The following is a 57,671-nucleotide window of genomic DNA, read 5'->3' as shown; positions in this document are numbered from 1 at the left end:
TTATTAGAAAAATGGCTTTGCAGCAGCCGGCCACGCGCCAGTTGTTTAACTGACGGATCAGGATGGATATGCATATCAACAATAGCGACATCGGCCACCACTAAATCCTGCTGCAGGCTGATAACCTGGCCTGGTGCTGGCTGCCATACCGGGCTGCGGGTGTAAGGCACTGTAGTCCGCTCTGCCGGCAGCGCGGCAGCAACGGTGTTGACCAACGTTTTGACATCGTCCTGATTATAATTGCCAAAGGCAAAAATCCGCACCTGATGCTTCGCCAGTGTTTGCTGCATAAACTGCTGTAAGTCTGCTGCCGTTAATTGCTCTGCACTGGCAACTAACTTCTCGTTGTTGTAGTTGCCGCCGCGATACAGACTGTTAAACGCCATAAACGCCTGTTGAAATGGGAAACGCCGTTCTAAATTGCGAATACCGCGCACATAACGGTCAACCGCCTGGCTAAAGCGCTCGGCTGTGACATCTGGCGTTAATCCTGCCAGCGCCTGCTGCAGCAATTGTGGTTGCTTGTCGGTAAAGCCACCAAGATTCAGTAGCAAACCATTAGTATCAGTCAGGTTTAAATCCATACCTGCCACTGATGCTTCAGTAGCCAGCACACTTTGCTCTAAATTATAGAGATCCTGCCACAGCGCAAACATCACTTTGGCCTTAATATCCTGCTGCGCAGCCGGGCTGTTTAAAAAGATACTTACCCGGCCACGGGGCTGACTGGCAAACTCCTGACTGGGATATAACCAGGCCTTAATCCCTTTATCTTCCACCACCAGTTCTGGTTTATCAGCCTGCACCGGCTTGCGTAAGTCAAAGTTTTCAGGCAACAGGCGGTTTACCGCCGGTAAGTTGGTCGCTACCGGGCTTTGCTGCCAGCTGGCCATTTCCGCTGCACTAATGTCGGTAATTTTGTAACGTCCATCATAGAAGTACAACTCGCTGTCTGCCGGTTCCTGCTGACTGATATACCATACCCGCAGATTCTCAGGTTGCAGCTGCTGCAGCACCCGGTTAATCGCAGCTGCGTCAAACTTCTCGTAATGGTACGCGGCATTTACTGCATGTTTAGCTGGCACAAACTGCATGGCGTGGGCCAGGTTAGAGACATAACCAAAACCATCGGTTTTTTCCAGAAAACGAAAACGGTTCGCCAAACTGGTTTGGATCTCGCTGAAATATTTACTGTCCACCCCTTCTCTTTTAATCAACTCCAGATACTGCATCACGGTAGCAATAATGGCTTCACGCTGCGCCATACCCGCATCGGTTAAGCTAATGTCAACGGTCAGGTTACCGTAGTTGCCATAGGCACCCGGATCAGCACTGGCTGACAACGATGAAATTAAGCCAAGTGCTTTCAGCTGCTGAGCAGGCGAGCCTGGCATTTCAGAACCCAGCAGGTAAGTAATAAACTCGTTGGGTTTCACCGCAAACTCGTCGCTGTTATTGGTGATGGTAAAGTCCAGTTTCAGCTGCTTTACATCTTCATTTGGTACATAGTGAATGCGTTTGGCGCCAAAGTTGTGATAATTCAGCTCATCTTTTACCGCCGGTTTGGCAATTTCTTTGTTTTCAATGGCAGCAAAGTGTTTGCGGGCTAACAGCTCCATTTCAGCCAAGGGTAAATTGCTTAGCAAAGACAGTTTCATGGTATTGGCAGAATAATATTGCTGATAAAACTTAACGGTTTCTGCATGCAGATTACTGTTTTCCTTATCGCTTAGCGTTTCCAGGTTACCGATTAAAAACCGGTTGGCCGGGTGAGCGCCAAACATACTGCGGGCAAGTTTAAACTGGCCAAAAAAGTCCATTTCCCGGCGCATCGACCACTCAGCATTAACGGCATTACGTTCTTTCTCGGTGTACTCCGGTAACAATAGCGGAGCTTTAAAGAAATCAGAGAAACGATCCAATGCTTCATCGTATGACGGATTATTTATCTGAAACATGTAGTTAGTAATATCCAACCAGGTGTATGCATTGGCAGCACCACCATTTTGCGACATAAAGCCATTATAAGAGGCAGGATCGGGGTAGCGCTCTGTTCCCATAAACAATAAGTGTTCTAAGTAATGCGCCATACCCTGCTGGGTCATCGGGTCTTGCAACAAACCAACCCCAACACTGAGTGACGCCGCTGATTTCTCAGTAGTGGGATCAGACACCAGAATCACTTCCAGTTTATTTGGCAACACCAGGGTTTTGTATTGCCGCTCGTCATTAGGGCTCACCAGTACCTTACCGGGTACTTGTTGCTGAACGCGTTGCTCTGTGGTTACTGCATTGCGCTCTGCGGCACAACCTGTCAGCACGGCCAATGCTACAGCACTGATAACAAATAACTTTTTCATTAGGGTACCTGTATTTTTGTTTTATTCGGATAAATGTGAAATTTTATAATATCCAATGTAATAAAAAACATTATCAATAGGCAAGCAAACGGCCTGCATAGCAGGCCGGTCGATTGTAATAAAATGTGTCGGTTGTGGTTTGCAGGCAGAAAGTACTGGTTAGCCCAACGCGGTATCCAGCAACATCATCAGCACAAAGCCCAGCATCAGGCCAGTGGTAGCCGGTAGTTCATGTCCCTGCCGATGTGATTCCGGAATCATTTCATGGCTGATAACAAATAACATGGCCCCCGCTGCTAAAGCCAACCCCCAGGGCAGTAATACACTGGAATCACCCAATACCGCAGCGCCAATCACCGCCATAACCGGTTCGGTTAACCCCGATAACACAGCCATACCCACCGCCAGGGTGCGGCTATAACCGGCTGCTAGCAACGCCATGGCAACCACCAGTCCTTCCGGTATGTCCTGGACAGAGATTCCGGTCGCTAAAGCAGTTGCTGCAGCGATATCCCCGCTGGCATAAGAAGCGCCGATTGCCAGACCTTCTGGCAGATTATGCAAAATAATAGCGAATACAAATAACCAGCTGCGGCGTAATTTTAAGCCACGCGCCCGGTCTTCGTCCTTTATAAAATGCTGGTGCGGCACCAACCGCTCCACCAGCAGCATAACGGCGGCGCCCAGCAAAATTGCCAGCGCCACACTGCCCGAACTGCGCCAGACAGAGGCCCCACTAAGCTCCAGTAACGACAACGCGGGTACAATTAAAGAGAACATGCAGGCGGCCAGCATAACGCCGGCACCAAAGCCCAGCATCACATCATGCAACTTTTGGGATAAACGCTTTAAAAACAATGCCGGCAGCGCACCAGCGGCAGTCGCCCCGGCGGCAGCCATCCCGGCGTAAAATGCAAACCGGACATTTTGTTGCTGCTGCATCAACAGTACCAACTGCTGCACTGCATAGCTGGTACCCACTAAAATAATTAAGGTCCCTAATATCTTACGGCCACTTAACCAGGGTGGCTGCACTAACGATTGCTTCATACCTGCTCCCATGTCATTAATAAAGTCAGTATAGGTGTTTTGGCTAAACCCTGTGCTTAAGCGTCTATGCAATAAAAAAACCGGGCAGCACCCGGTTTTTTTATTAAATGCGGGTGGTTACTCTTTAATCCCCAATAAACTTAGAATAAATGCATATTCCTGAGCATATTCTGCCAGGCGGGAGAAGCGGCCCGACTTACCACCGTGACCGGCTTCCATATTGGTTTTAAACAACAACGGGTTCTGGTCAGTTTTCACAGTACGTAATTTTGCTACCCACTTGGCAGGCTCAAAATACTGGACCTGCGAGTCATATAAACCAGTGGTAACGTATAGCGCCGGATAATCTTGTTTACTCAGCTGATCGTAGGGCGAATAGGCCAGCATATAATCATAATATGCTTTTTGTTTCGGGTTACCCCACTCGTCAAACTCGTTAGTAGTAAGCGGAATGCTCTCATCCAGCATGGTGGTGACCACATCAACAAAAGGGACATGCGCGATCAGCGCCCGGTATTTCTCTGGCGCCATATTGGCCACGGCGCCCATCAGCAGCCCGCCCGCGCTGCCGCCCATGCCAAACACCTTGTTTTTTGCCACATAGTTATTGGCTACCAGGTGATCAGTTACCGCAATGTAGTCGGTGAACGTATTCACTTTGTTTAGCAGTTTACCGTCTTCATACCAGTGCCGGCCCATTTCCTGGCCACCCCGGATATGGGCAATGGCGTATACAAAGCCACGATCTACCAACGAGAACACGGTAGAGCGGAATGACGGATCAGACGAGCTGCCATAAGAGCCATAAGCATACTGGTACAGCGGTGCCGTGCCATCAAGCGCTAAGCCTTTGCGATATAAAAGCGAAACCGGTACTTTAACGCCATCAGCGGCCGTAGCCCATACCCGCTCAGTCACATAGTTATTTTGCTCAAACTCACCCAGCACTTCCGTTTGTTTCAGCAACTGCTTGTCGCCGGTTTTCATATTTAGCTTATATACTGTGTCAGGCGTGGTTAGCGAGGTATAGCTATAACGCAGCCAATCGGTATTCTGCTCCGGGTTCTTTTCAAAGCGGGTAACATAGGCTGGCTCATCTGACGCCACATAGAATGCTTTATCGGGCGCTTGCCAGGGCATAATTCGGATCCGGCGCAAGCCATCGCTACGCTCGCTGATGGCAAGATAGTTTTCAAAGGCGATGAAATCCTCAATAAAAACCTGTTCATCATGGGCCAGCAAAGGCTGCCAACGTTGTCTGTCGCCAATTTTATCCGCTTCGACGGTCATCAGACGAAAGTTGGGGGCCTGCCAATCGGTTTTTATTAACCAGCGGCCCTGATGATGTTCAGCCGCATATTGAAAATCGCGCTGCCGCGGTGCCAGCACAGTAAAGTCACTTGCTGGCTTGTCAGTTGGCTGTACCCGGATTTCAGTTGAAACCGTGCTTTCAGAGGTGATTACCACATAGCTGTCATCACGGCTGTTATCCAGACTTAAGTAAAAACTGTTGTCGGGTTCCTGATACACCGCTTTTGCCTGTGCGGGTGTATTGCCCAGCTTATGCTGCAATACCGTGGTGCTTAACAGGGTGACCGGGTCGTTCTGGATCACATACAGGGTTTTATTATCGGCGGCCCAGGCCAGGCTGCCAGAGAGACCGGTTAGTTCATCAGACAAATTCTTGCCAGTGCGTAAATCACGTACTTGCAGGGTGTACTGGCGCCGGCCGCTGGTATCTTCCAGATACGCCAGCAAATTTTGATCCGGGCTGACCTGCCAGTTTGCTACCCGGTAATAATCTTTGCCCGCCGCCAGCTGATTAACATCCAGCATCACTTGCTCAATGCCATCTTTTAACGATTTACGGGCATAAACGGGATATTCTTTGCCCGTTTCATAACGGCTGTAATAGCTGTAATCGCCCTTGGTATAGGGCACCGAGCTGTCGTCCTGCTTAATCCGGCCAATAATTTCATCAGTAAGCTTGTCGGTTAATGGCTGATAGGCTTTGGCATAGCTGGCAAAATAGTCGTTTTCCCGATGCAGGTAGTCCAGCACCGTCGGCGACGTGCGACTGTCATCACGCAGCCAGTAGTAGGGGTCTTGCCGGTCACCGTGTGCTGAACTAATGGTATAAGGCTGTTGCACTGCAACCGGCGGCTCACTGTGGTTTTGATCGGCAGCGCTTAACAAAAAACTATTGATGATACTGGCGCTTAGCAGCAAATATATGACTTTTTTATGCATGGTGGATACTCATTAGAAGTTCTGACAAGAAATTAACATAATGCTCCAGCTTGAGCTAACGGATGCGGCGGCAAAAAGTGTAAGCGAGTGTAATAAAAAAGCCGGTAACACTAACCGGCTTTATCGCTACTCTTAATCTGACTTGAAGGCTACATCTGAGATTGCAGATAATTTTCCAGGCCCAGCAGCTTGATTAGTCTTAACTGCTGTTCCAGCCAGTGGGCATGATCATTTTCGGTATCGTCCAACAGTTGCTGCAACATGTCACGGCTAACGTAATCCTGCTCATTTTCACATAACGCCATGGTTTTTTTCAGCAGCTTGGCCACGGTGTATTCCACATTCAGATCGTTTTGCAGCATGCTTGGCACGTCTTTACCAACATGGATGGCATCACGGTTTTTTAAATCTGGGGTACCTTCCAAAAATAAAATCCGTTCAATTAATTTTGACGCATGGCCTTTTTCGTCATCAAATTCATGATCAATCCGTTCAAATAACTTATGTAAGCCCCAGTCATGATACATACGCGAATGAATAAAATACTGGTCCATTGCCGCCAGCTCATTGGCTAACAATTCGTTTAAACCAGCGATGATCTGTTTATTACCTTTCATAATTACTCGCCTCCTACCTGAGCTTGCAGATAATTAGCCAGCCCCATTACACTAATTTGATGCTGCTGAGTTTCCAGCCAGTCTAAATGTTCTTCCTCATATTCCAGTAGCTCTGTCAGTATATCGCGGCTAACATAGTCTTGTTCGGTTTCGCACAGAGCAATGGCTTGCCGTAACAATGGCAGTTGCTCAAGCTGAAAATCCATATCGCATTGCAGCATTTCCTCGGTGTCTTCACCAATCCGCAATTTGCCCAGCGCCTGCAAATTCGGTAGGCCTTCCAGCATTAATATCCGTTCAATTAATTCATCAGCCTGCTTCATATCTTTAATCGATTTTTTATAGCACACATCATTCAGTGCTTTCAGGCCCCAGTTTTTGTAGATGCGGGCATGCAGAAAATATTGGTTAATTGAGGTCAGTTCAAAGGTAAGTACTTCATTTAACTTACTAAGTACTTTTGGATTACCTTGCATAATAGGGCTCCGGTTTGCAGTAACATGGCTACCAGCTTAGGCTATCAACCACATTTACGCAAAATTACTTTTAAAATCATAACTATACAATTAATAAGTATTCGTATTTTCATCTCGTTTGTCACCAGAATATCTCGTAAAACGGTTGTCAGTCGCATCACACTTCGCGAGCAGGCTTGTTATACGTTACATTAACCACAGATATTACAAACAAGAGAGTATTTATGTTGCGTTTCATTAAACTCAGTGGCTTTATTGCCGCCCTTCTGACTGCCAGCTGGCAGCTTAATGCAGAGCAAATTCAGATTGAAGCCGACTCGGTGGTTGTCACCGAGCATCGTACCGAAATAAATGGCAAAAAAGTTAACTATAAAGCCCATACCGGTACCCAACCAGTGTGGGACAGTGAAGGCAACCCGACGGCGACCTTGTTCTATACCTATTATCAGCGCACTGATATTAAAGACACCGCTAAGCGGCCGCTGCTGATTTCATTTAACGGTGGCCCGGGTTCAGCATCGGTCTGGATGCATGTCGCCTATACCGGCCCGAAGACCCTGAATGTTGATGACGAAGGCTACCCGGTGCAACCTTATGGCGTAAAAACCAATCCGCACTCGGTACTTGATGTCGCTGATATTGTGTTTGTAAATCCGGTTAACACCGGCTATTCGCGGGTGTTACCGGATAAAGACGGCAAAATGCCCAGTAAAGATCAGCAACAGAAAATGTTTTTTGGTACCAATGCTGATGTAACTTATCTGGCAGAATGGATTAACAGTTTTGTCAGCCGTTATGAGCGCTGGAGCTCGCCGAAGTTTTTAATTGGTGAAAGTTACGGGACGACCCGCGTGTCCGGACTGGCGCTGGCACTGCAGAATCAGCAATGGATGTATTTAAATGGCGTGGTGCTGGTATCTCCTACCAATATTGGCATCAGCCGTGATGGCCCGGTTAAAGCCGCCAACCGCCTGCCGTATTTTGCTGCGACTGCCTGGTATCATCAGAAACTGGCGGCCGATTTACAACAAAAAGATTTATATGACATTCTGCCCGAAGTGGAAGCATTTACCATTAACCAGTACCTGCCGGCACTGGCTAAAGGCAATATGATTACTGCCGAGGAGAAGCAACGTATTGCCGAGCAGGTTAGCCGTTACTCCGGCATTAGTGTGCAAAATGTACTGCGCAGTAACCTCGATATCAGCACCAGTTATTACTGGAAAGAGCTGCTGCGCGACAGAGGCCAGACTGTCGGCCGGCTGGATTCACGCTATTTGGGTATCGATAAAAACGATGTGGGTGAGCGGCCGGACTACTGGGCAGAACTGACCTCATGGCTGCATTCGTTTACCCCGGCGATTAACCACTACTTGCGTACCGAACTGAATTACAAAACCGATATTAAATACAACATGTTCGGCCCGGTGCATCCGTGGGACAGAACGAACGACAATACCGGCGAAAACCTGCGCCAGGCCATGGCCCAGAACCCCTATTTGCAGGTGCTGACCCAGTCAGGATACTTTGATGGCGCCACTAATTATTTTGATGCCAAATACAATATGTGGCAGTTGGACCCGAGCGGCAAAATGAAAGACCGCATGAGCTTTAAAGGCTATCGCAGTGGCCATATGATGTATTTACGCGCCGAGGATTTAAAAAAATCGAACGACGATTTACGTGACTTTATATTAAACGCGCTGCCCAAAGCTGGTGAGCCGGCCAGGTACCCGGCTAATTATCCGACTAAGTAACCGTCTAAGTACGAAGTAACAACCAAGTACTGAGCTTCGCGAGCGACATCTTAAAGGCGGCCTGCCTTGAGATGTCGCAAAAAGGATCCCATGCTATACATTCAGTTTAAATTTTAATCAGGAAGAGGAGCCCGCCATGGCCACCCGGATTGAACATGACAGCATGGGCGAATTACAGGTGCCCGCCAACGCGCTGTATCAGGCCCAGACCCAGCGTGCCATTAACAACTTTAAACTAAGCCCGCTTACCCTGCCGCGGGCTTTTATTCAGGCAGTTTTGCATATTAAAAAAGCGGCGGCTATCGCAAACAGTAAACTCGGCGTGCTGGAGCCAGACATTGCCGGTGCCATTATTTATGCGGCAGAGCAGCAGCTTGCCAACACTGACATGGCACATTACCCGGTTGATGTGTTTCAAACCGGTTCCGGTACCAGTACCAATATGAATGTTAATGAAGTGCTGGCGACGCTGGCCAGTGACAAGCTGGGTAAGCAGGTACATCCGAACGACCATGTTAATGCAGGCCAGAGTAGTAATGATGTGATCCCGACGGCCATTCAGTTAAGTAGCGCGCTGGCTATCCAGAACCAGCTTGTTCCCGCCCTGCAACATATTCAGGCCGTGTTGGTGACAAAAAACCAGCACATTGGCCAATTGGTTAAAACCGGGCGCACCCATTTAATGGATGCAATGCCAGTTCGGTTTGAGCAGGTGCTGGGTGCCTGGCAATATCAGCTGGCCCACGCCGAGCAATTATTACGACAGCAACTGCCCCGCTTGCAACAATTGGCGCAGGGTGGCACTGCCGTAGGCACCGGGGTAAATACCCACACCGACTTCGCCACAAGCTTTGCCGCTGAACTTAGCAAAGATACCGGCCTTGAACTTAGCGCCAGTGACAACTTTTTCTTTAACATTGGTTCGCAGGATTTAGCCGTCTCCTGCTCCGGCGCCCTGAAAACACTCGCCGTGGCACTGATGAAAATCAGCAATGATTTACGCTGGATGAACTCCGGGCCACTGGCCGGGCTGGGTGAAATAGAACTTCCCGCTTTACAACCGGGTTCCTCCATCATGCCAGGCAAAGTAAACCCGGTTATCCCTGAAGCGGTCGCTATGCTGTCTGCTCAGGTAATCGGCAACGACACCACCATTACCATTGCTGGCCAGTCAGGTAATTTTGAACTGAATGTTATGCTGCCGCTTGTTGGTTATAACCTGTTGCAGAGCATTGAGTTACTGAGCAATGGCTGCACAGAGCTGGCCGATAAGGCCATTAGTGAATTTAAAGTCAACGAGCCCAACATTGCTAAATCACTGGATAAAAATCCGATACTGGTGACCGCCTTAAACCCGGTTATTGGTTATGACAAAGCAGCGGAAATTGCCAAGCAAGCCTATAAAGAACAGCGCCCGGTGCTGGAAATCGCACTGGAGCAAACCGAGTTAAGTAAAGAGAAACTGCAGCAGCTGCTAAACCCGGCCAGGCTAACCCGCAACGAGTAAAGGCGTGCAAAAACGCGGGTAACGGCACTGCCAAAAGCTGGCAGGCTGCTTTTGGTCGCAGGCAGTAGCGCAACAGCCGCGCCTGATGTCAAGCCGCTGATATTACTGCTATAGTCAGCTTCAGCTTACAGATAACTAAAAAGGGTATCGATGAAACACAGCAAACTTTTTCTGCTCGCCTTTGTGCTGGCATGCGGCACGACCTCTGCGGATCCGGTGCTGGTACATAATATAAAAGGGTACGGCTTTAATGCAGACCGTGAGTTAGTGTCATTCAGTGCATTAGCTTTTGATGATGCCAGTGGCAAAGTATTGGCCCGGGGCGATAACGCGGTAGTTAAGCAGTACGCTAAAGCCCGGAAAATTGATGGTGCTGGCAAAACCATGCTACCCGGCCTAATAGATGGTCATGGCCATATGCTGGGCCTCGGTGAGTACTTAAACCAGGCCGATTTACGTGGTATTGGCAGTGAGCAAGCTACCGTGGCTGAAGTTGCCCGCTTTGCTGCCACACAGCCGCAGGCGCCCTGGGTGATTGGCCGTGGCTGGAATCAGGTATTGTGGGACGACAAAGCGTTTCCTGGCAAAAGTCTGCTGGATGAAGCCGTGAGCGACCGGCCGGTGTGGCTGGTGCGGATAGATGCCCATGCGGGCTGGGCCAACAGCAAAGCGCTGGCAGCTGCCGGTATTAGTAAAGATACCCTGGACCCGCCAGGGGGTGAGATTATCCGTGATGCCAACGGTAACCCAACCGGAGTGCTCATAGATAATGCCATGCAACTGGTACAACGAAAAATTCCGGCGCCAACCAGTGATGATAAAATTGCTGCGCTGAAGCTGGCATTTGAGCACTTGCTGGCACTGGGAATTACCAGCATGCACGATGCCGGTGTAGACACAGAACTGGCCGATATATATCAGGAAATGGCAGATAATAACCAGCTGCCTTTGCGCCTGTACGCTATGTTATCGGCAAAAGACCCGCAGCTGCCAAAATGGCTGGCCCAGGGTATTGTCGACGACCCGAAAGATTATCTGGATATACGCTCGGTTAAAATATACGGCGATGGTGCCCTTGGCAGTCGCGGTGCGGCGCTGCTGGCCGATTATAGCGATCAGCCTGGCCAAACCGGCTTGCTGGTAACGCAACCTGATGCGTTAACCCAGATTATGCAACTTACTATGGATGCCGGCTTTCAGGCCAACGTGCATGCCATAGGTGACCGGGCTAACCGGCTGGCATTAGATCGGTTCGAGCAACTGGCCACACCTGAACAGCGTGCTGCCGGCCGCCACCGCATTGAACATGCGCAAATTGTCGCGCCCAACGATATTCCGCGCTTTAAAACATTGCATGTTCTGCCTTCCATGCAGGCAGTACATGCTACTTCCGATAAAAATATGGCCGGCGATCGCCTCGGCGTAGCGCGCTTGCGCGGTGCCTATGCCTGGCGTAGTTTTATTGATCAGGGCAGCATTATTGTTGGCGGTTCTGACTTTCCGGTAGAGCTGGCGAATCCGTTTCACGGACTGCACGCCTCAGTAACACGACAGGATCAGCAAAACCAGCCGCCAGGTGGCTGGCTGCCAGAGCAACGCCTGACGCTGACTGAAGCGCTGCGCTCCTTCACAGTAGACGCCGCTTATGGCGCGTTTCAGGAAGACAGCATGGGCACGCTGAGCCCCGGCAGCTGGGCCGACTTTATTCTGGTTGATCAGGATATTTTCACTATCGATCCCAGTCAGCTATGGCAGGTAGAAGCAGAGCAAACCTGGGTAAATGGCGAGCTCAGGTATCAGCAAGCAGCGCAATAATGTTGTTGCCGGAACTGACTTGGCGAGAGTCCATACTCTCGCCGGAAAGCCCGGCCAAAATTAGCTGGATCCGCATAGCCAAGTAAATAACCAATCTGCTGTACCGGCAGGGCGGTGGTTTGTAAGTACTGCCGGGCCATTTCTCTGCGCCAATCTGCCACCAGTTGATGGTAACAGGTGTCTTCCTGCATCAAGCGCCGGCGCAGCGTGCGGCTGGACAACGCAAATTCAGCCGCTACCTGTTCAATTCCCGGGATCCGGCCCTTGGTCCGGCCCAGCATCAGCCGGATTAACCCGCCGACACTCTGCCGCTGCTGCCAACGTTGTAATTCCAGTTCACATTGCGCTGTCAGCTGACTTTGTACCTGACGGTCTGCCCAGGGCGAGACAATCGCCAGATCGGTTGCCTCCAACATAAAGCGGTGCTCATTTGCCGCAAAAATGACCGGGCATGGGAAAAACGCCTGATACAAGGCGCTGTAGCCTGGCTTGGCAAACGCAAACTGTACCTGCTTTAACCGATAGCGATGGCCGGAGATAAAATCCAGAATGGCATGTAAGGCAACCGCAAAGGTGTCGACCACAAACTGACGAATATCCGCTAAAGGTTGTAACTCAGTCAGCGTCAGCACCACCTGTTGCTGCTGTTGTTGCATTGTCAGGTTTAACAGCGGGCTGCGGGTAGAGGTATATTTGCAAATTAACAGCAGCGCTTGCTGTAAGTTCCCACTGCTCATCGTTGCAAGCCCCAGCAGCCCATGTGTAGTAATAGTCAGCTGGCTACCCAGGTATAACCCCAGCGCCGGTTCATTTATCCTGGCACAACAGAGTGTGATCACATCATGAAATTGTTGCCAGGTCAGGCTGGCATCAAACTGGTCTGGCAGCGCCGCTGATACGCCGGCATCTGACAATATTGATTGTGGGTTTGCGCCGCGGCTTTTTGTCAGATCTAGCAGGTTACGCAAATAATGGCCAGGTAATGCTACCTGATTACCGGCTTTAGCTGTGGTAGCACCGATATTTCTATTTGCCATTATGTGCTGCTACTCCATGGTCTTTTCAGCCAAAACTGATGCATTTAGTGTAACCCAGCCCGCCTGCTCATTCTGCACGGTTTCTGCAATGTGGCCGCAAATGACCAGAAGTTGGCTGCTGCAGCACTGCCATCCGTTCTTGAGCAGACATAAGCTTACAACCTGGCCGTTAATAAGCGAGTTTACATGTTTCACTATCTGAAATTCAGCCTGTTTCATTTACTAACCTTGCCCTTTATCTTGGGTATTACCCTCGGTGGCAACTGGATGGCACTGGGGTTACTGGTAATTTTACTGCTGGTGGTGGGTGGCGATCTGCTGTTTGGCAGTGATGCGACGGAACCTGACTACGCTCATCCATGGCTGTTGAACAGCTTAGTGTATAGCTCGTTACTGTTTATTTTGTTGATATTTTTTGCTCTGCTCTGGAGTGTGGCCGCCGGCGATCTGTTTGGCTATGGCCAGCTGATCCAGCAGTTAACGGGTTATGACGCCCTTGCTGCCCGTAACGCCAGCCATTGGTGGCACTTTGTTCCGGTGTGGTTGGGTGCAGGTTTGTTAATTGCGATGGTCGGCACCGTGCCGGCTCATGAACTGACCCACCGTACCGCGGATCCGCTGGCAATGCTGACCGGCCGCTGGCTACTGGCATTCAGCTTTGATTGCTCATTTGCTATTGAACATGTGTATGGCCATCACCGGTATGTCGGTACCCGCCAGGATCCGGCGACAGCACCAAGGGGGCGCAATGTTTACCAACATATTTTGCATTCTACAGTTTATGGCAATTGCAGTGCCTGGCGTATTGAAACACAGCGGCTGACCCGGCAAAACAAACCTGTATTCAGTTTTTATAACCGTTTTTTACGGGGTATCGCGATGTCTGTGCTACTGGGAATATTTGCATTCAGCCTGGCCGGCTGGCTTGGTTTACTGCTGTTTACTGGCAGCGCATTATTTGCAAAAGCGGTGCTGGAGGTGGTCAATTATATTGAGCATTATGGCATTGAAAGAACCGTTAGCCAGCCGGTAAGGCCTTACCATAGCTGGAACAGCACAAAACGGATTAGCAGTTGGGCCAGCTTTAACCTGACTCGGCATTCACACCATCATGCCCGGGCGCAGCTGCCGTTTTATCAGTTAAAAGCCTTTGCTGAGGCGCCAGATCTGCCCACCGGTTATCTCGGTTCAATGTTACTGGCATTGCTGCCACCGCTGTGGTTTCGTTTAATGACGCCAAAACTGCAGCAATGGGATTTACAATACCGGCCCAATACCCCGGCAAAGCAATAGCGGGGTGCTGTCAGTAAGCGACAATAGCATCCAATTTAAGTATCCAACTTAAAAAAATAAAGCCGCAGAGGCTAAAACCTACTCTGCGGCTTTTTAACAATAAATAACCAGACGTCCGTAATTAGCTTACTTCATCTACCGGATCTGCTGCCTCGGGTTCAGAGAAGTCCGGACTACCAGCCCGGGTGTGTTTGTCCCGTAACTTGCCAATGGCCGAGCTTAATTTACGCTGCATTTTGTCGGCAGCGCCACTGACAGCCTGGCCAACAGTAGCCGCATGTTCGGTAATGGCAATCGGCTCCATTCCTTCCGGTCTGGCTTCCAGCAGGCAACGTTTATCGTTGCCATCGTGTTTGGTATGGCCATTTTCGTCACTTAAATGCACCTCAATCCGGGTAACATGGTCGGCAAAGCGGCTTAATTTATTCTGCAATGTTTCGCGCACAAACTCGGCCAGCCGCTCATCGGCCTGAATATTACGATCACTGTTAATTTGAATTTGCATAGACTACTCCTGATAATGACTCTGAGTCGGGACTTCTGTTACAGACCCTACCCGCGTCGAAAGGTTGCATACTACTCCTCCTTATCTGGAGACGCCCAAGACTACAGTCAAGGTCAGACTTACTAATTTATCGCCGATAAAATCAGACAGCATCGAAAAGACTGGTTAAAATAGCCTTAACCTTTACCGACAAAAGCCAGCAGCATGATAAGTAGCAAATGGGCGAAACTGATTAAATCGCTCCACCTTAAAAAGTACCGCAAGGCCGAGCAGCTGTTTTTTGTCGAGGGCGAAAAAGCAGTACTAGAGGTATTAGCCTCAGGCTGGCAGGTACGCGCGTTGTTTGCCACAGATGCGTTTATTCAACAGCATGCTCAGGCCGTTAATACCGTGAGTTTACTGCAGCAATGCAGCAGTGAAGAGCTGATTAAAGTCGGTACTTTTAATAGTAACGACGCGGCCCTTGCCGTAGTCGAAATACCGCACTGGCCGCTGTTTAGCACAAGCCCTGCCAGCTGGACCCTGGTGCTGGATAATATTAACGACCCGGGTAATCTGGGCACTATTATCCGCATCGCCGACTGGTACGGTATTCAACAAATTCTATGCTCGCCCGACACCGCCGACTGCTACAACCCCAAAGTAATTGCCGCGGCTAAAGGCTCATTTTTACGGGTGCAGCTGCATTACCTGCCGCTGGCAGAGGCATTGGCTCATGCCAATATGCCGGTATACGGGGCTTACCTCGGTGGTGACAATGTTCATCAGCTAAAGCTTGGTAAGGCTGGTGGTTATATTGTGCTGGGTAATGAAGCTAATGGTATCAGCAGCGATGTCGGCCACTATATCAGCCGTAAAATTACTATTCCGGCGTTTGGCGGTGCTGAATCGTTAAATGTTGGCATAGCTGCTGCTGTTATTTGCGATAACTTACGCCGGCTTAGTCAGCAGCATTAGCGGCGCGGGGAAAAGAAAGGGGTCAGAGACAATTAAAGACGAGCCAAGTTAATCTCTTTTTATTTCAGCGCCTTACAAAGGCATGACGATTATTTACTCTGACCCCTTATTCCAGTAACTTGCCAGGCATTTATTACCACGCCCCTTCGTGAAAATAGGTACCTTTGCACTCTGACGGTTCTGAATTGTATCGCCATGAATTAACAATGCTGCTAGAGGGCATAGTAATAAGTACCCAATGACATGTGGATTTATCTCCAGTAGAGCTAGTTTCGTAGTCCGTAGATATAAAATATTCCCTATGTCCATCATCAAGTTCTACGACTTTTTCTAATTTAACATAGGGATAAGTTGTATATTTTTCGGCATCTAATCCTACTATTCTATCAGCATACTTTTTGAAGCCTTCCTCATAGAATAAAGGATTTAAAAAAGAGCAGCCAGATAAGAAAATTACCAAAAACAGCAATGAAGTTTTCAAATAAACTCTCCTAAATGCTTAACGCCGTTTTAAGCGGCAAATTGCAGTTGGCTAAAATAAGTGAGGCACGAACAAAAAGCCAACTGTAATTTGTCCGACTTGAAAACCCTTGTTAGGTGTTTGAACGCCTCAAATAGGCTGTTTATTTTTTACGTTTTGAAGCTGCTATGGCAATTATTACAACGATAATTACTACTATTACACCACCAATTACTGAACTACTCATAATGATTCCTTTTGATATTGAAATTGATAAAACTATATGAATATTACCTTCAACACAGATAATATGCCAAACACCTAGCGCTTACTGGGCAGACCAATCCGCAACTAAACACGGATTGATCCGTACTCAACACTCTTCATTCCAGTCTGGATATTGCTCAGACTTTGAACCATTTTCAGAAACTACGCGCGCGTGAACTATGCCGGTTTCAGCTGTTAAGCGTTGGCGTTTAAGCCAGTGCTCTGAGCACCGCTTGTGGCTCTTTGGCAACAACATAAAGCAATGCTATAGCTGAGCTATGTGGCGTGCGATTGCCCCGCGCCGATTATTGTATTCTGCTAGTTCAGTAATTGTCGTAAGCACGACTGAAATGTAATCCAATAGATTACTTAAAAAAGATTGAATCCGCAGTTGGCTACGGCAAAAACTATGGCCATTAACAGTCAAGCCGCTTTGCGCTAAACTAGCGCCATCCTGTTATTCGTTCACTGGCGGTTTTTCCATGATGTTTCCTACGATTGAGCATGAAGTTGGCAATACCCGACTGGTTAAATTACAGCGGATGGCCGCGCATACTAACAGCACCGTATTATTAAAACTGGAAGGCGATAACCCGGCGGGCTCGGTGAAAGACCGGCCGGCGCTGAATATGATAGTGCAGGCCGAGTTACGGGGTGAGATAAAACCCGGTGATAGAATAATTGAAGCCACCAGCGGCAATACCGGTATTGCCCTGGCGATGGCGGCGGCAATTAAAGGCTACGCCATGACCCTGATTATGCCGGATAACGCCACTGAAGAACGCAAAAGCTCGATGCGTGCTTATGGCGCCGAGCTTATTCTGGTAACTAAAGAGCAAGGCATGGAAGGCGCACGCGATTTAGCCCTGCAAATGCAGGCACAAGGCAAAGGTATTGTGCTGGATCAGTTTAATAACCCCGATAACCCGGCGGCGCATTATGCCAGTACCGGCCCGGAGATCTGGCAGCAAAGTCAGCAACATGTAACGCACTTTGTCAGCAGTATGGGCACCACCGGCACCATTATGGGCGTGTCGCGTTATTTAAAAGAGCAAAACCCGGCCATTCAGATTATTGGCCTGCAACCAGCTGAAGGCGCCAGCATCCCCGGCATTCGGCGCTGGCCGGAAGCTTACCTGCCGGGCTTTTTTGAGAAAAGCCGGGTAGATCAGATTATTGATATCAGCCAGGACGATGCGCTGAGTGCCATGCGTCGCTTAGCAAAAGAAGAAGGCATTTTTGCCGGTGTTAGCTCTGGTGGCTCGGTGCATGCCGCCATTCAGCTGGCTGAGCAACATGATAATGCGGTAATAGTCGCTATTATCTGTGACCGGGGCGATCGCTATTTGTCGGCCAACATCTTCTGACTGGTGATGTAGAGCGCCACATTCCGGGAATATTGAACCGATAAATCAACCATACTGAACAGGACCAGTTTGGTATAACTTGCTCATTAGTCTATCCTTATAGCCACTGCGTTATCCGTTACTCCGCTAACTATAAGGTCCGCTTATGAAAACCCACTGCAGAATCGCCCTGATCGCTGCCGCTGGTTGCTTAGTATCACCAGCCGCGTTTGCCGCCACTCCTGCCGAAACCGACGAAATAAAGCAACAGCTTGAACTGTTGAAAGCCCAAATTTCCGCGTTGGAAGCACGCTTGGTGGAGCAGGAACAACAACAAACAGAGCTTGTTGAGCAACAAGCCCGGGGTCTGGCGGTGGCTGAAGCCGAGCCGGTCGCTGAAAAAAAACAAGATGGCATTAAGCTTGGCGGGGCTATTCGCACCAATTACAGCCATACCTCCTACAGTGAAGGCAACAAAGACCGCGGTGGCGATTTTGATTTCGATATTTTCCGGCTGAATTTAAACGGCAGCATCGGCGATGTGTTACTGAATGCTGAAATTCGCTTTTTTGATTATATGACCGCCGTCAAATATGCCTATGTCGGTTATCAGTTTACCGACGACTGGCAGGTTCAGGCCGGTATTACCAAAGTACCGTTCGGTAACTGGCCCTATAACTCTCACAACTGGTTTTTCAGCACCAACTATTATATCGGGCTGGAAGATGATCACGATTTAGGTATTTTATTTAAACGCCAGCTCAGCGATAACTGGCAGCTGGATTTAGGCTTCTTTGTAAATGATGAGTTAGGCGGCGTAGATGGTTATGTCGGCAGCAGAGCTGACCGCTACTCATATGATATTGTTGGTGCCCGCCTGCCCGGTGACGGCATCTATGATGATCCGGCCCAGCCGCTGGGTGAGTACAATACCTTAAGTGGCCGCTTTGGCTATCACGTCAGTCATGGTGAGCTGAAAACCGAGTTGGGTGTGTCCGCTCTGGCAGGGGGACTGCATAACGGCCAGACCCGGGCCGGGGATTACAACGCCTGGGCGCTACACAGCAATAGCTACTTCCACAACTGGAATCTGCAACTGCAGTACACCCAGTATGAGTACGATATCGACGGGGTAGAGCAAATGGCTGTTGGCGCCTATGCCTTTTATGATTCTATTGCCGCCGAAGCCACATCGGCCACGGTAAACCTGGCTTATAGTGTGCCCGTTGAATGGGGTCCGGTCACCGGTCTGCAGTTTTATAATAACTATGGCCTGGTATACGACAAGTCTGACGGCAGCCGCGACACCATGATGAATATAACCGGCTTCTCGGTTGCGGCGGGCGGCTTGTTCACCTATTTCGATTTGGTGCACGCCAAAAACCAACCTTTTGTCGGCGGCAGTGCCATTGGCGACAGTAATGAAACCGAGCGCCGTTTCAACATTAATATTGGCTATTATTTTTAAAATAAAAACAAGGACCTAATAATGACAACTGAAAAGGATCCGATGATCCCAGATGGCAAAGTTAATCCGATTAATACCGATTATCAGGTAGGCCAGGACAATATCGTAGTAAAGCTGGGACCCTTTGGTCTGGATATTCACAACCGGGTGTTCCTGATCTCCGGGCTGACTATTGTTGCTTTTGTGCTGCTTACGCTGATTTTTCATGTGCAGGCAGCAAGCCTGTTCAGCGATATGCGCGCCTGGCTTACCAGTAATCTCGACTGGTTTTTTATCAGCGCCGCTAATATTTTTGTGCTGTTGTGTCTGGGCTTAATTATTTCACCGCTGGGGAAGGTGCGGTTAGGGGGCACAGAAGCCACCCCTGATTTTAGCTACATTGGCTGGTTTTCGATGCTGTTTGCTGCAGGGATGGGTATCGGCCTGATGTTTTATGGTGTGTCCGAGCCGCTATCGCATTTTAACAGCGCCATGGCCGGAACTACGATGGAAGATGGCGTGCGCACCGACTGGGCGCCCCTGGCCGGTGCTGCCGGTGATGCACTGGCGGCTGAGCGGCTTGGCATGGCAGCCACTATTTACCACTGGGCGCTGCACCCCTGGGCCATCTACGCCATTCTGGCGTTAGGTCTGGCATTATTTTCGTTTAATAAAGGTTTGCCGCTGACTATTCGCTCAGTGTTTTACCCCCTGCTCGGCGAGCGGGTCTGGGGCTGGCCAGGGCACATTATTGACATTCTGGCGGTATTTGCCACTTTGTTTGGCCTGGCAACATCCTTAGGCCTGGGTGCCTCTCAGGCAAGTGCTGGCTTGAACTATCTGTTTAACTGGCCGCAAGGCATAACAACTGAGGTGCTACTAGTTATTGGTATTACCATGATCGCGCTGGTATCTGTACTAGCGGGCTTGGAAGCCGGGGTAAAACGATTATCAGAAATTAATATGACGCTGGCAGCCTTGCTGTTGCTGTTTGTTATCATTGTTGGCCCAACGTTAGCCATTCTAACCGGCTTCGTCAGCAATTTAGGCGCTTATTTCCAATATTTACCGGAACTGGCTAATCCGGTCGGCCGGGAAGATGCTAACTTTTCCCAGGGCTGGACCGCCTTTTACTGGGCCTGGTGGATTAGCTGGTCGCCTTTTGTTGGTATGTTTATCGCCCGGGTGTCTCGCGGTCGCACGGTGCGAGAGTTTTTAGTATCAGTACTGCTTATTCCATCACTGGCCTGTGTGCTGTGGATGACCGTTTTTGGCGGTACCGCCATTAGCCAGGTAGTGCAAGACGGTTATATGGCTGCTGTTGAAGCGGCCCTGCCATTGCAGCTATTTAGCATGCTGGATGCGCTGCCCCTGGCTGGCATCACGTCGTTTATTGCCATTATTCTGGTGGTGGTGTTTTTTGTTACTTCATCTGACTCGGGTTCCCTGGTTATCGATACCATTGCTGCCGGCGGTAAAGTAGATGCGCCAACCCCGCAACGGGTGTTCTGGTGTACCTTCGAGGGCCTGGTCGCCATCGCCTTAATTTTGGGTGGTGGTCTGGTGGCGTTACAAGCCATGGCGGTGTCAACCGGCTTTCCGTTTACCCTGGTGCTGTTAGCGTCCTGCATTGCCGTGGTAAAAGGCCTGATGTCTGAACCACGCGGCAACTAAGCAGGCCCGCCTGTGGAAATAGAGCAGATTGAAATACTGGAGTTCCTGAAACGGCATTCGCCGTTTCAGGAACTGCCGGCTGACCAAATACAACAAGTGGCATTAAGTATTGATATCGGCTATTTCAAGGCAGGCAGTGACATTCTGCGTTTTAACGAGCCGCTGCACGCGCTGCATCTGGTGCGAAGTGGCGCAGTGGAAACGTTCCGCCGTAATGGTGACTTATACAACCGGCTAAGTGAGGGGGGTATTTTTGCTGAGCAGGGCTTGTTGCGTGGTGGCAAGGTCCGTTTCCCGGCTACCGCGTTAGAAGACACCCTGATTTACTTTATCCCGGATAACGTGTTCCAGCAGTTGTTTGATGAAAATGAGTTTTTTGCTGACTATGTCCAGGTTGGCGATAGTGAGCGGCGTAAAACCAGTAAAGCCAGCAGTCAGGCGCGCGCTGATTTGCTCGGTGCGACGGTCGGCACACTGTTAAGCCGGGAGCCCGTGTCGATAGGCTCCGACGCTAACGTCTGGCAGGCCGCGCAGCTGATGACAGAACAAAGCGTTTCATCCTTGCTGATCCTTGATAAAGAGCAGCATCTTACCGGCATTATTACCGACAAAGACATCCGTGCCCGTTTGGTGGCGCCGGGTTTGAAATCTGAAACGCCCGTTACCGATATCATGTCGGCTAACCCCGTTACCATTGAACAACAGCAGTATATTTTTGAAGCAATGATGCTGATGCTGCGCCATAACCTGCACCATTTACCGGTAGTTAAACAGCAGAAAGCGGTTGGCGTGATCGCCATTTCCGATATTATCCGTTTCGAATCACAAAACAGCCTGTACGTGGTCAGCCGCATTTTTCGAAAGCAAACGATTGCAGAGTTGCAGCTGCTGGTGCCCGACGTGCATGCCTGTTTTGTACGGATGGTAAATGAAGATGCCAATTCGCAGATGATTGGCAGCGCCATGGCGGCTATTGGCCGCAGCTTTAAACAGCGGCTGTTGGAACTGGCTGAAGCACAGCTGGGGCCCCCGCCGGTGCCCTACTGCTTTTTAGCATTGGGATCGATGGCCCGTGATGAGCAATTGGTACTGACCGATCAGGACAACGCGCTGGTACTGGACAACCGCTATGATCCGGCAGAGCACGATAGCTACTTTGAAAAACTGGCACGTTTTGTTTCTGATGGTTTGGCGGCCTGCGGCTATACCTACTGCACAGGCAAGGTTATGGCCACCAATAAAGAGTGGCGCCAACCGTTAAAAGTATGGCAGCAGTATTTCCAAAGCTGGATAGAGCAGCCAACTGCAGAACGGTTGCTGCAAAGCTCGATTTTTTTTGATATTGATGGTGTCTGGGGCCAGACGCAGTGGGCCGAACAACTGCAACGATTAGTCAGTAATCTGGCCCGTAAAAAAACACTTTTTCTGGCCAGTATGGCCCGCAATGCGCTTAACCGCACGCCACCACTGGGTTTTTTTAAAGACTTTGTGATGGAGCAGGACGGCAAGCAAAACAACAGCTTAAATATTAAAAGGCGGGGTACGGCGCCCTTTGTCGATTTAATCAGAGTGCATGCACTGGCTATCGGCTCAACAGAAAGTAATTCTTACAGCCGGCTACAGGACATTACCGCCGCAGAAATTATGCCCAAAGGCCGGGCCGAAGACCTGCGTGATGCCTTTGAGGTTATCGCCATGACCCGCATTCGCCATCAGGCGGCGGCGCTGCGCCAGGGAACAGAGCCGGATAACAATGTGCTGCCAGAGCAACTGTCAGAATTTGAGCGTAAGCATTTAAAAGAAGCCTTTCAGGTGCTGAGTAACGCCCAGAAGTTTATGAAGTTTCATTTAAAGGCCTGAACAAACGATGCTTTATCTGGGCCCCAACCAACAAGGCGATAGCACGCGCGCTGCCAGTAGCACCGACTGGCAGCAGTATTACCAGCAACAGGCAGCCGGGGCTAAACACCCGTTACTGCAACAATTTTATGGCACTGGCATGGTGGCGGCCCACACGCCAATCAGTCAGGTACCACTGGTCGCTATTGATTTTGAAACCACTGGCCTTAGCGCTGATAACAACGGTATCGTCAGTATCGGCTTAGTGCCCTTTAACCTGCATTGCATTTTCAGCTCAAAAGCACAGCAATGGCTACTTAAACCCCGTTTTCAGCTTAGCGATAACTCTGTTACCGTGCACCGGATCACCCACTCAGAAGTAAAAAGTGCTCCGGATTTAACCGCCGTGCTGCCTGAACTCTTGCCGCTGCTGGCCGGCAAGGTTGCTGTGGTACATTACCGGCAAATAGAACGCGATTTTCTTTCTGCCAGTGTTAAGGTCCGGCTAGGTGAAAGTATCTTATTTCCAGTGATTGATACGCTTGAGCTGGAAGCCCGCCTGTACCGGACAAAACCGCTCAGCTGGTGGGATAAAATACGCAAACGGCAGCAGGTTTCAATCCGGCTTGATGCCAGCCGCAACCGCTACAATCTGCCGCCATACCGGCCACATCATGCAGTAACTGATGCCATTGCCAGTGCAGAATTATTGCAGGCACAAATTTGTCATCGCTTCAGCCCCGATACCCCGGTTAGTGAGCTATGGTGTTAGCGATTTGAGCTGTGAGTAGTGGCCGCTTGCAAATCGGCTTTGCCAAAGGCATAGTAACAAAAACAGCCATCAGGTCAGACCACCATGAGCCAAGCCGATTCTGCAATGCCCGCGACAAGTAAACCTAACAAACTGCAACGCATCGTCAAGAAATGTTATCAGTTGCCCAAAGCACTGCAGGCTTTTGCCTTAAGCACGGTATTTGGCCGGGTAATTAAATTCGCCGGTACTGCCGGGGTCGAAGTGTTAGAACTTAAGGGCGAGCGCTCAGTGCTGCGCTTAAAAAACCGCAAAAAGGCGCAAAACCATATCGGTTCTGTCCATGCCGCCGCTACTGGCTTGCTGGCTGAATCGGCCACCGGCTTTTTAGTCGGCATTCATCTGCCCGACAGCAAGCTGCCGCTGCTAAAACAAATGCAAATTGACTATATAAAACGCTCCACCGGCGATTTAACGGCGATAGCCACCCTTACAACAGAGCAAATTACCGCGATGCATAACGAAGATAAAGGTGAAGTCACAGTAGCGGTAACCATAACGGATAGCGCCGGCGTAGCACCGGTAAACGCCAAAATGACCTGGGCCTGGATCCCGAAAAAGCGCTGAGTAAATCCGGCTGCTAAAAGGTTATCGACAGTGCTGGTGAACATGTTCAACCAGCAAATACAACAGCCGGCAGTGTAAACTACCGGCTTTTTACTGTGCGCCCGGCTAATTAACTGCCAATTACACCACCGTCGTCCTTGGTGATAATAACGGTAGCCGAGCGTGGCCGGCTAGTGCCGCCATCTGGCCAGTTGCTGGTAAAATTATCGGGTGCTGAGCGATCGCCCGGGTGCTGAATATTCACAAACAGCGTTTTCATATCCGGGGTGGCGCTAATACCGGTGACTTCACAATCGGTTGGCCCCACTAAAAACCGTTTTATCTGGCGGGTAACCGGATCGGCCACCAACATTTGGTTGTTACCAAACGGGCCCTCACCTTGCTGACTGCCACTCATATCGGTCTGGATCCAGAGCAAGCCGTTTTTATCAAACCATAACCCATCTGGGCTGGCCAGGTGGTTGTCTGCGGTTAAGGTCAGCTCACTGTCAGGTGTTGCGGTACCGACATCACCCGCCAGCAGAAAAATATCCCAGTCAAAGGCCGTGGCTTCCTGGGTGTTGCGCTCCTGCCAGCGAATAATATGGCCGGCGGCGTTTGCCGCACGAGGGTTAGCCGCATCGATTTGTTGCTCGGTGCGTGCGGTATTGTTGGTCAGGGTAAAATACACTTCACCGGTTTCAGGATGCACTGCGCCCCATTCCGGCCGGTCCATCTTGGTGGCGCCGGCAATATCAGCCGCTAATCTGGTATTAATCATTACATCAGCCTGATCAGCAAAAACCACCCCTGCAGTAGCAGCTTTCGCAGCAAAATCGGGGTTATTAAGGTCCAGCGGCAACCATTCACCGCTACCATCATCGTTAAAGCGCGCAACGTACAAGGTACCTTCGTTCAGTAAATGGCCACCGGCCGTGTTCTGAAAATAAGGGGCTGACGAGACAAATTTATAAATATATTCAAAACGTGAATCATCACCGGAATAAAACACCAACGGTTTTCCCTCTTCCAGCTTACCGAAAATAATGCCTTCGTGACCAAAGCGTCCCAGTGCAGTACGTTTTTGCGGCACGCTATCGGGGTTAAACGGGTCAATTTCGACAATCCAGCCAAAGGTGTTTGGTTCGTTACGATAATCCGCACTGGCATCTGCCGCCAGGGTACTGGCGTTAAAGCGTTGATACTGGTCTGCGGCAGGGGTGGCGGTTTCCCATAAGTATCGGCCATTACTTGCCGGTACGCCGTAGCGCCGGTGTTCACGTGGTTGCTCGGCATCGGTGTTGACAAAATAACCCGCCCAGTTTTCTTCGCAGGTTAAATAAGTGCCCCAGGGTGTGTAGCCGTTACCGCAGTTGTTTAAGGTGCCGCGGGTGCGATGGCCATCCGGGCTGTATTTAGTGACCACTTTCGCGCTGCCGCGCACCGGCCCTGCCAGCTCCATTGGCGTGGCGCCAGTAATCCGGCGATTAAAAGGGCTGTTATTGACCAGCGCCCAACTGCCATCGGCTTGTTTTTGGATATGGGCCACCGTAACACCATGAGCTGCGACTTCTTTTCGCACTTCGTCAGCCAGCCGCGGCACCGTGGTAATACCGTTGGTGTGGATCAGGTTATTATCGATATATTCGTGGTTAAACACCAGCAGGCCTTCTTCTGAGCTCGAAGCACTGGTCCTGCTGTCGATAGGAAAAAAATGCATGCCGTCGTGGTGCATGCCAACCTGTTGCTCCTGCTCGCTACCTGTGTTGCTGCCATCGGCCAGATAGGCGGGGTAACTGCCACTAAGCGGGGTACCCCACGGCAGGAAGGTTCTGGCCGTGTATCCCGCTGGCACGGTTATGGTATCGGCTCTGTTTGTAGCAATAGCAGCAAACCCTAAAAGCGGAGCAGTGGCAACGGGGGGAACCGTTGGTGTTACCGTTGAAGTTTCATCGTCACTGCTGCTGCAGCCAGCGAGCGTGCCGCCAAGAAAAGCTGCCATCGCAGCACCCATGCTGCCTTTGATAAAGTTACGCCGGGCCATTCGGCTATCGGCTATCGCGGCAAAGGTAGGGTTTAACGAAAAATTGGTTTGCGGGTCGACACCCGAATTATCGATACTGATGGACATTTCATTCTGGTTGCTTTTACTGGCGGTCATTATTATTGCTCCGGCTTAGTACGGATGATTAGTACGGATGATTAGGCCGCTCTATTTAACCGGCAGAAAATGGCAAAACCGTTACAGTAAAATAGCATTTTTGTGATAATTACTTAGTCTCCGGCCATGTTGTTTGCCGTAGGCTACTGGCGTAGCAAGGGTGGCCTCTGATATAGTTCTTTAACAATGCGTTAGCGCAGTAAATAAGGGAACTTAGTGTATGCAATGGCAAGTACAGACTTTTGCCGATCTGGACACCTTAACACTGTACTCTATGTTGCAGTTGCGGGTGGATGTATTCGTGGTAGAACAAAATTGCCCTTATCCGGAACTGGATGATAAGGATCTGCACCCGCAAACCCGCCATATTATTTTAAAGAAGGGTGACAAAGTTATCGCCTACTCACGGGTACTGGCTCCGGACGTCAGTTTTGCGGGCTTTCCTGGTATTGGCCGGGTGTGTGTGTCACAAACGGCACGCAGGCTTGGTCTGGGTCGGGTGTTAATGGACAAAACCCTGGAAGTGACAAAGCAATACTGGCCGGATATGGATATTCATATCTCTGCTCAGTGCTACTTACAGCAGTTTTACCAGGAATCGGGCTTTGAAAGCGCCAGTGAACCCTATCTGGAAGATGATATTCCGCATTTAAAAATGATTAAACGGTTACCACAACCGCAGTAGCTGTTGCAGGAGATTAACCAGGAAAATAACCTAACCGCAAGATAAATGAGATTGATTCGCATTATTATATGTGTTTTAATTGCGCCGTTTTCAATTCTCAGTTTTCAATGGAGTGGTTATGCGCATTAAAATGTCCCGGTTATCATTAGCTATTGCACTGGCGTCAGCATCATTAAGCACCGTTGCCCAGCAACAAGCGCCAGTTACCCAAAACAGTGTTGAGCAAAAGAAAATTATGCCTGCACTGGAAGTTATCCGGGTGGTAGGTAATGCTGATTCGGTATTACTGGAGCAAACCGGTACTGTGGTCGTTATCGATCGCCAGCAAATCGAACAAATTCAGCCGTTATCTACTGAAGACATTCTGCGCCGCATTCCTGGTATCAACATTAAAAGTGAAGAAGAAACCGCCATCGTCGCAAATTTTGGTATGCGCGGCTTGTCTGCCAGCGAATCAAAATCATTAATGCTGGAAGACGGTGTGCCGGTAGCGCCAGGATTATTTGTTGGCAATGATCGTTATTTTAACCCGCGGATCCAGCGGGTAGAGCAAGTCGAAGTATTAAAGGGCTCTGCGTCCTTACGCTATGGCCCGTCTACCATTGGTGGCGTGGTGAACTATCAGACCAAAACACCGGATGATGGCGTAACAGTCACCGGCCGCGCTGGCTCCTTCAATATGCAGGAAGTGAGCGTTGAGGCGGGCGGCAAGAGTACGTCAGGCGATGCCTTTGCCGGCATTGTGGCTACTCACGCCAGTAGCGATGGCTTTATGGATAAAGACTATGAAATGACCGATGTAATGGCTAAGGCCGGGGTTATTTTCAGCAATGATCAAAAGCTGGGTATAAAAGTGTCGCGTTATGAAAATGACGCCAATATTTCTTATCGCGGCTTATTGCTGGCGGATTATCAGGCCGGCGCCGACTATAACCCGGCACCCGATGACTATTTCCTGACCGACCGTACCGCGTTCGATATTAACCACGAATGGACTCTATCCAACCAGGCAACCTTAAAAACCTTGCTGTACTGGAGCGAAATGAGCCGTGATTACTGGCGTTACAATGTCGATACCGCAGCCTCTAACGATGCTGGCCGCTGGGTTTACACCGACGCCCTAACCGGCAACAACCGCTCCTTTGACCGGGTAGGCATCGAAACCCGCTTAAACGTCGATCACAATGTGCTGGGTATGCTGGCGAATAGCGAATTTGGCCTGCGCTTTATGCAGGAAGAAGCCAACGACACCCGTATTCGGGCAGTGCGCAGTAGCGATCGCACCGGCTTAAATGACCGCCATATTATTGATTCCGCTGACAGCGTGGCCGCGTATGCGCAAAGCCGGATTGAGCTGAGTGAAAAGCTGGCCGTCACCCCTGGACTGCGGATTGAATCGTACGAGCAAACCCGTCTGGTGTTATCTGATGACAATGCGACAGCCAGTACCAGTAATACCGAGTTTTTACCTGGTGTCGGCTTCACTTACAACCTGAATGACGCTGCCCAGCTATATGGTGGTGTATACCGGGCTTTCTCACCTGCCTCAAATGGCGTGGCGCTGGACGGCCTTACCGATCAGCAGCTGGACGGTGAACGCTCTACCAACTATGAACTGGGCCTGCGCGGAAAACAGGGCGCCATAAACTATGAAGTGGCGGCCTTTGCCATGGATTTCAGCAATCAGGTTGTTACCGGTAACAGCGACCCGAATTTATCGCAGTCTAATGCCGGTGCAACAGAGCATGTTGGTATGGAGTTTTTACTGGGCTATCAGCTTGGCGGCGGTTTCAGCATCGACAGTAATGCTACCTGGGTACCCACCTCGGAGTTCAAATCAGGAGAAAACCAGGGTAACCGTCTGCCGTATGCTCCGAAAATTCTTGCCAATCTGGCTCTTAACTACCAGATTGAGCAGTTAAGTGCAGCGATAAGTGCTCATCACCGCGGCGAGCAATTTGGTGATCCAACCAACCTGGAAGCCATTCCTACTGATGCTGCCGGCGGGATCTGGGGCGGCTTAATGCCCTCTTACACTGTGCTGGATTTAACCGCACAGTATAATCTGGCGGAAAACGTGAAGCTATTTGGCGCAGTGAAAAACCTGACCGATAAACGTTATATCACTGGCCTGCGTCAGGGTATTTATGTTGGCCCGGAGCGCTCATTCGAACTGGGTGTAAGCTATAGTTTCTAACCCAAAGGTTTAACTGAAAGCCTCTGCATTGCAGAGGCTTTTTTATGTCAACGTTGCGGTGGTCCATATAGCTGTTCAGCACGGTTAAATAAAATCCAGCTGGTTAAAATGTACTTATCATTGGAAACCGGCGTGCAGCCGCGGTGGGTATGGGTAAAATAGGCTGGCGCAATAACCATTCGGCCGGTTTTCGGGCTAATGGCTTTATTCTGATAGTAAAACTCAGTCTGGCCGCCTTCTGCCACATCATTTAAATAAAACATAAATAACAGAGTACGGTGCAGTGGCTCATTGTCAGGTAACTGCGGATACACCTCACAGTGCCAGTAATTATAATTGCCCTTGCCTGCCTGGTACTTCTGAGCTTGTATCGGACCCAACCGGTATAAGGTTCGCATAAAATCACTGGCTTTAGGGGCGCCAAATTCAGCGTAGTTTTCATGAGTAATCGCCAGCGGCTGGCCGGTTTTTGGATGGCTTACGGTTAAGCCAACCGGTGCTATTAAGGCAAAATGATACTTGGCAAAGTATTCAGCGGCATAACGGCTGGTAACATCGACAATGTGTTGTAAAGCCGGCTGATACTCCGGATGCTGATTTAAATACAAATCGGTACTGACTTTTTTACTGGTATCTACCCCGGCGCCAGTGCGTCCTGCCACCACGTGCGGGCTATTGTCAAAAAGCGTGATTAGCTGTTGGCAAAAGTCCGGGCTTAACGCATTATCGTAAACCTCTATAAAATCTGTCATGAGAATTCCTGGTTATGTTTAGTGAAATTGTCCAGCCCCGCTTTTCTGAAACCGACGCCCTGGGGCATATTAATAACACTGTTTTTGCCGTGTGGTTTGAAGGGGCCCGTACGGCGCTTTTTCGTATTTTTACCCCAGAGCTTAATCTGAAACAATGGCCATTAATCATTGCGAGGGTCACTATCGACTATCATGCCCAAACTCAGTATGGTGAGCCAGTAGAAATTCGTACCTTTATCAGCCGCCTTGGCGGTAGCTCATTTGATGTGTATCAGCAAGCGTGGCAAAACGGCATTAAATGCGCCACCGGCACCACGGTAATGGTACAGTTTGATTATCAGCAGCAGCAAGCCCGCCCCTTAACGGCGCAACAGAAAACTGCGCTTTCTGAGCATTTGTTCGAGCCAGCTGACCGTTAACCAGATGTCATTGGTCGAAAGCTGCTGGCAATTGATGCCAACCGGGGATAGCGTGCGACTAACTATAACAAAGGTAACTATTATGAAATTACGCCTATCTGTTAGCTTGCTGGCCAGTGCTACTTTGCTGGCCAGCCTTGCTGCCAACGCTTATGACAGGGTAACAGGCCATGACTTCGCAAGCCGCTCAGAAGTGATTGCACAGCACGCGATGGCCGCCACCAGCCACCCGCTGGCTACCCAGATTGCCCTGGACACCATGAAAAATGGCGGCAACGCTATTGATGCTGCCATAGCTGCAAACGCCGCGCTCGGTTTAATGGAGCCCACCGGTAATGGTATTGGTGGTGATTTATATGCCATAGTCTGGGATGCTAAAACGGGTAAACTGCATGGGTTAAATGCCTCTGGTCGCTCGCCACTGAGTTTAAGTTATGACATGCTGGCCCATGAGCTGGAACAGCTTGGCCGCACCGACTTACCACCACATGGTATGCTGCCAATCAGCGTGCCGGGTGCGGTGGATGGCTGGTTTGAGCTACATAAAAAATTCGGCAAACTAAAGATGGCCAGCATTCTGCAACCGGCTATAAACTATGCCGAACAGGGCTTTCCGGTAACCGAGCTTATCGCCTATTACTGGAACCGGTCAGTGCCGTTACTCAGCCCGCAGCCGGGTGATTTTAAGGGCACTTTTACCATTAATGGTAAGGCACCGGTTAAAGGCCAGATTTTTAAAAACCCGGCGCTGGCCAATACCTACAAAGCCCTGGCCAAAGACGGCCGTGACGCCTTTTATAACGGTGAGATCGCGGTACAAATTGACCGCTTTATGCGAGCCAACGGCGGTTATCTGCGCTTTGCCGATTTCGCTAACCATCGTTCTACCTGGGTAGAACCGGTAGGGGTTGATTACAAAGGGTATACCCTGTGGGAACTGCCGCCAAACGGCCAGGGCATCGCCGCCTTGCAAATGCTGCAAATTCTGAAAAATTTCGATTTAAAAGCCATGGGGTTTAATACTCCACAAAGTATTCATACCCTGGTTGAAGCAAAGAAACTGGCGTTTGAAGACCGCGCTAAGTTTTATGCCGATCAGGATTTTCATAAAACACCGCTGCAGGGCTTAATCTCTGCAGAGTATGGCAGCGAACGGGCGAAACTGATTGGCGAACGGGCGGCAAAGCGCGTTGACGCTGGTAATCCACATTTATATGAAGGCGACACCATTTACATGACCACTGCCGATAAAGACGGCAATATGGTGTCGTTAATTCAAAGCAACTACCGTGGTATGGGTTCTGGTGTGGTTGTGCCTGGTCTTGGCTTTGTGTTTCAGGACCGCGGCCAGTTGTTCTCGATGGATAAAAACCACGCTAACGTTTACCAACCCGGCAAAAGACCGTTTAATACTATTATCCCGGCCTTTATTACCAAAGACGGCAAGCCGTTGGTCAGCTACGGCGTAATGGGCGGCGCCATGCAACCACAGGGGCATGTGCAAATTCTGATCAATATGGTTGATTACGGTATGAACCTGCAGGAAGCCGGTGACGCGGCGCGCTGGCAGCATTTGGGCAATACCGAACCTACCGACGGCCAGGATACATATCTGACCAATGGTGGTTATATTGAAGTAGAACGTGGTGTACCTTACAGTACAGTGCGTGATTTGATGCTAAAAGGCCACGAGGTGCGCTACGGCTTGGGCGGTTATGGTGGCTATCAGGCCATTATGAAAGATCACGAAAACGGCACCTATATTGGCGCATCAGAGTCACGCAAAGATGGCCAGGCAGCCGGTTACTAACGCAGGAAATAAATGGGCACTAACCAACCGGACAGTCTTCAGCAATATGCGCTGGAAAATTTACCGCCGCCGACCGAAGTCAGCGGCGTAACAGCGGCCAACTTTGCCGAAAAGGTGACCAATCACTACCGGCCGGTGGTGCTGCGGGGTTTTGCAGCGCATTGGCCGCTGGTGCAAGCGGCCAAGCAAGCGCTACCAGAGGCCGCGGCCTATCTGACGGCGCGAAGTAACAATAAGCCACAAAAGCTGGTCAGCCTGCCTGCCCAAACCAGCGGTCGGCTGTTCTACAACAATGCCATAAATGGCATGAACTTCAGTGCCAGTCAGCAACCGCTTAACACGGCTATTGATACCATGCTAAAAAGTAGCGCTGCCGGCAGCCCGCATTACTGTGTGCAGTGTGTCCCGGTGGCAGATAACTTCAGCGCCTTATTACCTGAATTAAACAACCCTCTGCTGGACCCAAGCCCCAAGCCCTTTATCTGGTTGGGTACCCGGGTAACCGTGCCGGCCCATTTTGACGAAGCGAGCAACATTGCCGTGGTAGCAGCAGGCAAACGGCGTTTTACCCTGTTCCCGCCAGAGCAGGTAGCCAATTTATATATTGGGCCGCTCGATCTCACCCCTGCTGGCCAGCCAATAAGTATGGTTAATTTGCAACAACCTGATTTACAAGCGCATCCGCTTTACGCTAATGCCTATCAGGCCGGCTTATCGGTTGAATTAGATGCAGGCGATGCCATTTATATCCCAAGTCCATGGTGGCATAGCGTCACCTCGCTCAGTGATTTTAATGTGCTGGTCAATTACTGGTGGAGCAATGCCTATGTTGCCAGCGCCCTGCCCTTGCCGATGCTATTGCATGCGATACAGGCGTTCAATCATATGCCTTTGGGTGAGCGAGCAGCCTGGCAAAGCATGTTACAGCATTATTTATTTAATCCGGCAGATCCATTGGCCCATATTCCTGCAGAGGCCAGAGGGGTGCAAGGTAAGCTGACACCACAACTGGCGCAAGGTCTGCACCAATGGCTGGCAGCGCAGTTAAACCGTTAAGCTGGCCGTCATGACTTAAGTACTCAGTCCCTTAACGTCAACGTCAGCGTGGTCGCTGGCCATAAAAGCCAGCGCTGCGGCCAGGTCACCGTTGAAAGGCTCACTGGCAATCCGCTGTTTACGCGCGCTAATCCGCTCGGCCGCTTTTAAGTAGCGCATTACCTGTTCCCGACTGATTAAACGCAATCTTGGCACCGGCAAGGTCGAACCGCTTTCATCTTTCGCGATCATCGTAAAATATGATGAGTTGCAGTGCTTGATAATGCCCGTTTGAATATTCTGCGCGTCGACCCGGATCCCTACCATCATTGAGGTAGTACCGACAAAATTGACCGATGCTTTTAAGGTGACTAATTCACCCACTTCAATCGGATTTAAGAAGTCGACCCGGTCGACCGAGGCAGTCACACAATAACTGCCGCTGAATTTTGAGGCACTGGCAAACGCAATCTGATCCATCAGCGACAGTAAATAACCACCATGAATTTTACCGCTGAAATTAGAATGTGACGGCAGCATCAGTTGCGATAAGGTAATTTCTGAACTCTCGATCGTTTTATACGTTGCCATAGCCAGCCCCACGTCTTCTTATTAATTAACCTGCACAGGTTTGTCCTGTACCAGAACCCATGGCGAAATGACCACAGCCCACAGCTCAGTATTATTATCGAACCATTGCTGCGCCTGCTGCTCGGTTGTCCGCTCTACTGTGCCCTGTGCCAGCCAGTCTGCTACCTGCGCTTTATCGTCGGCACTAAAGGCAAACGCCACGTTTACCAGGTCATGTTCAGCACCGACCGTCACTACCGAGCCTGCGGCATAAAATTTCTGCAATTGTGGCCAGTGGATCCTGGCCGTTTCACTGATAATTTTCGCTTTGCGCAGCTCCGGGTTTTCGGCATCTTCTGCCAGCTGGGCATCGGGGGGCGTTATGGCACTCATTACCGTATCCTCTGTCAAAAAGTGCTAAGTGTAAAACAGGCGGTGGCCTTACTCCAGCTCTTCGTCTTCGGCAGCGACCTGAGCCGCACTGAGATCGTGTTTTTTTAATAATTTATAAAAGTCGGTACGATTGCGTCCTGCTAGTTCCGCAGCGCGGGTGACATTGCCCTCAGTCATTTTCAGCACCCGAACTAAATATTGGCGTTCAAACTGGTCGCGTGCATCCGTCAACGTCGGCCAGTAGCTGCTGTTTTGCGACAACGCCTGCTCTACCAGGCTCTGGCCAATCACCGGGCTATGGGTCAGTGCAACACACTGCTCCACCACATTAACCAACTGCCTGACATTGCCAGGCCATTTGGCTGTCGCCAGGGTTTGCAATGCATCGTCAGCAAACCGCGTGACTTTAACATTATGTCGCTCGGCGCTTTGCGCCAAAACATGACGCGCCAGCAACGGAATATCTTCCGGTCGTTGCTCCAGGCCAGGCAATTGCAGGTTTACCACATTTAACCGGTAGTATAAGTCTTCCCGGAAACTCCCCTCTGCCATTGCCTGTTGTAAATCACGATGAGTAGCCGACAGTACCCTGACATTTATCGGAATACTTTTACTGCTGCCTACCGGCCGGATCTGCCGCTCCTGCAAGGCGCGCAACAATTTTACCTGCAAGGCCACCGGCATATCGCCTATTTCATCTAAAAACAGCGTACCGCCGTCGGCCTCGCGAAATAGCCCGCCATGCTCTGACACCGCGCCGGTGAAAGCACCTTTGCTATGACCAAACAATTCAGATTCCAGCAGATGCTCTGGCAGGGCGCCACAGTTTATTGCCACAAAATGCTGCTTGGCCCGGGGGCTGGCTTTATGTATCGCTTTGGCCAGCAACTCTTTACCAGTGCCACTGGCACCGGTAATCAGTATGCTGACATCGCGCTGTGCCACCCGATAGGCTTGCTCCAGCAACGCTGACATTAGCGGGCTGCGGCTGACGATTTCCTCGCGCCAGTCGGCCTGTTCGGGCACCGATTGATGCACTGCCTGCTGTAAGATATCGCGCAGCTCAACATTGTTAAGTGGCTTGGTTAAGAACCCGAATACGCCACGCTGCGTAGCCGCTACCGCTTCCGGGATAGAACCATGGGCAGTCATCAGTACTACCGGTAGGCCCTTGTAACGTTTTGCAATTTCATCGAAAAGACTCATGCCATCAAGGCCAGGCATCCGTAAATCGCTTAGCACCACATCAAAGCTCTGTTTGTTAAGAATAGTCAACGCTGTTTCTGCGCAATCAGCATTTACTACCTGATAACCCTCACCTTCCAGCCTTAAGGTCAGCAGCCGCAATAAGCTTGGGTCGTCATCAACCAACAATAAACGCGGTTTAGGGTCGGCCACTATATTCCCCCGTTGATACTTTGATTAAGTTGCGCTTCAATCTGGGTAAGCGCATCAATTTTTTTCTGCAAATCTTTGTTCTTTTTTTGCAGCCGCTCAATATTATCATGCTGCTGGGCATTGAGTCGGGTCAGGGCACTGACTGCCGACTCCGTTTCCAGTAATTTCTGATTCAAGGTTAAATCCCAGCTAAAAAGCGCCGCCAGCCCCGGGGGCAATATGGCAATTTGCTCCGCTAACTGCATTTGCACCCGCAGCCGGGTTAAATAAGGGATGTCGGGATGCAGCAGCACCATAATCCGCTGCAGTATTTGTACCTGGTCGGGTTCGGGTAAATCCGCTAACGCCTCGCGCCATGCTGCCAGGTTTTGCAATATACCGGCACGATAATAAACCCAGGCTTGTAATGTCGCAGCATCATCACTCAGGCTTAGCACAACCTCGCTATTTGGCTCGCTAGGTGGCGGTAAGGCGGGTTGTTCGGTTATTTCCGGCTCTGCTTCGGGTTCTGTTGCAGGCAACTGCTGGTTTAACAGCTGGCAGCCTGACAGCGTTGCCAGCAGTATTATCAGCATAATTCTCATGTTACTTTTCCTCTAACAGTGGTAAGCGCACTCTGATACATACATCCGCATAGACCACATCAACAATATCAGCATGGCCACCCAGCAGACGGGCACAGTCAGCCACAATGGACAAGCCAAGGCCTGAGCCCTGAACCGCATCAAACCTTGGGGTCGTACCGCGCTGAAAGGGTTCAAATAGTTTTTCTCGCAACGCGGTAGGAATAGGCGCACCATTATTGGCCACATCCAGCACCAGCATATCGTCTTTTTTATAAAGTTTAACCCAAACCGGACTACTTTCTGCACCATAAGCCTGCGCATTATTGATCAGGTTATCCAGAATGCGCCGGAATAACGTGTCGTCGGTATAAATACTGCTGAGCTGACAATCCAGCTTGATTTGTTGCTGACGCTGCTGCAACGATAAAGCGTGGTCGGCAAAGCAGGTTTGCAGCAGCTGCTGTGGCACCTGACGGCTTAATTCGGGTTTCGCTTGCTGCAACAACCGGTTGTAATCCAGTAACTGCTCGGTTAACTGACTTAAGCGGTCGGCGCTGCCATTAAGCAGCATAACAACTTCCAGTTGTTGGGGGTTTAATGGACCTAATAATTGTTCAGTAAGTAGCGCGCAGCCTTCCCGAATACTGGATAACGGCGTTTTTAATTCATGGGATGCATGGCGCAGCAAAATAAGCCGCAGTGCTTCCAGTTGCTGCAGGCGTGAACTAAGCCAGCGCAATTGCTCACCCAGCTCAGACAATTCGCGGGGCCCTTCGAGCTTACCGTCAGGGAAATTTTGCTGCTGACCAATGGCCCGGATCATTTTATCCAATTTTTGCACCGGTGCAGCCACCCGGCCCGATGCCCACAGCACTAACAACAAGGTTAGCAACACCAATGCTACCGTTTGCCAGGCCTGACGCTGCTGCGCATCTTGTACCAGCTGCTGTTGGTTCTGCAACCGCTGTTCCAGCAAGTCCCATATCTGCTGGCTAATCCGTTGTTGCCGTAACCTGATCTGCTGCAACTGCTGTTCCAGCGGGGGGCCGCTAAGCTGTGTAAATTGAGCGGCTAACTGCTGTAATTCTGTCTGCTGTTGCAGGCAATCACTGAGTTCCGGTAAATCGTTGCATAGCTCGCTGAGACTGGCCTGCTGATTGCTGATATGGCTTTGCGCTACCCGGGCCAGTGCGTCGGTTTTCACTACCGCATACTGGCGCACCGCCCGTTCAATATCTACCACCAGGTTTTGCATATTTTCCGCCCGGCGCACACTGATTACGGCACGTTCCGCCTCGCTTGTCGCAAACCGGCTTAAGCCTGACAAGGCTTTATGGCTTTGCCACATCAGCACCCCGACCGGGATCATAGCCAGCAAAAAGCTCAGAATAACCAGTTGACGCAGTGAAGCGGTTTGCAAAGGAAAGCGCATAGGCAGTTAAACTCAGAAAAAGTTAGCGTTAGCATAACCTGTTTAACTAAAAAAAACAGGCCAGTAAGGAGGGCTGGCCTGAACAAGCATTCAGCAAGAAGCTGAACTCATGGGAATGTCGGTGGGCTTACTGCGCTTCGGGCACGTAAGCTGGTGTATAAGTTACGGCTGCGGCAGGCTGCAACACTGCTGTCGCATTTTGCGCTTCCCAGGCTTGAACACTGGGGTTGTTTAAATCGACCCGACGTAACATTGTCACCACTAGCATCATGTTGGCAACCAGAAACATCGTGATAAATACTAAGAATAAATCCATAACACACCTCCGGTAATTACCTTAGGTGTATCAAGTGTTGTGCCAACTTTTTATTTTACTTTAATATCAATACCATATGTTATTTTAAGGCTTTAAAAACTGTTCTTTTGATTAATAGTGTCTGCGATTAGAGACACTATTATCCGTCTTAATATTTATAGCTTATTAATCAATGATATAAGATGTATGCTTTTTGCGACAAAGCCATCATCTTGTTGTTTTAATTAAATAAATCCATATTGCTTAGCCACCCGATCAAAGTAATCCAGACAGTTTTTCGCATACTGGCGTTTTTCTACATAGCTGCCAGGAAAAAAGCTCTTCTTAAAGCCATACGCTACCATGTCTTTTAACCGCTTCAGCGGAATGTCAAAGTTGTCGAGCGCCAGTTGGTATTCGTTACATACCGTCGTGTTAGAGACCAGGCGGTTGTCAGTACAGATCACGGTCGCCATCCGGTTATCCAGCATGGCTTTAAACTGATGCTGCCGAATATCGGTAAGCTGCGGGTTGGTTTGCAGGTTACTGGTCAGGCAAACTTCTATGGCTATCCGTTTGTCGGCGATATAGCTGGCCAGGTTACGAATATACGCCGCTTTATCATTAATCTCCGGGCTGTGGATCATCTCGGGTATAAACATCGAATAACCATGACCAATCCGATCGGCATAGCATTCGGTAATGGCCTCAAATACGCTTTCTGCACCATAGGCCTCGCCGGCATGCAGGGTTTTCAGCATAAAATGCTGATGCGCGTATTCGTACACTTCTTTAAACTTGCTTGCCGGATAGCCCGACTCCTGTCCTGCTAAGTCGAGGCCCACAATTGGCATGTCATTTTCATCACGTAACCTTACGCTGGCCCGCACCAGCTCCATGGCTGCCAGTTTAATCACATCCATCGGCGCAAAGTCGCGCATTAGCTGAAACAGATTAGTGTAGTAAGGCGAGAAGCCTTTATCGCCAAACATCCGCATTGCACAATTAATAATGCCATAGCCAAAAGGAGGTTTATTGCCGCTAAGCACAGCTTCGGTGCGGTTATATTCTTCTTTTGCCCGCTTTAAACCATTGTTCACCGCATGCATAACCTGGTCAAAATCGATACCGCGGCTTAAGTCGATTAACAGCTGCGGCGCAAAACGCACTTCAATATAGTTTACGCCCTCCAGCTGGTTATCAACCGCCAGCTCGTACGCCGCCCGTTCGAGGTTTTCCGGGTCGCGCAGCACGGCACAGGTATACTGAAAACAATGTAAGTATTCGCCCAGATTCTGGTATTTATCTTTAAATACCAGCTGTTTCAAGCCGTCAATACTTTGCGACGGCAACTTAGTGTCCGTGCGCTTCGCCATCTCAATCAGACTGTCCAGCCGCAGACTGCCGTCCAAATGCAGATGTAAATCTGACTTTGGCATCGCTTTAATAAAATCAGCAGAATAACGTGGCATAGCAACTCCTTAGTTTGTATTGACATAGTGTATCGCAAATCAGCCGTTGCGGCTTAATGTTGTCTGCAAAGCCAGAAAGTTCAGGCTATTTTCTAAGCGCAAGCGTATAGTTAAACTGGATACGTTAATTCAGTTCATACGTTATTTCAGTTCGCCTAAGAGTTTATCTGTTGATACTGAAGTTGAACACACAGGGGCAATTCCGTGATCGAAACTAACACGATACTTACGGATGAAGAAAGCCGAGTGGCGGCTTTGCATAAGTTGGGGCTAATCAATACTCCAGCCGACGAACGTTTTGATCGTATCGTCCGCCTTGGTAAAGCATTATTTAAAACCGACATCGTGCTACTAACCCTGGTGGATGAAAAAACTCAGTTTTTTAAAGCCCGTCTGGGTACCTGTCTTGAGGGCACTGCCCGGGATATATCGTTTTGCACTCATGCTATTTCAGAGCAAGAACTGTTGGTTATACCCGATGCAATGCTGGACCCGCGTTTTGCCGATAACCCCCTGGTAACAAAGGAGCCTTTTATCCGCTTCTATGCCGGTGCGGTGATCCGAACGTATGCGGGTTATGCCTTAGGCACCCTCTGCTTAATTGACAGCGCACCAAGAACCCTGACCGAGGCGGAGCAAGGTTTATTGCTTGATTTGGCCAAAAGCGTTGAAAATGAATTTCAGCTATTGTACCTGAAAACATTACAGGCAGAAAACCAGAGACTGGCCTGGATTGCCGAGCAAACCGCCAATGGTGTGGTCTACACCAACGTTAAAAACGAAATGGTTTGGTGTAATAGCGGTTTTAGCAAATTAAGCGGTTACTCTCAGCAGGAGATTTCCGGGAAAACGCCGATGGCCCTTTTTACCGGGCCGGACACTAATCCTGCTACCATTCAGAAAGTACAGCAGCTGGTTCGGCAGCATCAGCCGGTCAATACGGACGTGTTGTATTACAACAAACAAAAAAGGCCTTTTTGGGTACATGTGTACGCAGAACCTTTGTATGATGAGCAGCAGCGCTATACCGGCTATATATCAATTAACACGGATATTACTGAGCGGGTTGGCAAGTTACTCGAAATGGAACGGTTGGCAAATTTAGACCCACTGACCGGGTTACCAAATCGCCGTTATTTTGAAGCAAAACTACACAATGGCCTGAGCAACCTGGCTAATCAAAACACTGGTCATGCAGCGTTAGCGCTGTTTGTCATAGATTTAGACGGTTTTAAAGCCGTCAACGATAATCATGGCCATGCTGCTGGCGATCAGGTATTAACCGATTTAGCGCAACGATTAAAAAACATCATCCGCGATGACGAGCTATTTGCCCGGCTGGGTGGCGATGAGTTTGCATTGTTAGCTCATGTGCAGCACGGCGGTGAGGTAACCGCCATTGCTGAGCGTATTTATCAGGTAACGGAGCAACCGCAAAGCCTGCCCCTGCAGCCAGGCCATGCTGCCAGAATGACAGTAAAACTGGATATGAGTATTGGTATTGCCATGGCCCCCCAACACAGCACGTCGCAAGCCCAGTTATTTGAGCTGGCCGATCAAGCGATGTATCGGGCAAAAGCCGCCGGCCTGCCATTTCTGGTTTACGCAACGACTGACGGCTAACTGCCGTCAGTCGTTCTATCGCGATTAAAAAAAGTTTTGGCATGGTTTAAATCGTTTAGATGCTGTCTATTAGCCGTTAGAGCCCGCCAATCGGCAGCCGACAACAAGCGAAACGGGCGATATTGTGGTTGTTGCTCGCTAAAGCGGGTTTTTACCATGCCTATATCGGTAAATGTTGCCTCGCCGTCATGTATCATCAAAACACTGCTGGTTTGCTCTGCCTCTACCGCCAATAACCGGCCATCATACAATGCCGTTGGCTTTGCTACCGGGGTATGGCCTATAACCAGTGCTTTCACATTGAAGTGGGCCAATATCTGTTGCAGGTGCGCCTGTGGCCAATCGCCACCGGATACCCTGTCATGATTATCCGACAGCAGTGCCCGGTATTGGCTTAAGCCATTGCTACCGTAAAACAACGAATAGTCAGCTTCGCTCACCTGATCATTAGTTTGCTGCAAAGTGTCGTGGTAGCGCTTATTAAGCTGCGCTACCGTTAAACCGCTGGCCAGTACTTGTGGGCTTACACCGCCGTGGGTAAACAAATAGTTGCCCATTCTGGCAATTATAGGTTGTTGTCGCAGCCAGCCACCCAACACGGTATCAGCAGCAAAACTTTGCTCGTACGGCATAAGTTGTTCAATTGCCCAAAAATGCTCTGTTTCTACCCGATCAACCAGGCCACGCATCACATATTGCTCATGATTACCGTGTAACAGCAGCAATTGGCCACCCTGTTGCTGAGCCTGCTGCGCCAGCTGATATAACCGCCATAGTAAATCGTACACCTGACGTCCTCTGTCGACGGCATCACCAAGGACAATAAGCTGACCGTTGCCAAACTGCCAGTCACCATTGCCATCGGTTACACCGCTGTTACGGGCCCAATGCTCAAAAAATTCGATGTTGCCTTCCAGATCGCTAATCACGGCAACGGCTGCCGGCGTTTCAATATCGGCTTTAACGTTAAGGGGCGCACCGTCGAACCGATAATGATATTGGCGGCCCTGACAATCCAGCTGCGCATTGCCGGCAGCAAGCGTTAGCTCCTGCACAATACGTTCATGCTGACACCAGGCTGTTACCTGCAACTTCGAAGCAGTTTTAACAATAACCGGGCCTTGCAAGCCAGAAATTGCCGGCTCACTCGCCTGAACACTGCCAACTGCGTTCCACTTTATTTCGCCCACGACTATTGGCAAATATACCTTGCTGTAAACGCCACCTTTGGTTAATTCAACCGTGGCATTTGCCAGTATTGCCAATAAGACCACCAACAACACCAGTAGCGTAGCCACGAATATTTTTAATAATGTTTTCATTAAAGCCTGCTTTTATATACAAAAAATAAACAAAAAGGCTTTATATATCGAAGCAACGATAAAAACAATGCCTTCCGATCTAAGCTATTGCTTTTTAATATTATTTGACTTAAAACAATAAACACTTATCCCTGCTCAGAGGTGAACATGAAAATATTATCACTAGTAACCACGATGACGACTTTGCTGTTGACTGCGACATTGTCAGCTAATACCACGCCGTTCAGCCAAGGCCGTCAACTTATTAGCGCAGCTGACTATCAGGTGCTGAGCCCACGCCAGCGAGTGGAGCCAGAAAACCGCATCCTCAATGAGCGCCTTGAACAGCTGTTACCGCAGTTGATGGCTGACTCAGACCTGGATATGTGGCTGGTGATTAATCGGGAGTATGCTGAAGATCCGGTATATTTTACCTTGGTACCCCAACCCACCTTTGCGGCGCGGCGCACCACTATGCTGCTGTTTAGCCGCAATAAAGACGGCAGCGTTGATAAGCTGTCGGTGAATCGCTACCCACTCGGCGAACCTTATACATCGGCCTGGGCGGGCGGTAATTTAACCGAGCAATGGCAGGCGCTGGCTGCTGAAATTGTTAAACGCCAACCGAAAAGCATTGGTATTAATAACTCTGAACATTGGGCGGTAGCCGATGGCTTAACTTCCGGCCTGCATCAGCAGCTGCTGGCCGCACTGCCGGCAGATTACCAAAGCCGGCTGGTATCGGCTGAACAGTTAGTGGTGCGCTGGCTGGAACAGCGAACCCGCAGCGAGCTGGAGATTTATCCGCAAATTGTAAGTTTAGCCCGCGCGGTTATTGCCGAAGCGTTTAGCAATAAGGTCGTTACTCCCGGTGTTACCAGCACGGATGATGTGGCCTGGTACCTGCGTGAACGCTTTGAGCAGTTGCAATTACCGGTATGGTTTATGCCTTACGTTAGCCTGCAACGTGCCGGTATGGCGTGTGCAGCTGACAGTCCATCCTGCGGCAGCAGTGGTATTATTCACCGCGGCGATGTTTTGCATACCGATGTTGGTATTTGCTATCTGAAACTGTGTACCGACACGCAGGAAATGGCTTACGTCCTTAAAAATACTGAAACCGATGCCCCTGCAGGCCTAAAAGCAGCGCTGGCTACCGGCAACCGCTGGCAGGATATCCTGACCGGCGAATTTAAGACCGGCCGCAGTGGTAATCAAGTATTGGCAGCGACCATTGCCGCCGCTAATAAAGCAGACATTAACAGCAGCACCTACACCCACCCATTGGGTTTTGTCGGCCATGCGCCGGGGCCAACCATAGGCATGTGGGATAATCAGGGCGATACGCCGGTGCAAGGTGACTGGCCACTTTATGCCAATACCGCTTATGCCATTGAAGGCAATATCAAACAGACCGTGCCAGAGTGGAGCCAACTGGTACAGATTAAGCTGGAGCAAAGTGCCTACTTTGATGGCAGACAGGTTATTTATCTGGCCGGCCGGCAAACGCAGTGGCATCTGATTCGCTAAATTTTTCATACCGTTACGGTATCTAACGGCCAACCCTTTGTATTTGCAAAGGGTTATCAGATCAACTACTCTTCACGCGTAGCGCAGCGTTAAATCTCCATGTAGTTAATCTAAGTCAACAACGAAGTTCGCCGTAAAACAATCAGCTTAAGGATGTATACATGATGAATAAATATCTAACAGCCAGTGCCATGTTAATGTTTGCCGGGCTCATGGTAATTGCCAGCCCTGCTGTCGCAGGTGTTTACACTTCTGATCAAGTGATTGCGACACAACAATACCAATACAATAAACAGCAAGTACTCGCCTTTGTCGATACGGCAGAAGTTCAGCAAAAATTGCAGACGCTGGGTGTCAGCCCGGCAGATGCTAAACAGCGAATTGCCAGCATGACCAACGCTGAGCTGGAAGCGTTTAACTCCCAGCTAAACGATATGCCCGCAGGTGGTATCGTTGGTACTATCGTTACCGTGTTGGTGGTAGTGGCAGTGCTTGATCTGATGGGCATTACCGATGTGTACCCGTTTATCCGCCCCATCTGATAAGTGCTTTTTATCCGCTTTACATTACAGGCCAGCCTGTTGGCTGGTCTGCTACTTGGTTTAACCGCATGCCAGACTCCTCCACAAACTAAACAACTATTGGCAGCACCGCCGGCCATTGCTGGTCAGCATGTGATTGCTCAGGTGCCGTTTTATCCACAGCAGGCGTTCTTTTGCGGACCCACAACCTTAGCAGAAGTTGCTAACTTTCATGGTTTGAACACCAGCCCGGAACATATTGCGCCTAACACCTTTACGCCTGCGCTGGAAGGTACCTTACAAATTGAGATGGCCGCAGCAACTCGTCAGCTGGGCATGCTGGCCTATCAGCAGCGCGGCACGATGAGCCAGTTACTCAGTCTGGTTTCCGATAATATTCCGGTGATTGTGCTGCAAAATAATTCCATTAGCTGGTTACCGCAGTGGCATTACGCGGTCGTTGTGGGTTATGACATCAATAGCAGAGAAATGATTTTACATACCGGGGTAACTGAAGCACACCGGCTGAACTTCTCAACCTTCGAGCGCACCTGGCAGCGCGCGAACTACTGGCTGCTGGCGATGTTGCCCCCTGAACTGGCCAGCACCCAGCTTGACCCTTTTGTTTACACCAAAGCCTGTCAGGATTTAATTAATACCAGCCAGACCGACGCAGGCATTGCCGCGCTGATAACTGCTACCCGGCAATGGCCTGACTACTGGTTGCCGTATTTTTTGCTGGGTAATCATTATTTTGCTAGCAAACCGTTAGAGGCAGCAGATTGGTTTAAGCAAGGCCTGCCCCATGCCAGGCAACAAGTGGCGTATCTGAACAATTATGCCGTGCTACTGAACGAGCTTGGTTGCAAAAATAAAGCAAAAGCGTTAATTGAAATCGCACTGCTATTGGTACCAAAAGATAGCAACCTGCTCGACAGCCAACAGCAAATTCTTTCTGACCAACAATCCGATAATACATTCGACTCAACGTGTCCGCTCAAGGCCGACATATAGCTGTTCTCTGCTATTCATAGCAAAATTAATAATAAGACGCCCTTGCATTTTTTTATGCGAAGTTCTATCTTAAGCTTAATGTACCATATGATGTATGGGTACATGTGGTTACCATGAAATACGTATTGTCTCTAATTCGAAGCTCGACAACAAAGGCGGTGTTACATGTCTTACGTTCCCTTAACCCCGAGAGTACAACATGATTTCGATTGATCTCAGCTCATCGGAACCATTGTTTAACCAGTTGATTCAACAAGTTAAAAGTGCCATTGAACAAAATCTTTTGATGCCGGGTGATCAACTACCGTCAATCCGGCAGTTAGCCTCTGAGTTGGATATTAATTCAAAAACCGTCGCTAAAGCCTATAGCCTGCTGGAACGAGATAAAGTTATCGAATCAAAAGGGTACCGAGGTAGCTTTGTCCATCGCCATGCGCTGCAAAATGTTCAGGTTGATATCAGCGAACGGCTAAATAACGAGTTAGCAAAGGATATAGCGCGTTACCGGGCAATAGGCGCCACTGATTCCGAAATAAGGATCGCGTTCAATCATGCTATTTCAAATGACAAAAGGTAAGGATATTTTATGTTTAACTTTCAATCAGAATCGCAATACTTCGTGCCAATGCTGCAGGTTTTGGTGACACTGGGTTTAGTGCCCATTATTAGTTACCTGCGTTATTTATATCTGGCAAAAGCATTTGCCTGCCCGGCGTTTCCTGCGGCAAAGCCCGCTATAGCCAAGCATACCAACAACTCACTTAAGGTATTTATGCCTCTGACATTTGCCTGCTTGGCGTTTGGTATTGCGGTTGCCTGGCAAGCGCAGAGCAATCAAAGTGAATTATTTAACTGGGACAACCAAGCCGGACTGATGGTATTGTTTTTCATCGCCGCGCTCCCGATTCTGTACATCGCGCTAAAACAAAAACAACTTTATGCTATTCTGCTGCAATATACTGACACTATTCGCACTGCATCGCTAAAACCGATCAAATGGTATCAGCTATTGTCACCCTCTTTAGTTTTGGCCGTGGTCGCAGCGCAACTCCTGTTTGTCAGCACCGTGTTTTATTTTAAACAGCATCCTTTCCCGGGGTTTGCTGGCTATGCCAACCTGCTAGGGGCGCTTCTTCTCAACGGAGTATTTATAACTACGTTATTCACGATTTACCGCAGTAATCAATTTAAGGCAATTAAACTGCCTGAACACCGCCAGGCAATTAAGTCAAAACTGTTGGATGTAAATCTCGTTATCTGGCTGGTTGCCCTGCTTAATCTCTCACTCACGTTGTGGATATCAGGTACGCAATGGGTCGAATACAAGTTGTTAGTCCAATCGTTATACTTGCAGTTTGTTATTGTCACCATGGCCTACACGCTAACCTTACCTGCCAGCGTCATAAAAGCAGCAGATCAACCCTGACCGGTAGTGATCAGCCGGGCTTTTGCTTGACAGGAATAGCGTCCAACAGCTTGATAATAGCGCGGTCATTACCCAGCCGCGCTAAGTCGAGCAGATAGTCTTTTTCGAGCTTGTGCATCGTCTGACCAGCCAGTATGTCCTTTACCAGTGCTGATTCACCGTTGGCTATCGCCGTTTTCACTGCTTCAAAGTCTGCAATACTATGTTCTTTCTGATGAGGATTTTCTGTGGTCATTGTGCCTCCCTGAGTTGGTTCTGGTCATTGACGCAAGCGGTTACTTCACTGCAGGCAACTCGCCCCAGTTAGTGGTGTAAGCAGGTGACAACATGTCGCGCTTCATGCTCCATTCCTGTTTACCACCCTGACTGGCGAACCAGATGGTCTTGCTTTGTTTGGCGTTAAGTTTATCGATAAGTTGCATCAGTTTCTGATCGGCCTGCGCTCGCCCCGGCTGCTCAGCCACATTGGCCTGCTCGCAAAACAAGTCGGGTTGAACTACCCCGGGGTCGTAAAAATCAGTCAGCATTACCCCGGCTTTGGCGTAGCGGTGGCCATTTACCCATAGCACATCGAGCAGCTGCATGGCTTTAGCTAAAAATAACCGGGTATCGCTGGCGGGCGTGTCGAGTGCCACACTTTTGCTGGCACTGTATGGCGGATCCTTATCGCTGAATGGGCTGGTGCGCATAAATACGGTCAGGTGTTTTGCCTGCTGCTGCTCATGACGCAGTTTATTGCACGCCCGGCTGATATATTCGCTGATGGCCTCGCACATCTGGTGTTTATCGGTTATCCGCTGCCCAAACGAGCGGCTGGAAATAATCTGCTTTTTGGTCGACGCTATGTCTTCCAGCACCATGCACGATTCACCATTTAGCTCACGCACGGTGCGCTCGACCACGACTGAAAAATGCTGCCGGATATAATTAGGGTTAGCATCGGCCAGTTGCAGCGCGGTGTCTATCCCCAACTGCTGCAGCCGTTTGCTAAGCTTGCCACCAATACCCCACACCTCATTTACTGGCAGCAGTGCCAGTAATTTGCGCTGACGACTTCTATCGGTTAAATCGACCACCCCACCGGTTTTGTGCCAGGTTTTGGCCGCGTGATTAGCCAGCTTTGCCAGCGTTTTACTCGGCGCTATACCCACACATACGGTAATGCCCTGCCACTGTTGAATACGCTGACGAATCTCCAGGCCAAACGCCGTTAAATTTCGCAGCGGCTGCAGCCCCGCTAAATCGAGAAACGCTTCATCTATGCTATACACCTCAACCTTTGGTGCCATTGCCTCCAAGGTGCTCATTACCCGCTGCGACATATCGGCATAGAGTGCATAATTAGATGAAAAAGCCCGCACGCCGTGCTGGCGCATAAGCGCCTGCACCTGAAACACCGGCACGCCCATTTTTATGCCCAGTTGCTTCGCTTCTTTAGACCGTGCTACCACACAGCCGTCATTATTCGACAGCACCACCACCGGGACCTTGGCTAAATCGGGCCGGAACAGTTTTTCACAGCTGGCATAAAAGTTATTGCAGTCCACCAGCGCAAACACGCTGTTATCTTTGCTGCTCATTTGCGCTTCATTTGCCGGATCACATTGGTGACCACGCCAAAAATATTCAGCTCATCCCCTTCCGTCAGCGTAATAGGCTGGTAAGCCGGGTTGCGCGGTAGCAGTTGCAGCTGCGGCTGAGTAGCAAGCTGTTTTACCGTAAATTCATGGCCCAGCGCCGCCACCACAATATCGCCATGCTCGGCATTAATAGCCCGATCAACCACCAGCACATCGCCGTCATAAATGCCGGCATCGATCATCGAATCCCCCTCCACCCGCACAAAAAAGGTTGCCGTGGGGTGGCGAATACAAAGCTCATTTAAGTCGAGCGTGCGCTCAATATAGTCCTGCGCCGGTGACGGAAAGCCAGCCCGCACCGGGTCGCTGTAAAAGGGTATCCGCCGCCGTGGCCAGATACTGGCATTGCCAATGAATACTGCAGCCATACACACCTCAAATACTGTTTATATGTACAGTATATCAGTCAGCGATAAATTGGCAATCACCGCACAACAGCCACGTTGGTGAAAAATTACAGCGCCAGCACTAAAAACTTGATCCTGATCAAAGATCGAACGTACAATAGTTTCAGAAATTTCTGAAAGTTCAGTAAGGATTGACTCATGCAAATGACACCAATGATCGAATCTTTCGTTTGCCACTTTGGCGAGATGGGTAGCCGCTGGGGATTTAACCGCACCGTAGGCCAGATATACGCTTTATTGGTGGTGAGCGAAGAACCCATTTGCGCCAATGACATTGGCGACTTACTGGGCATTTCCCGTGGCAATGTCAGCATGGGTTTAAAGGAACTGGGCAGTTGGCAGCTGGTGCAGGTACAACATAAAGCCGGCGACCGCAAAGAGTATTATTTTTGCCGCGGCAGTATCTGGGATATGGCGAATAAAGTGTTTGAAGAGCGACGTAAACGTGAGATGGACCCAACGTTGTCGTTACTGCGCGATATTATGATGGATGAGGCTGCCAATAAAGATGAGGCTTATGCTCAGACGCGCATCACCGAAATTCACGATTTGCTGGAAAACATTACAGAATGGACGCAAAGCTTACAATCGTTGTCACCCGAAAAACTGAACACGCTGATGAAGCTGGGTTCAGGTGTGAGTAAAGTGCTGGAGTTCACCGATAAGTTTCGGGCGAAAAAAGACGCTTAGCGCGTATTACTGCTGAGGTAGTTATGTTAGATACGTTAATTTTGTCGCGTATTCAGTTTGCGGCCAATATCAGTTTCCATATTCTGTTTCCAACCATCACCATTGCCCTTGGCTGGTTGTTATTTTATTTCAAAGTACGCTTTGATATCTCGAAGCATCCGGTCTGGATGCGGGCCTATCGTTTCTGGGTAAAAGTATTCGCCCTGACTTTTGCTTTGGGTGTGGTCAGCGGTATTACCATGTCGTTTCAGTTTGGCACCAACTGGCCTGGCTTTATGGAAAGCATCGGTAATATAGCGGGCCCGCTGCTCGCCTATGAAATTCTGACGGCATTTTTCCTTGAAGCGACCATGCTTGGCATTATGTTGTTTGGTTTTCACAAAGTGCCGCGCTGGGTGCATAGCCTGGCGACTTTTCTGGTGGCGCTTGGCACCACCTTCTCGGCGTTCTGGATTTTAGTGCTTAACTCCTGGATGCAAACCCCGGCCGGCTTTGAAATGATTGATGGCGTTGCTCATGCCACAGACTGGTGGGCCATTATTTTCAACCCGTCTTTCCCGTATCGCTTTATTCACATGCTGCTGGCTTCGGGGCTGACCGTCTGTTTTCTGGTGGCCGGTATTTCAGCCTATCGCCTGCTAAAAGGCGATAATAAAAAAGCGCCGAAACTGACCCTGAAAACGGCTTTACTCAGTGCTGCTATTCTGGCGCCAACTCAAGTGCTGGTCGGTGATTTTCATGGCTTGAATACATTGGAACATCAGCCACAGAAAATCGCTGCAATGGAAGGGATCTGGCACACAGAAAAAGGCGCGCCGCTGGTGTTATTTGCCATACCAGATGAAGAAACCCAACAAAACCGCTTCGCCATTGAAATTCCGAAACTGGCCAGCCTGATCTTAACCCACGACGCTAATGGCGAGCTAAAAGGCTTAAATGAATTCGAAGGCGAGCATCCGCCGGTAGCGCCGGTTTTTTACAGCTTCAGGGTAATGGTGGGTATGGGCATGCTGATGTTGCTGATGGCCTGGTGGGGCAGCTATCAACTGCTACGTAAAAAAAACCTGGCGCCATTACAGCTAAAAGTTCTGGTTGGTATGACCTTCTCTGGCTGGGTCGCGACCCTGGCCGGCTGGTATGTCACCGAAATTGGCCGCCAGCCTTACCTGGTGTATGGCGTACTGAAAACCCGTGACGCGGTAACCACAGTGCCTGGCGAGCATGTCGCCATGACCCTGACCATGTATCTGCTGCTGTATGTGGTACTGCTGGTAGCATACATTAAAACCCTGTTCTGGCTGGCTAACCGCGCGGTGGAAGTGGAAGAGTATGACCTAACCCGGCCAGGCCTGGTAGAAAACCGCAGCCAGCCGCTGCAAGATAACAGTCCTGACACTCGCACCGGAGCTGCATTATGAGCTTGTTAACTGCAGAAAATTTAGCCCTGATTTTCGGTGGCTTAACCGCCTTGTCTATCCTGTTATATGCCATTTTAGATGGTTATGATTTGGGCGTCGGCATCACCTTGCCAATGGCGAACGAGCCCTGGCGCGACACCGCTATTGCCTCAATTGGCCCGTTCTGGGATGCCAATGAAACCTGGTTGGTGCTGGCAGTCGGGTTATTGCTGGTAGCATTTCCGGCAGCGCATAGCGCCATTTTGCATGCGTTGTATTTGCCCGCAGCCTTGCTGCTACTCGGTTTAATTCTGCGTGGTGTGGCCTTTGATTTTCGGGCTAAGGTAAAAGCCAGCCGCAAAACCCGCTGGGATTACACCTTTAAAGCCGGTTCGGTGCTCGCCACATTCAGCCAGGGCTTTATGCTGGGTATTTATGTAATGGGGCTGGAGTATACGTCTGGCAGTATTATTTTTGCCTGTTTTAGCGGCTTTTGCGTTACCGCTGCCTATGCCATGATCGGTAACGCCTGGCTAATTGGCAAAACCAGCGGTGAGTTACAACTACATGCTATCAGACAATGTAAAATCGCCGGGGTGCTTACCCTTAGCGGTATTCTGGCGGTCAGTACCATTAACCCGTTGGTTAATGCCAATGCGCTGCAGGTGTGGACCGAGCCGCCAATGGCGTACCTGTATGCCGCTATTCCGCTACTGTGCTTTGCCATGTTTATTATTGGCTATTTAGCACTGAAACGACTGCCCCTGCCACAAGACCATGGCGCCTGGCTGCCTTTTGCTATCTGTAATATTATTTTTATCTGTAGCTTCCTTGGTCTGGCGCTGAGCTTCTACCCCTTTGTAGTGCCTAATCAGTTAACGTTGTATCAGGCGGCCAGCTCGCGCGAGTCGTTGCTGATCATATTTTGGGGTGCAGTGGTGGTTATCCCGGTGATTATTGGCTACACCGCCCTGGCTTATTATGCGTTCAGAGGCAAGGCTGATGGCTTAAAATATTACTGATTATACGCACGACCATTAGGCCGTGCTGTGGCAGCGGTACCTTTCAACAGTAACGGCATTGTGCTAGGTTTTATTCAAAACGCTTCGCATGGGCCATTATATTGAATAAACACAGCGACTCTGCCAATACCGATTCCCGCCGCCACTTATTTGGCACCTTTGCCGGGGTGTTTACGCCTAGTATTCTGACCATCGTCGGTATTATTCTGTTTTTACGTACCGGCTATGTCATTGGCCAGGTTGGATTGGCCAGTACCTTGCTGATTATGGCGGCAGCATTCACCCTGTGTCTGTTAACCGGTTTATCCCTGGCCGTCATCGCGACCGATATAAGAGTGAAAGAGGGCGGTTTCTACTATGTTATCTCCCGCACGCTGGGGCCGGCATTTGGCGGCGCTTTAGGCCTTACCTTATTTCTGTCTATCTCTATCTCGGTGGCCTTTTATGTCATGGGTTTGGTGGAAGTGCTTAACCATCTGGTGGCATTGCCCGACTGGCTCAGTGTGCGGATACTGGCCTGTGCTATCACCGTGGTGTTATTTATTTTTGCCTGGCTGGGCGCCGACTGGACCACTAAATTACAGTTTTTAATAATGGGGCTGGTGGCCGGTGGCTTACTGTCTTTTTTTATTGGCGGCGGCATGGCATTCAGTCAGCAAACACTGGCGGCTAACTGGCAAACTGATGCCAGTGCAGAGCAATTCTGGTTGGCCTTTGCCTTATTTTTCCCGGCGATTACCGGTTTTACCCAGGGCCTTAATATGTCAGGCGACTTACGGGCGCCGCACCGCGCTATTCCAAAAGGCACTTTTGCAGCTATTGGTCTGTCAGCGGCGCTGTATGTGCTGGTGGCGCTGGTACTGGCCGGTACTGCCAGCATCTCGGAACTCACCGATAACTATTACATTATGGCCGACGTAGCAATGTGGGCCGTACTGGTTGCAGCCGCAGTCATGGCAGCAACGCTGTCGTCAGGCATGGCGTCCATGCTGGGCGCACCACGGGTGCTGCAGGCGATGGGCGGCGATAAGCTGATCCCGTTTCTGGTACCGTTTGCTAAAGGCGAAGGCCAGGATAATAATCCGCGCCGTGCCGTGATGGCATCCACCGCTATCGCCCTGCTTTGTGTGATCATTGGCGATCTCAACCTGCTGGCGCCGGTTATCAGTATGTTTTTTCTGGCGGCCTACGCCTTGTTAAACTATGCGACCTTTTTTGCGCTGCACTCAGACAATCCTTTTTTTCGGCCACGCTTTAAATGGTCACATAAAATCGTCAGCCTTATTGGCGGTATAGGCTGTGTTGTCGCCATGCTGGCCATTAATCTTATCGCCTGTGTAATCGCCATCGCAGTATTGTTTGGTTTGCACCAGTATCTGGCACGCAGTCATCAACACCGCAGTTTTACTGATCATCAACGTGGTGCCTTGTTTAAGCGGGTGCGGGAGTTGCTGTTTGAGCTCAATAGCATGGAGCCCCACCCCGGAGACTGGCGTCCGCATATGCTGGTATTTTCCAAAACCCCAGAGCGGCATAAGCAACTATTAACCTTTTCTGCCGTACTGGAAGGACAAAGCGGCCTGATTACCCTAACCCGGATTGTTAACCCGCAGCACGCTGATGAACCCGAGCAGCAGCAAATTCTCAAGCAGTATCAGCAAGCTATTGATGACACAGACGTCAGGGCGTTTACCCTGGTGATGCAGGCCTCTGACTTTCAAAGTGGCTTGCGCCATATAATGTCGGCTTACGGCGTTGGCCCGATAACCCCCAACACGGCGCTACTTAACTGGACATCGTCGAATGATTCAAAGCAAGAGCATTCACCAGAGGATTACGCCGCCAACTTTCTGGAAATGATCAAAGCCGATATTAATCTGGTTGCGCTCGCCTCTGCCCGCGACCCGCTATTTGCTAAAGAAGCACCCGCAAAAGGCAGAAAAATTGATATCTGGTGGCGCGGCGGCCCTACTGCCAGACTTATGTTGATGTTTGCATACCTTTGCACCCGCGCCAGGGGCTGGCAGAACACCAAGCTGCGCATTCTTACGGAGGCAGAGCGCTACTCTAAGCAGCAAGTGCAGGATATTTTCGCAACCTATCTGGATAATGTGCGAATTGAGTCTGAAGTAGAAGCACTAGATAAAGTCGATTTAGATAGTATTAAGCGTTATTCCAGCCAGTCAGAACTGGTGTTTTTCCCAATTGAAGTCAAAGAGGATGAAATAGTCGATAGTTTTGAAGTCGGCCTGCAGAGCCTGGTCGATAACCTGTCGAACCTGGTATTGGTAAAAGCGTCAAAGTCGATGCAACTGGACCCGGACCCAGACAATGGCGATGACCAAAAAGAAGGTTAAGTCAGTCATTTTCTTTTTTAGCTTGAACAAAATTAGCCGGCGTTCAGCGCCGGCATCACCCTCAGGCGAATACCGCTACCCAGGTGACGGCATTTCCAACGCCATGCACCAGCGCAGGCACCATGACATTGCTACTGTGATTACGCAACCACTGAAAAAGCAGGCTTACGCCGATGTAAATGGCGACTAACATTGCCACTATGGTAAATTGCTCCTGCTGCAGATAGTGCCATAAGCGCAGCGAATGCAGCGGTGCAATAACAAAAAGAATAGTGGTCATCGCCGTAGCTAACCCTAGCGACATATGCCGCTGCAGACTGGTAAAAAGCAGTCCCCGGTACAATAGCTCCTGCCCTATGCCGATACAAAAGCCTGAACTAAACCAAGCCAGCCAAAGCCATAACCCGGCTGAGAAACTGTGCAGTAATTGCTCTGTCTCTAATAAGCCAAACAGTAAAGCACTCGCCAGCATGCTCCCAGCCAGCATACTGAGTTGAGTGCGCTTAATCTTAAGCAGCGTCGGATAACAAAAACGGATAATGGCCAGTAGCACCACTACCAGGGTCAGCTCTATAACCAGACGCAGTGGCTGATTAAAATACCAATGCCGGGCTTCCAGCAGCCAGGGATCCGGTTGTAACACCAAACGGATGGGCAGTTCCATCAGCAGGAAAACCAGGATGGCGACAAGCGCAATCAACCCAGAGCGGCGATCGGGTTGCTTAACGTTGTAAACGTCTGATTTCACGTTGTAACTCCTTATCGTTACTTTGCTCTGCATAGCCAAGATGCTGCTGCATCAGGGCATTATCATCATTGAGTTTATGCAGCTGAGCCAGACGCAAATGGGCCCAGGCTTTTTCCGGCAGATCATCCGCCGCATGGGCATGGGCGATAAAATAATTCAACGCGTCAATACCCTCTGCCAGCTGCTGCTGGCTAAACAACGCAGTGCGGCCTATTTGATACCAGGCGTTAAGCACATAAACGTCTGCATTATCCTTTGCTGCCTGAGTTGCAGCAGTAAAGGCAGCAAACGCCTGGGTATAGTGTTTTTCTTCTTGCAACAATAAGCCGTGCCGATAATGAAATTCAGCGTGTGCAGTGTAGTCAATGCGGCCTTGCTCAAGCAGTTGCCGATACTGGTCTTGTTGCTCTGTTTGCCGGTAGAAATTGAGTTTGGCCAGTGCCCCCTGCAGCGCATCAATCGCGCTAATCTGCTCAACCTGCTGCCAGGCAAGGTCTTCATCGCCCCCCGCAATACCGGGCGCACCTAAATAAAAAGACACTAGCCCGCGACGATAAGCGGTATTATCCGGCTGTAACAAAACAGCCTGCTTTAAACACGTTAAAGACTTTTTTGCGTAGCTCAGTGCCGAAAAGATAGCATCGCCTGCTTGCCGGCCCATAATCCGGCCACAAATAAAATGCACTTCCGGGTTATCTGGTGCTGCCTTCAGCGCTTGCTTGATATACTTCTCGGCTAAATCAAGATCGGTACGCATGGCCACTGTAGCCTGTTGCAGTTCAGCTGGGTTAGCGACCACTGCTGCATTGGCAGCGCGGCTCGCCCAGGGCATTATGGTTAATAGTATTAACAGAAAGGATGTTAGTCGCATGGTTCCGCCTCACGGTTGGATTGTTTTAAGCAGCCTAACAAGGCCTGCCATGCGCTGTTAGTGCCAAAAGTCACTAAAGCGCCCGTGAGGTTAGCTGAAGTCGGAGTCTCAGTTTCTGTAATTACGCCAGCGACAGCCACTGGCAAAACAGAGTAGCCCGGCTAAACGGATTAGGTTCAGCGCTTTCCCGAGAAGCGGTCAATAATCGAGCGCATATTGGCTACAGTTTTTGCCAGACGCTTACTGGCATCCAGTGCGCCTTTGGCCGAGTTCTGCGTGACCGAGGTACTGTCAGAGATTTCAACAATTTGCTGATTAATATGCTCTGCCACGGTGCTTTGCTCTTCAACGGCCGCTGACATTTGCTCGGTTAAGTTGGTAATAGTGCGAACAGCGTCGCGAATGTTGTTCAGCGCCTGGCGCGTATGCTCCACTGTTTCTACGCCATGCTGGGCCGCTTGCTCCCCTTTTTCAGAGGTGCCTACCGCACTCATTGCCCTTTTCGTCAGTTTTTCCACAATAATATGAATTTTATCGGTTGATTCCCGCGTTTTCCCAGCCAGGGCGCGCACTTCGTCAGCAACAACGCTGAATCCCCGGCCTTGCTCACCAGCACGGGCCGCCTCAATAGCCGCATTGAGTGCCAGTAAATTGGTCTGGTCGGCAATGGTAGAAATCAGATTAGCCGCCTGGCCAATCTCATTGGTAGACTCGGCAAGCTCACGCACTGTCGCGGCAATGCTCACTACCGAGCTACTAAGAGCATCGATGGCCGTTTTAGCTTCATTGGCCAGTTTTGCACCGTCATCCACACTTCCCAGCGCATTACGCGCACTGACCGAGTTAGTTTGCACATTGCCTGCAACTTCCTGGATTGCCTGAGACATTTGAGTAATAGCCGAAGCAATTTGCTGGGTGGCCTGGCTTTGCTGCATCACGGCAGCCGAAGTAGACTCAGATTCTTGCTGGGTGTTCTGAACAATAGAATCCAGCACCGCGGCGGCATCGGCAATACGGGTTAACGCCGTTCTGCTGCGGGCGATTTCGCAGGCTAACGTTAACTTCACCCTTGCCTTGCTTCCTACATCGGCAAAGTAGGTTTCTGCCACCATAGCATTCGAATAAGAATCCGGGCTAATGCTGACAATATCCAGATACTGAGACTTTTGCCGGGCAGCTAACCATGCTGCCGAGAGCACCGTCGTAGTAAGTATTATGGTACCTGCTACAGCGCCAGATAAACTGTACCCCAGAATACTGGCCAGTATGCCAGGCACAATAACCGGCGCCAGTGCTTGTAGCGCTGCACCGGTACGTGAAAAAACTGACAAGTTCGACTTGCCCGCTCTTAACCGGGCATACGCGGCTTCAGCGCGGGCTTTTTCATCTTCAAGCGGCAACACTCTGACAGACTCATAGCCCACCACTCTGCTGTTTTCAAACACCGGGGTAACAAAGGCGCTTACCCAGTAGTAATCACCGTTTTTACGGCGGTTTTTTACCAGCCCCATCCAGACATGACCCGATGCTATGGTTTGCCACATTTCTTTAAAAACTTCAGGGGGCATATCAGGATGGCGGATCATATTGTGAGGCTTTCCAATCAGCTCTTCTTTTTTGAAGCCACTTACCTCTATAAAAGCGTCATTACAATATGAGATGTTGCCCTTAGCATCAGTTCCTGAAATTAATCTGTCAGATGCGCGAAAAATATATTCTTTCTGGGTGACCGGCTGGTTATTTCTCATTGAGACCATCGCTTAAGTAGCTGAATAGAAGTTAACCATAGCAACTTTTTGCACAGTTTAAAGTAATGATTGTTTTTAAAAAGGAAAATAAAATAATAACAGGATTAGATTTAAATGGTGCCCGGGGCCGGACTTGAACCGGCACGCCCTTTCGAGCGAGGGATTTTAAATCCCTTG

The 57,671-nt window shown here is 49.8% G+C and carries 50 protein-coding genes (1 of these 50 running past the window's edge); 26 read left to right on the top strand and 24 right to left on the bottom strand.

Annotation, left to right across the window (positions count from 1 at the left end):
* The 5 genes from B2X65_RS14165 to bfr (B2X65_RS14145) form a co-directional block, all read right to left on the bottom strand.
* Window positions 1-2,360 carry the 5' portion of an insulinase family protein gene (locus tag B2X65_RS14165; protein ID WP_290613628.1) on the bottom strand. Its footprint begins 517 nt before the window's first position, so the window shows 2,360 of its 2,877 coding nt (coding positions 1-2,360); it begins with the start codon at window positions 2,358-2,360; the stop codon falls past the left edge of the window.
* 159 nt (window positions 2,361-2,519) lie between these two features.
* On the bottom strand, window positions 2,520-3,410 hold the full coding sequence (locus B2X65_RS14160) for a ZIP family metal transporter (RefSeq protein ID WP_290613626.1): 891 nt from the start codon (window positions 3,408-3,410) through the stop codon (window positions 2,520-2,522).
* A gap of 117 nt (window positions 3,411-3,527) precedes the next feature.
* On the bottom strand, window positions 3,528-5,660 hold the full coding sequence (locus B2X65_RS14155; protein ID WP_290613624.1) for a S9 family peptidase: 2,133 nt from the start codon (window positions 5,658-5,660) through the stop codon (window positions 3,528-3,530).
* A gap of 149 nt (window positions 5,661-5,809) precedes the next feature.
* Entirely contained in the window at window positions 5,810-6,277 is a 468-nt protein-coding gene (gene bfr, locus B2X65_RS14150) for a bacterioferritin (RefSeq protein WP_290613622.1), read from the bottom strand.
* Window positions 6,278-6,279: 2 nt separating this feature from the next.
* Window positions 6,280-6,753, bottom strand: coding sequence for a bacterioferritin (bfr, locus tag B2X65_RS14145; RefSeq protein ID WP_290613620.1), 474 nt, complete (start codon window positions 6,751-6,753; stop codon window positions 6,280-6,282).
* A 224-nt stretch (window positions 6,754-6,977) separates the two neighbouring features.
* On the opposite strand from bfr (B2X65_RS14145), the gene B2X65_RS14140 reads away from it, so the two are divergent.
* The 3 genes from B2X65_RS14140 to B2X65_RS14130 all read left to right on the top strand — a co-directional run bounded on the left by B2X65_RS14140 (window position 6,978) and on the right by B2X65_RS14130 (window position 11,832).
* Window positions 6,978-8,510, top strand: a complete 1,533-nt coding sequence (locus B2X65_RS14140) for a S10 family peptidase (protein ID WP_290613617.1) — start codon at window positions 6,978-6,980, stop codon at window positions 8,508-8,510.
* A 136-nt stretch (window positions 8,511-8,646) separates the two neighbouring features.
* On the top strand, window positions 8,647-10,017 hold the full coding sequence (locus tag B2X65_RS14135; RefSeq protein WP_290613615.1) for a class II fumarate hydratase: 1,371 nt from the start codon (window positions 8,647-8,649) through the stop codon (window positions 10,015-10,017).
* Between the two features lie 150 nt (window positions 10,018-10,167).
* Window positions 10,168-11,832, top strand: coding sequence for an amidohydrolase (locus B2X65_RS14130; RefSeq protein ID WP_290613613.1), 1,665 nt, complete (start codon window positions 10,168-10,170; stop codon window positions 11,830-11,832).
* Here B2X65_RS14130 and B2X65_RS14125 read toward each other — a convergent pair.
* Window positions 11,814-12,869, bottom strand: a complete 1,056-nt coding sequence (locus B2X65_RS14125) for an AraC family transcriptional regulator (protein ID WP_290613611.1) — start codon at window positions 12,867-12,869, stop codon at window positions 11,814-11,816. The two genes, B2X65_RS14130 and B2X65_RS14125, sit on opposite strands and share 19 nt — an antisense overlap.
* Window positions 12,870-13,055: 186 nt before the next feature.
* Between B2X65_RS14125 and B2X65_RS14120 the strand changes: the two genes are divergently transcribed.
* Entirely contained in the window at window positions 13,056-14,162 is a 1,107-nt protein-coding gene (locus B2X65_RS14120; protein ID WP_290613609.1) for an alkane 1-monooxygenase, read from the top strand.
* Between the two features lie 121 nt (window positions 14,163-14,283).
* Here the strand turns inward: B2X65_RS14120 and B2X65_RS14115 are convergent, their stop codons facing one another.
* Window positions 14,284-14,667 (bottom strand): HPF/RaiA family ribosome-associated protein, encoded by a 384-nt coding sequence (locus B2X65_RS14115; protein ID WP_290613607.1) that lies wholly within the window; start codon window positions 14,665-14,667, stop codon window positions 14,284-14,286.
* A gap of 204 nt (window positions 14,668-14,871) precedes the next feature.
* Here B2X65_RS14115 and B2X65_RS14110 point away from each other — a divergent pair, with 204 nt between their 5' ends.
* Complete coding sequence (locus tag B2X65_RS14110; protein WP_290613605.1) at window positions 14,872-15,624, top strand: TrmH family RNA methyltransferase; 753 nt, start codon at window positions 14,872-14,874, stop codon at window positions 15,622-15,624.
* Between the two features lie 133 nt (window positions 15,625-15,757).
* Here the strand turns inward: B2X65_RS14110 and B2X65_RS14105 are convergent, their stop codons facing one another.
* Entirely contained in the window at window positions 15,758-16,105 is a 348-nt protein-coding gene (locus B2X65_RS14105) for a hypothetical protein (RefSeq protein WP_290613603.1), read from the bottom strand.
* A 728-nt stretch (window positions 16,106-16,833) separates the two neighbouring features.
* Between B2X65_RS14105 and cysM the strand changes: the two genes are divergently transcribed.
* The 6 genes from cysM to B2X65_RS14075 all read left to right on the top strand — a co-directional run bounded on the left by cysM (window position 16,834) and on the right by B2X65_RS14075 (window position 24,035).
* Window positions 16,834-17,718 (top strand): cysteine synthase CysM, encoded by an 885-nt coding sequence (gene cysM, locus B2X65_RS14100; protein ID WP_290613601.1) that lies wholly within the window; start codon window positions 16,834-16,836, stop codon window positions 17,716-17,718.
* 145 nt (window positions 17,719-17,863) lie between these two features.
* Window positions 17,864-19,165 carry a porin gene (locus tag B2X65_RS14095; protein WP_290613599.1) on the top strand — a complete coding sequence of 434 codons (1,302 nt, stop codon included), beginning with the start codon at window positions 17,864-17,866 and terminating at the stop codon, window positions 19,163-19,165.
* A gap of 21 nt (window positions 19,166-19,186) precedes the next feature.
* Entirely contained in the window at window positions 19,187-20,818 is a 1,632-nt protein-coding gene (locus B2X65_RS14090; protein ID WP_290613597.1) for a BCCT family transporter, read from the top strand.
* Between the two features lie 12 nt (window positions 20,819-20,830).
* Window positions 20,831-22,678 carry a DUF294 nucleotidyltransferase-like domain-containing protein gene (locus B2X65_RS14085; protein ID WP_290613595.1) on the top strand — a complete coding sequence of 616 codons (1,848 nt, stop codon included), beginning with the start codon at window positions 20,831-20,833 and terminating at the stop codon, window positions 22,676-22,678.
* A 7-nt stretch (window positions 22,679-22,685) separates the two neighbouring features.
* Window positions 22,686-23,429 carry a 3'-5' exonuclease gene (locus B2X65_RS14080; protein ID WP_290613593.1) on the top strand — a complete coding sequence of 248 codons (744 nt, stop codon included), beginning with the start codon at window positions 22,686-22,688 and terminating at the stop codon, window positions 23,427-23,429.
* A gap of 84 nt (window positions 23,430-23,513) precedes the next feature.
* Entirely contained in the window at window positions 23,514-24,035 is a 522-nt protein-coding gene (locus B2X65_RS14075; RefSeq protein WP_290613591.1) for a DUF4442 domain-containing protein, read from the top strand.
* 109 nt (window positions 24,036-24,144) lie between these two features.
* On the opposite strand, the gene B2X65_RS14070 is transcribed toward B2X65_RS14075, so the two are convergent.
* Complete coding sequence (locus B2X65_RS14070; protein WP_290613589.1) at window positions 24,145-26,175, bottom strand: PhoX family protein; 2,031 nt, start codon at window positions 26,173-26,175, stop codon at window positions 24,145-24,147.
* Between the two features lie 220 nt (window positions 26,176-26,395).
* Between B2X65_RS14070 and B2X65_RS14065 the strand changes: the two genes are divergently transcribed.
* Entirely contained in the window at window positions 26,396-26,860 is a 465-nt protein-coding gene (locus tag B2X65_RS14065; RefSeq protein WP_290613587.1) for a GNAT family N-acetyltransferase, read from the top strand.
* A 118-nt stretch (window positions 26,861-26,978) separates the two neighbouring features.
* Window positions 26,979-29,057 carry a TonB-dependent receptor family protein gene (locus B2X65_RS14060; protein ID WP_290613585.1) on the top strand — a complete coding sequence of 693 codons (2,079 nt, stop codon included), beginning with the start codon at window positions 26,979-26,981 and terminating at the stop codon, window positions 29,055-29,057.
* A gap of 47 nt (window positions 29,058-29,104) precedes the next feature.
* Here B2X65_RS14060 and B2X65_RS14055 read toward each other — a convergent pair whose 3' ends face one another.
* Window positions 29,105-29,809, bottom strand: a complete 705-nt coding sequence (locus B2X65_RS14055) for a 2OG-Fe(II) oxygenase (RefSeq protein ID WP_290613583.1) — start codon at window positions 29,807-29,809, stop codon at window positions 29,105-29,107.
* 14 nt (window positions 29,810-29,823) lie between these two features.
* Between B2X65_RS14055 and B2X65_RS14050 the strand changes: the two genes are divergently transcribed.
* From B2X65_RS14050 to B2X65_RS14040, 3 genes are all read left to right on the top strand, one after another.
* Window positions 29,824-30,228, top strand: coding sequence for an acyl-CoA thioesterase (locus B2X65_RS14050; protein ID WP_290613581.1), 405 nt, complete (start codon window positions 29,824-29,826; stop codon window positions 30,226-30,228).
* Between the two features lie 82 nt (window positions 30,229-30,310).
* Entirely contained in the window at window positions 30,311-32,038 is a 1,728-nt protein-coding gene (gene ggt, locus B2X65_RS14045) for a gamma-glutamyltransferase (RefSeq protein ID WP_290613579.1), read from the top strand.
* A gap of 12 nt (window positions 32,039-32,050) precedes the next feature.
* The gene (locus B2X65_RS14040; RefSeq protein WP_290613577.1) at window positions 32,051-33,094 is read left to right on the top strand and encodes a cupin-like domain-containing protein; all 1,044 of its coding nucleotides are present in this window, start codon (window positions 32,051-32,053) and stop codon (window positions 33,092-33,094) included.
* Between the two features lie 15 nt (window positions 33,095-33,109).
* Here the strand turns inward: B2X65_RS14040 and B2X65_RS14035 are convergent, their stop codons facing one another.
* The 7 genes from B2X65_RS14035 to B2X65_RS14005 form a co-directional block, all read right to left on the bottom strand.
* Window positions 33,110-33,664 carry an acyl-CoA thioesterase gene (locus B2X65_RS14035; RefSeq protein ID WP_290613575.1) on the bottom strand — a complete coding sequence of 185 codons (555 nt, stop codon included), beginning with the start codon at window positions 33,662-33,664 and terminating at the stop codon, window positions 33,110-33,112.
* Between the two features lie 21 nt (window positions 33,665-33,685).
* Window positions 33,686-34,036 (bottom strand): DUF2288 domain-containing protein, encoded by a 351-nt coding sequence (locus tag B2X65_RS14030; RefSeq protein WP_290613573.1) that lies wholly within the window; start codon window positions 34,034-34,036, stop codon window positions 33,686-33,688.
* 48 nt (window positions 34,037-34,084) lie between these two features.
* Window positions 34,085-35,434, bottom strand: coding sequence for a sigma 54-interacting transcriptional regulator (locus B2X65_RS14025; RefSeq protein WP_290613571.1), 1,350 nt, complete (start codon window positions 35,432-35,434; stop codon window positions 34,085-34,087).
* Complete coding sequence (locus tag B2X65_RS14020) at window positions 35,434-36,018, bottom strand: hypothetical protein (RefSeq protein ID WP_290613569.1); 585 nt, start codon at window positions 36,016-36,018, stop codon at window positions 35,434-35,436. The genes B2X65_RS14025 and B2X65_RS14020 overlap by 1 nt, the downstream gene beginning before the upstream one ends.
* 1 nt (window position 36,019) lies before the next feature.
* The gene (locus B2X65_RS14015; protein ID WP_290613567.1) at window positions 36,020-37,432 is read right to left on the bottom strand and encodes a sensor histidine kinase; all 1,413 of its coding nucleotides are present in this window, start codon (window positions 37,430-37,432) and stop codon (window positions 36,020-36,022) included.
* A gap of 127 nt (window positions 37,433-37,559) precedes the next feature.
* Entirely contained in the window at window positions 37,560-37,748 is a 189-nt protein-coding gene (locus tag B2X65_RS14010; RefSeq protein ID WP_290613565.1) for a hypothetical protein, read from the bottom strand.
* A 224-nt stretch (window positions 37,749-37,972) separates the two neighbouring features.
* Entirely contained in the window at window positions 37,973-39,199 is a 1,227-nt protein-coding gene (locus B2X65_RS14005) for an adenosine deaminase family protein (RefSeq protein WP_290613563.1), read from the bottom strand.
* Between the two features lie 204 nt (window positions 39,200-39,403).
* Here B2X65_RS14005 and B2X65_RS14000 point away from each other — a divergent pair, with 204 nt between their 5' ends.
* Window positions 39,404-40,822 (top strand): diguanylate cyclase domain-containing protein, encoded by a 1,419-nt coding sequence (locus B2X65_RS14000; RefSeq protein ID WP_290613560.1) that lies wholly within the window; start codon window positions 39,404-39,406, stop codon window positions 40,820-40,822.
* Here the strand turns inward: B2X65_RS14000 and B2X65_RS13995 are convergent.
* Window positions 40,819-42,144 carry a metallophosphoesterase gene (locus B2X65_RS13995; RefSeq protein ID WP_290613559.1) on the bottom strand — a complete coding sequence of 442 codons (1,326 nt, stop codon included), beginning with the start codon at window positions 42,142-42,144 and terminating at the stop codon, window positions 40,819-40,821. The two genes, B2X65_RS14000 and B2X65_RS13995, sit on opposite strands and share 4 nt — an antisense overlap.
* Before the next feature lie 147 nt (window positions 42,145-42,291).
* Between B2X65_RS13995 and B2X65_RS13990 the strand changes: the two genes are divergently transcribed.
* From B2X65_RS13990 to B2X65_RS13970, 5 genes are all read left to right on the top strand, one after another.
* The gene (locus B2X65_RS13990) at window positions 42,292-43,653 is read left to right on the top strand and encodes a M24 family metallopeptidase (protein WP_290613558.1); all 1,362 of its coding nucleotides are present in this window, start codon (window positions 42,292-42,294) and stop codon (window positions 43,651-43,653) included.
* A 161-nt stretch (window positions 43,654-43,814) separates the two neighbouring features.
* A complete protein-coding gene (locus B2X65_RS13985) occupies window positions 43,815-44,195 on the top strand; it encodes a PA2779 family protein (RefSeq protein WP_290613556.1) in 381 nt (126 codons plus the stop codon).
* Window positions 44,196-44,234: 39 nt separating this feature from the next.
* The gene (locus B2X65_RS13980) at window positions 44,235-45,188 is read left to right on the top strand and encodes a PA2778 family cysteine peptidase (RefSeq protein ID WP_290613554.1); all 954 of its coding nucleotides are present in this window, start codon (window positions 44,235-44,237) and stop codon (window positions 45,186-45,188) included.
* Window positions 45,189-45,387: 199 nt separating this feature from the next.
* A complete protein-coding gene (locus B2X65_RS13975; protein WP_290613552.1) occupies window positions 45,388-45,765 on the top strand; it encodes a GntR family transcriptional regulator in 378 nt (125 codons plus the stop codon).
* Window positions 45,766-45,774: 9 nt separating this feature from the next.
* Window positions 45,775-46,614 carry a hypothetical protein gene (locus B2X65_RS13970; protein ID WP_290613550.1) on the top strand — a complete coding sequence of 280 codons (840 nt, stop codon included), beginning with the start codon at window positions 45,775-45,777 and terminating at the stop codon, window positions 46,612-46,614.
* 10 nt (window positions 46,615-46,624) lie between these two features.
* Here the strand turns inward: B2X65_RS13970 and B2X65_RS13965 are convergent, their stop codons facing one another.
* From B2X65_RS13965 to umuD, 3 genes are read right to left on the bottom strand one after another with little or no spacing between them, the layout of a single operon-like run.
* Window positions 46,625-46,849, bottom strand: coding sequence for a hypothetical protein (locus B2X65_RS13965; protein WP_290613548.1), 225 nt, complete (start codon window positions 46,847-46,849; stop codon window positions 46,625-46,627).
* Window positions 46,850-46,889: 40 nt separating this feature from the next.
* Entirely contained in the window at window positions 46,890-48,194 is a 1,305-nt protein-coding gene (gene umuC, locus B2X65_RS13960; protein WP_290613546.1) for a translesion error-prone DNA polymerase V subunit UmuC, read from the bottom strand.
* Window positions 48,191-48,622: a translesion error-prone DNA polymerase V autoproteolytic subunit gene (gene umuD / locus B2X65_RS13955; protein WP_290613544.1), complete on the bottom strand. Its 432-nt coding sequence runs from the start codon at window positions 48,620-48,622 to the stop codon at window positions 48,191-48,193. The genes umuC and umuD overlap by 4 nt, the downstream gene beginning before the upstream one ends.
* A 177-nt stretch (window positions 48,623-48,799) precedes the next feature.
* On the opposite strand from umuD, the gene B2X65_RS13950 reads away from it, so the two are divergent.
* The 4 genes from B2X65_RS13950 (at window position 48,800) to B2X65_RS13935 (ending at window position 54,127) form a co-directional block, all read left to right on the top strand.
* On the top strand, window positions 48,800-49,351 hold the full coding sequence (locus tag B2X65_RS13950; protein ID WP_290613542.1) for a GbsR/MarR family transcriptional regulator: 552 nt from the start codon (window positions 48,800-48,802) through the stop codon (window positions 49,349-49,351).
* Window positions 49,352-49,374: 23 nt separating this feature from the next.
* Window positions 49,375-50,769 (top strand): cytochrome ubiquinol oxidase subunit I, encoded by a 1,395-nt coding sequence (locus tag B2X65_RS13945; RefSeq protein ID WP_290613540.1) that lies wholly within the window; start codon window positions 49,375-49,377, stop codon window positions 50,767-50,769.
* Window positions 50,766-51,770 carry a cytochrome d ubiquinol oxidase subunit II gene (locus tag B2X65_RS13940; RefSeq protein ID WP_290613537.1) on the top strand — a complete coding sequence of 335 codons (1,005 nt, stop codon included), beginning with the start codon at window positions 50,766-50,768 and terminating at the stop codon, window positions 51,768-51,770. Before B2X65_RS13945 ends, B2X65_RS13940 begins: the two co-directional genes overlap by 4 nt.
* 101 nt (window positions 51,771-51,871) lie before the next feature.
* Window positions 51,872-54,127: an amino acid permease gene (locus tag B2X65_RS13935; protein ID WP_290613535.1), complete on the top strand. Its 2,256-nt coding sequence runs from the start codon at window positions 51,872-51,874 to the stop codon at window positions 54,125-54,127.
* Between the two features lie 61 nt (window positions 54,128-54,188).
* Here the strand turns inward: B2X65_RS13935 and B2X65_RS13930 are convergent, their stop codons facing one another.
* The 3 genes from B2X65_RS13930 to B2X65_RS13920 all read right to left on the bottom strand — a co-directional run bounded on the left by B2X65_RS13930 (window position 54,189) and on the right by B2X65_RS13920 (window position 57,494).
* Window positions 54,189-54,875 carry a CPBP family intramembrane glutamic endopeptidase gene (locus tag B2X65_RS13930; RefSeq protein WP_290613533.1) on the bottom strand — a complete coding sequence of 229 codons (687 nt, stop codon included), beginning with the start codon at window positions 54,873-54,875 and terminating at the stop codon, window positions 54,189-54,191.
* Window positions 54,850-55,746, bottom strand: a complete 897-nt coding sequence (locus B2X65_RS13925; RefSeq protein WP_290613531.1) for a hypothetical protein — start codon at window positions 55,744-55,746, stop codon at window positions 54,850-54,852. Before B2X65_RS13925 ends, B2X65_RS13930 begins: the two co-directional genes overlap by 26 nt.
* 176 nt (window positions 55,747-55,922) lie before the next feature.
* Window positions 55,923-57,494: a methyl-accepting chemotaxis protein gene (locus B2X65_RS13920; protein ID WP_290613529.1), complete on the bottom strand. Its 1,572-nt coding sequence runs from the start codon at window positions 57,492-57,494 to the stop codon at window positions 55,923-55,925.
* Window positions 57,495-57,671: the final 177 nt, after the last annotated feature.

Origin of the sequence: Arsukibacterium sp. UBA3155, from assembly GCA_002364615.1 — a bacterium.
GTDB lineage: Bacteria > Pseudomonadota > Gammaproteobacteria > Enterobacterales > Alteromonadaceae > Alishewanella.
This window is presented reverse-complemented; position numbering and strand designations above follow the sequence as displayed.

Coding starts and splice junctions, on each gene's coding strand:
- B2X65_RS14160 (WP_290613626.1), bottom strand. CDS start 3,410: ATGAAGCAATCGTTAGTGCAGCCACCCTGGTTAAGTGGCCGTAAGATA.
- B2X65_RS14155 (WP_290613624.1), bottom strand. CDS start 5,660: ATGCATAAAAAAGTCATATATTTGCTGCTAAGCGCCAGTATCATCAAT.
- bfr (WP_290613622.1), bottom strand. CDS start 6,277: ATGAAAGGTAATAAACAGATCATCGCTGGTTTAAACGAATTGTTAGCC.
- bfr (WP_290613620.1), bottom strand. CDS start 6,753: ATGCAAGGTAATCCAAAAGTACTTAGTAAGTTAAATGAAGTACTTACC.
- B2X65_RS14140 (WP_290613617.1), top strand. CDS start 6,978: ATGTTGCGTTTCATTAAACTCAGTGGCTTTATTGCCGCCCTTCTGACT.
- B2X65_RS14135 (WP_290613615.1), top strand. CDS start 8,647: ATGGCCACCCGGATTGAACATGACAGCATGGGCGAATTACAGGTGCCC.
- B2X65_RS14130 (WP_290613613.1), top strand. CDS start 10,168: ATGAAACACAGCAAACTTTTTCTGCTCGCCTTTGTGCTGGCATGCGGC.
- B2X65_RS14125 (WP_290613611.1), bottom strand. CDS start 12,869: ATGGCAAATAGAAATATCGGTGCTACCACAGCTAAAGCCGGTAATCAG.
- B2X65_RS14120 (WP_290613609.1), top strand. CDS start 13,056: ATGTTTCACTATCTGAAATTCAGCCTGTTTCATTTACTAACCTTGCCC.
- B2X65_RS14115 (WP_290613607.1), bottom strand. CDS start 14,667: ATGCAAATTCAAATTAACAGTGATCGTAATATTCAGGCCGATGAGCGG.
- B2X65_RS14110 (WP_290613605.1), top strand. CDS start 14,872: ATGATAAGTAGCAAATGGGCGAAACTGATTAAATCGCTCCACCTTAAA.
- cysM (WP_290613601.1), top strand. CDS start 16,834: ATGATGTTTCCTACGATTGAGCATGAAGTTGGCAATACCCGACTGGTT.
- B2X65_RS14095 (WP_290613599.1), top strand. CDS start 17,864: ATGAAAACCCACTGCAGAATCGCCCTGATCGCTGCCGCTGGTTGCTTA.
- B2X65_RS14090 (WP_290613597.1), top strand. CDS start 19,187: ATGACAACTGAAAAGGATCCGATGATCCCAGATGGCAAAGTTAATCCG.
- B2X65_RS14080 (WP_290613593.1), top strand. CDS start 22,686: ATGCTTTATCTGGGCCCCAACCAACAAGGCGATAGCACGCGCGCTGCC.
- B2X65_RS14075 (WP_290613591.1), top strand. CDS start 23,514: ATGAGCCAAGCCGATTCTGCAATGCCCGCGACAAGTAAACCTAACAAA.
- B2X65_RS14070 (WP_290613589.1), bottom strand. CDS start 26,175: ATGACCGCCAGTAAAAGCAACCAGAATGAAATGTCCATCAGTATCGAT.
- B2X65_RS14065 (WP_290613587.1), top strand. CDS start 26,396: ATGCAATGGCAAGTACAGACTTTTGCCGATCTGGACACCTTAACACTG.
- B2X65_RS14060 (WP_290613585.1), top strand. CDS start 26,979: ATGCGCATTAAAATGTCCCGGTTATCATTAGCTATTGCACTGGCGTCA.
- B2X65_RS14055 (WP_290613583.1), bottom strand. CDS start 29,809: ATGACAGATTTTATAGAGGTTTACGATAATGCGTTAAGCCCGGACTTT.
- B2X65_RS14050 (WP_290613581.1), top strand. CDS start 29,824: ATGTTTAGTGAAATTGTCCAGCCCCGCTTTTCTGAAACCGACGCCCTG.
- ggt (WP_290613579.1), top strand. CDS start 30,311: ATGAAATTACGCCTATCTGTTAGCTTGCTGGCCAGTGCTACTTTGCTG.
- B2X65_RS14040 (WP_290613577.1), top strand. CDS start 32,051: ATGGGCACTAACCAACCGGACAGTCTTCAGCAATATGCGCTGGAAAAT.
- B2X65_RS14035 (WP_290613575.1), bottom strand. CDS start 33,664: ATGGCAACGTATAAAACGATCGAGAGTTCAGAAATTACCTTATCGCAA.
- B2X65_RS14030 (WP_290613573.1), bottom strand. CDS start 34,036: ATGAGTGCCATAACGCCCCCCGATGCCCAGCTGGCAGAAGATGCCGAA.
- B2X65_RS14020 (WP_290613569.1), bottom strand. CDS start 36,018: ATGAGAATTATGCTGATAATACTGCTGGCAACGCTGTCAGGCTGCCAG.
- B2X65_RS14015 (WP_290613567.1), bottom strand. CDS start 37,432: ATGCGCTTTCCTTTGCAAACCGCTTCACTGCGTCAACTGGTTATTCTG.
- B2X65_RS14010 (WP_290613565.1), bottom strand. CDS start 37,748: ATGGATTTATTCTTAGTATTTATCACGATGTTTCTGGTTGCCAACATG.
- B2X65_RS14005 (WP_290613563.1), bottom strand. CDS start 39,199: ATGCCACGTTATTCTGCTGATTTTATTAAAGCGATGCCAAAGTCAGAT.
- B2X65_RS13995 (WP_290613559.1), bottom strand. CDS start 42,144: ATGAAAACATTATTAAAAATATTCGTGGCTACGCTACTGGTGTTGTTG.
- B2X65_RS13990 (WP_290613558.1), top strand. CDS start 42,292: ATGAAAATATTATCACTAGTAACCACGATGACGACTTTGCTGTTGACT.
- B2X65_RS13985 (WP_290613556.1), top strand. CDS start 43,815: ATGATGAATAAATATCTAACAGCCAGTGCCATGTTAATGTTTGCCGGG.
- B2X65_RS13975 (WP_290613552.1), top strand. CDS start 45,388: ATGATTTCGATTGATCTCAGCTCATCGGAACCATTGTTTAACCAGTTG.
- B2X65_RS13970 (WP_290613550.1), top strand. CDS start 45,775: ATGTTTAACTTTCAATCAGAATCGCAATACTTCGTGCCAATGCTGCAG.
- B2X65_RS13965 (WP_290613548.1), bottom strand. CDS start 46,849: ATGACCACAGAAAATCCTCATCAGAAAGAACATAGTATTGCAGACTTT.
- umuC (WP_290613546.1), bottom strand. CDS start 48,194: ATGAGCAGCAAAGATAACAGCGTGTTTGCGCTGGTGGACTGCAATAAC.
- umuD (WP_290613544.1), bottom strand. CDS start 48,622: ATGGCTGCAGTATTCATTGGCAATGCCAGTATCTGGCCACGGCGGCGG.
- B2X65_RS13950 (WP_290613542.1), top strand. CDS start 48,800: ATGCAAATGACACCAATGATCGAATCTTTCGTTTGCCACTTTGGCGAG.
- B2X65_RS13945 (WP_290613540.1), top strand. CDS start 49,375: ATGTTAGATACGTTAATTTTGTCGCGTATTCAGTTTGCGGCCAATATC.
- B2X65_RS13940 (WP_290613537.1), top strand. CDS start 50,766: ATGAGCTTGTTAACTGCAGAAAATTTAGCCCTGATTTTCGGTGGCTTA.
- B2X65_RS13925 (WP_290613531.1), bottom strand. CDS start 55,746: ATGCGACTAACATCCTTTCTGTTAATACTATTAACCATAATGCCCTGG.
- B2X65_RS13920 (WP_290613529.1), bottom strand. CDS start 57,494: ATGAGAAATAACCAGCCGGTCACCCAGAAAGAATATATTTTTCGCGCA.